This is a genomic window from Microbacterium gorillae, from assembly GCF_000826185.2.
GTDB classification, from domain to species: Bacteria; Actinomycetota; Actinomycetes; order Actinomycetales; family Microbacteriaceae; genus Microbacterium; species Microbacterium gorillae.
Window position 1 is genome coordinate 1,183,321 of record NZ_LN648875.1, and the last position, 55,313, is coordinate 1,238,633.

Genomic DNA, 55,313 nt, shown 5'->3' on the forward strand with positions numbered 1-55,313 from the left:
GGCGGCCTCACCCTCGTCGCCTCCCTCCCCGTCGCCCCCACAACCCCGCGAGACACCCAAGCACGTCCGAAAAACCCCGCAACGCGCGAGGTCTCGGACTCACCCTCGTCGCCTCCCTCCCCGTCGCCCCCACAACCCCGCGAGACACCCAAGCACGTCCGAAAAACCCCGCAACGCGCGAGGTCTCGGACGTGCCTGGGTGTCTCGAGGAGGAGGACGCATGAAACTTCTCGTGGCGGACGATGATCCGCAGCTCGTCCGGGCCCTGCGGATCACGCTCGCGTCCCAGGGGTACACGGTCGTCACGGCCGCGGACGGAGCGGAGGCGGTGCGCGTCGCCGCGTCCGAACATCCGGACCTCGTGCTGCTGGATCTCGGCATGCCTCAGGTGGACGGGCTCGATGTCATCCACGCCCTCCGCGGCTGGATGGACGGACCGATCATCGTCGTCTCGGGACGCACCGGATCCGGGGACAAGGTCGACGCCCTCGATGCGGGTGCCGACGACTACGTCACCAAGCCCTTCCAGATGGACGAGCTCCTGGCTCGGTTGCGGGCGCTGGCTCGCCGGACGAGCGCGGCGCCGTCCGAACCCAGCGTCACGTTCGGCGACGTGGCGGTCGATCTCGCCGCGCACACCGTGGTGCGGGGCGGCGAGGCGGTCCATCTGACGCCGACCGAGTGGCGGATGCTTGAGTTCCTGGTGCGCAATCCGGGGTCCCTGGTCACGCGGCAGACGCTGCTGCGCGAGATCTGGGGCACCGACCAGGCGACCGACACGGGTTACCTGCGGCTGTACATGTCCCAGCTCCGCAAGAAGCTGGAGCCGGACCCCTCCCACCCCGTCCACCTGCTCACCGAGTCCGGCATGGGCTACCGCCTCACCCCCTGACGCTCCCAACGCCGGCAGTTCTGGGCGCGGGGAAGTGTCGGGGTTGGGAGCGACCCCGCGCTCGCTCTCGCTGGCGACACTTTTGTGGCTCGGGAAGTGTCGGACGTGGGAGCGTCGCGGGCTAGAGCTCCACGAATCCGAGGCGCTGCACCAGCGGGGCGAACTCGTCCGCGTTCGCACACGTGAGTTACACGGACGCTGGCGGCTCGCCGTCCAGCGCATCGAGGGCCCAGAGCAGGCACTGGCCGGAGCCGTGGATCACCACCCCATTGTGATCCGCGAGCTTGGGCCAGCCGAGGTCCGCCGCGATGCGCACCCCCGAGGCGGAACGACGCGAGGCGCAGGCCGGGCGGAGGACCGCCGGGCCTGCGCCTCGCGAAAGGGGTGTGTCAGTCGAAGACGGCGACGAGGCGGCCGGTGACCTCGCCGCGGTGGAGCTTGGCGATGCCGTCCGGGATCTCGTCGAACGAGATCGTCGTGGTCTGCGGGTTCAGCTTGCCGGTGGCCATGAACTCGTAGATGCCGGCGACGTCCTCCTTGGTGCCACCGTTGGAGCCCTTGAGGTTGCACTGGTTGAGGATGAGCGCGCGGGTCGAGATGGTGGCCTCGAGCTTGCCCATGCCGACGACCACGACAGTGCCGTCGCGACGGATGATCTCCACCGCGTCCGCGGTGGTTCCGCCGAACCCGGCGAAGTCCACGATGACGTCGAACGTGACGTCCTCGAACTCGCGGAGGCTCTTCGCGACGCCCGCGGCACCGATCTCCTCGGCCAGGCCCCAGACGGACTCGTTGACCTCGGCGATGTACACGGTCGCCCCGGCGAGGACCGCCACACGCGCGCCGATCTGGCCCAGCCCGCCGAGCCCGATGATGCCGACGGTGTCCCCGGCCTTCACGCCGCCCTGCGTGATGACGGCGGCGTGCGAGGTCATGCCGGCATCGGTGGCGGCGGCGCCGTAGACGAAGTCCACGCCCTCCGGAATCGGCACAAGCGCCTGCGCGTCGACGACCATCTTCGGGGCGAAGCCACCGTCGAAGTTGTACCCGGGTGCACCGGCCGGCGTGGTCGGGCAGACGCCGACGCGGTCACCGACGGCGAAGTCCGTCACGCCCTCGCCGACCTCGGCGACGACGCCCGCGTTCTCGTGGCCGATCGTGATCGGCTGCTTCACGAGAAGCGCCAGCCAGCCCTCGTCCTCGAGCAGCCCGACGTCGGAGTGGCACAGGCCCGCCGCCTTCATCTCCAGGACGACCTGACCGGGACCGGCGACCGGGTCCGGAACCTCGTTCAGGACGAGGGGCTCGTGGGTGTTGGTGAACTGCCAGGCCTTCATGGTGCTCCGATCGATCGTGCCGTCCCGGACATCGGGGGGCGATTCCACGCTACGGACCCGGTACGACCGATGCCGCGCCGGGTGCCGGGAAAATCAGCGCGACCGGGTGACCCTGGTCTCATCCCAGACCGGTTCGGCGGACTCGTACACGGACCCGTCCGACCCGAACACGAGGAATCGGTCGAACCCGCGCGCGAACCAGCGGTCGTGCGTGACCGCCAGGACCGTGCCGTCGAAGCGGGAGATCGCATCCTCCAGTTCCTCCGCCGAGACGAGGTCGAGGTTGTCCGTCGGCTCGTCCAGCAGCAGCAGCGTCGCACCGGACAGCTCGAGCAGCAGCACCTGGAACCGGGCCTGCTGCCCACCGGACAGGCTGTCGAAGGTCTGCTCCGCCTGCTGCACGAGGCCATAGCGGTCCAGCGCGGAGCTGGCCGCATCGCGCGGTCGCCCGTCTCGATCGTCGTCGCCGCGGTGCAGGATCTCCAACAGCGTGCGTCCGGTGAACTCCGGGTGCACGTGCGTCTGCGCGAACCAGCCCGGGACCACTCGGGCACCGAGCGTCGCCGTGCCGGTGTGCGCAACGGGCTCGATGCGCCGCCCCGCCGCCGTGACGTGGCCGAGTGTGGCGTCCGGCTCTGTGCCGCCGCGGGCGAGCAGACGCAGGAAGTGCGACTTCCCGGACCCGTTCGAACCCAGTACACCGACACGGTCGCCGAACCAGATCTCGGTGTCGAACGGCTTCATCAGGCCGGTGAGCTCCAGCCCCGACGCGACGACCGCACGGCGTCCGGTGCGTCCGCCGCGCAGGCGCATCTGCAGGTTCTGCTCCCGCGGCCGCTCCTGGGGCGGACCGGCGGCCTCGAACCGTGCCAGTCGTGTCTGCGCGGCGTGGTAGCGGGACGCCATATCGGGGCTGATCTTCGCCTGGATCTGCAGCGTCTTCACGAGTTTGGTGAGCTTCGCGTGCTCCTCATCCCAGCGCTTGTGCAGCTCGTCCAGGCGCTCCATCCGCGCGGTGCGGGCATCGTGGTACGTCCGGAACCCGCCGCCGTGGATCCACGCCGTGGCTCCGGACGCCCCGACTTCCAGCGTCGCGATGCGGTCGGCCGCGCGGGCGAGGAGTTCGCGATCGTGACTGACCAGCAGCACCGTCTTGCGCGTGGACCGCAGGCTCTCCTCCAGCCAGCGCTTGCCGGGCACGTCGAGGTAGTTGTCCGGTTCGTCCAGCAGCAGGACCTCGTCCGTGCCGCGCAGCAGAGCCTCCAATGCGAGCCGCTTCTGCTCGCCGCCGGACAGGGTGGTCAGCTCCCGGAACCGAGCCCGCGCGTAGTCCACGCCGAGCGCCGCCATCGTGACCTGGTCCCACACGGTCTCGTAGTCGTAGCCGCCGGCGTCCGCGTACTCCGCGATCGCCGTGGCGTACCGCATCTGCGCATCGGTGTCGTCGCGCTCGATCAGGGCGTTCTCGGCGGCCTCGAGCTCGCGGGCGGCGTTGCGGATCGCGTCCGGAGCCACCGTGACGAGCAGGTCGTGCACGGTCTCCCCCGCGCGGCCATGGCCGATGAACTGGTCCATCACACCGAGGCCGCCACCGACCGTGACCGCTCCGGTGTCCGGCTTGACCTCGCCGCGGACGATGCGCATCAGTGTCGATTTGCCGGCACCGTTCTCCCCGATCAGCGCGGTCACGCTGCCCTCCCCGACGCGGAAGGTCACCTCGTCGAGCAGCGGACGGCCGTCCGGCAACGTCAGCGAAACGGCGTTGATGTCGATGAATCCCACGAGTGCGTCCTTCTTGATTGCGCCCGAGTACCGAGCCGACCAGGCTATCGCACGCGAGAATCGGCGGGTCCCACTGCTCCCTGCCCGCGCCGCGGACGCGCGTGATTACGCTCGCCGGGAGGTGGTCGACATGACGAGCAATCCGACCGGTCCGCGCTCGACCGACTGGGCGCTGCTGGCCGCGGACGTCCGGACCGAACCGGACACGGACGAGGACGTCGAAACCCCCGCGGACGTCGAGCCGCGGCTGCACGTGGTGCACCAGGACGGGTGTCCGCAGAACCCCGAGATGTTCATCACGCTGTGCGGTCTCGGCGTCGAAACGAGCGGCCGTCACGATGATGACGAGGACGTCGGACTCGACGATCTGTGCCCCGCGTGTGTGGCGGCTCGGTCCTGCCCGGTCTGCGGCGCCCGACGGACGGACCTCTGATGTCGGGGGCGCGCTCCCCCGCCCACTAATGTGAAAGGGTTCTCATCTTTATCGCTGGCGCCCTGCGCCGGGAAGGACGCCATGCGTCACTCAGTCCGTGCCGTCTCCGCCCTCGTGCTCGCGCTTGCGCTTCCGTCCCTGGCCGCGTGCGGCGCTTCGGACACTCCCACAGCCGGGGGAACACACGTGGCCGGCGCTGAGGAGTCCACCCCGACGCCGACGCCGACCCCGGAACCGCTGACGCTCGTCGGCGAGTGGAAGTCGACGAACACCGCCGAGGACTCCTGGCAGGCGGCCTCCATCACCGCGGACACGATCACGATCGACTGGGTGTCCGATGGCGGCGGGACGAAGGCCCTGTACTGGGCCGGGACGTACGTTCCGCCGACGGAGGCGACCGACGCCCACACGTGGGAATCCGCCAACGACGTGTCCCAGACTGAGCACGCGATCCTCGCCTCCAGCGACCCGACCAAGACCTTCACGTACGCGGACGGGGTCCTCAGCTATGAGGTCACCGCCCTGGGCGTGACGAAGACGATCACGATGGAGCGCGTGGACTGAGGATCGCCGTGCCGGCGTGCGGCCCTATGCTGGAGGCGTGACGCCAGCGAGCACGACGCGCATCGTCGGCCAGGCGCCGGACCTCATCCGGCGACGGGTCGAGGGCAGCTGGCGGGCGGAGGTCGGCACCTTTCGCCTGCGCATCCGCGGCGATCGCCTGCAGGCGCGCCACCGCGGCATCGTCGTGGCCGGTCGCGGCGCGTCCGTGGCCGGAGCGATGACCGTCACGACCTTCCACCTCGACGGCGACGGGATGGACACCGTGCTGCACGGCACGACGTGGCCGGGGGCGGTGCCGATCATCCTCGACACCGTCTTCGTGGCGATGATGATCATGATGCTCGTCCTCGCCGTACGCTTCCCCTCCGTGTGGACGATCGTGATCGCCGGTGTCCTCGTCGTGCTCACCGTCCTGATGATCGTGATGGACGTCCGCAACGTCCGCGCGGACCGCGACGCCGCGCCCGCCGCGGTGCGTCGCTTCCTCAGCGACTGACGTCTACGGGGTCCGAACGTCGCCCGGTCGGCTGTTCGGCGATCTGGGTCGGAGTGCGTTCCCATCGCACGTTCGCGGCGTCCCGGAACGTCAGCGAGGTCACGGCACGGTCCTTCGCCTTGGCTGTCGGCCGGATCTCCGCTGCGACATCCGTGACCAGCGTGGCGAAGTCCCAGCCGTACGCGTTCGACGATTCCCGAAGGTAATACGTGCCGGGAGGCAGGACACGCATGTCGAGCGTCGGCAACGTCTTACCTCCAGCACCCGTGGCGGTCACGGTGACGTCATAGATCACATTGCTGCTCGTGTTACTCACGACCAGCCCGTAGGAGAGTGGGTCGCCGCTCGTCCGAGAGATCTCCACGGCCACCCAGGCCGAGACTCCGAGCGCCTGCTCGATCCTCTCCCGGTCGTGCCGCTCGTCGTCACGCTGCGCTTCCGCCCGGAACAGTCGACCGGCGTAGCCCGCCGCTTTCGCTGCCGCGATGAGCGCCAAAACCGCCACCAGCGCCGCGATCCAATCCGCGATCGAGCCCAGCATTCCCCAGATGCTTTCCCCCATGCGACGAAGCTAACCGGGCCCCGGGCTCCCGGCAACCGGTGGTGCGGGACAATGGAGGGACATGTCCTCCTCCGCGCCGCTTGATCCGTCCGCCCTCCGTGCCGCCGTCGATGGCCCGCCCGCCGCCGATGACGTGTACGAGGCGTTCGTGACGTGGGCGGAGTCCACCGGGCTCACGCTGTATCCGGCGCAGGACGAAGCGCTGATCGAGATCGTCTCCGGGAACAACCTCATCCTGTCCACGCCGACCGGAACCGGAAAGTCCCTCGTCGCCGCCGGGGCGCATTTCGCCGCCCTCGCCGCCGGACGACGAACGTACTACACCGCCCCGATCAAGGCCCTCGTCAGCGAGAAGTTCTTCGCCCTCGTGGACCTCTTCGGCGCGGAGAACGTCGGCATGGTGACCGGCGACTCGTCCGTCAACGCCGACGCCCCGATCATCTGCTGCACCGCCGAGATCCTCGCCAACCTCGCCCTGCGCGGAGGCGAGGACGCCGAGGTCGGCCAGGTCGTGATGGACGAGTTCCACTTCTACGCCGACCCGGACCGCGGCTGGGCCTGGCAGGTGCCGATCCTGACGCTGCCGCAGGCCCAGTTCGTGCTGCTGTCCGCCACCCTCGGCGATGTCACCGACCTCGCCGATGACCTCTCTCGCCGCACCGGACGCGAGACCGCCGTCGTCACGGGTGTGGAGCGTCCGGTGCCGCTGCACTTCGAGTACCAGACCGCCCCGATCCACGAGACGATCGAGGAGCTGCTGCACACCGATCGCGCGCCGATCTACATCGTCCATTTCAGTCAGGCCGCGGCGATGGAACGCGCGCAGTCGCTGATGTCGATGAAGATCACCAGCCGCGAGCAGCGCGACGAGATCGCGGAGCTCATCGGCGGATTCCGCTTCACCACGAGCTTCGGCAAGACGCTGAACAACTTCCTGCGGATGGGCATCGGCGTCCACCACGCCGGCATGCTGCCGAAGTACCGCCGCCTGGTCGAACAGCTCGCCCAGCGCGGTCTGCTCAAGGTCATCTGCGGCACGGACACGCTCGGCGTCGGCATCAACGTCCCGATCCGGACCGTCCTCCTCACCGCGCTGACGAAGTTCGACGGTCAGCGCATGCGGCACCTGAACGCCCGCGAGTTCCACCAGATCGCCGGACGTGCGGGACGCGCCGGGTTCGACACCGCCGGAAACGTCGTCGCTCAGGCGCCCGAGCACGAGACCGAAAATCTCGCGATGATCAAGAAGGCCGGCGACGACCCGAAGAAGAAGCGCAAGATCATCCGGAAGAAGGCGCCGGAGGGCTTCGTGTCCTGGGGTGAGCCGTCGTTCACGAAGATGACCACGGCCGAGCCGGAGACCCTGACCAGCAGCATGCAGATCACCTCGGCGATGCTGCTGAACATGATCTCGCGCGGCGGCGACGTGTTCACGAACGTCCGGTCCCTGATCAACGACAACCATGAGCCGCTGGCCCGCCGTTACGACCTCGCCCGCCGGGCCCTCGCGATCTATCGCACGCTGAAGGAGGCGGAGGTCATCGAGGTGGGGCCGGACGGGCAGCCACGACTGACCGTCGACCTGCAGCAGAACTTCGCGCTGAACCAGCCGCTGTCGCCGTTCGCCCTCGCCGCGTTCGATCTGCTCGACCCGGAGTCGCCGACCTACGCGCTGGACATGATCTCCATCGTCGAGGCCACCCTCGATGACCCGCGCGCGGTGCTGTCCCAGCAGGAGTACAAGGCCCGCGGCGAGGCCGTCGCGGAGATGAAGCGCGAGGGCATCGAATACGACGAGCGCATGGAGCTGCTCGAGTCGGTCACCTACCCGAAACCGCTGGAGGAGCTGCTGACGGCGACGTTCGAGGTGTTCGCGTCCAGCCAGCCCTGGGTGAAGGACTACGAGCTGCACCCGAAGAGCGTCGTGCGCGACATGTACGAGCGCGCGATGTCGTTCGGCGAGTTCGTCGGTTTCTATCAGATCGCCCGGTCCGAGGGCGTGGTGCTGCGTTACCTGTCCGACGCCTACCGCGCGGCGACGCACACGATCCCGGATGAGAAGAAGAACGACGACCTGCGCGACCTCATCGAGTGGCTGGGTGAGCTCGTGCGGCAGGTCGACTCGTCGCTCCTGGACGAGTGGGAGGAACTGGTGTCCCCCGGTGCCGCTCACGCCGACGACGACGCGCCGATCGTCCCGCCGGCACCGAAGCGGCTCACCTCCAACGTGCGCGCGTTCCGGATCCTGGTGCGCAACGAGCTGTTCCGCCGCGTGCAGCTCGCCGCCCGTGATGACGCCGACGCCCTGGCCGAGCTCGACCCGACATTCGGGTACGACAACTGGGTCACGGCGCTGGACGCCTACTACGACGAGCACGACGAGCTCCTGGTCACCCCGGACGCGCGGTCCGCCGCGATGATCATGATCACCGAGGGCCCGGAGTCGTGGACGGTCCGGCAGATCTTCGCCGACCCCGCCGGGGACCACGACTGGGGAATCTCCGCCACGGTGGACCTCGCCGCCTCCGACGAGGCCGGCGCCGCGGTCGTCACGGTGACGAGCGTCGGCCAACTCTGACGCTCACACACGCACCGTCGCGATAAGACGTGTGGGATTTTGCGGGCTGAGCCGCCTTTTCGGCCCGCTGGGCCGGATCCGGTCCGGGGAACTGAGGTTCTTGACGCTTCCGTCAAACGTCAGGGGTATTTACCTCGAATTCGTCCGTCCGGTCGCGTGCGCCGGGCGCATCCTGGTTGTGCAGGCGCGGTCCGGGACCACCATCGTGACTGCTTCGGGAAGGCGAAGCCGCCGCCCGCCACACGATTTCACGGAGGACATCATGGACCAGAGCACCACCACTTTCGACGCCGACGCTTACGACTTCGCCGCCACGCCGGTCTGGTACGACCGTCACCCGTCCCAGGCTGAGGGCGACGACTACTGAGTCGCCGACCGACACCCGAAGGCTCCGGACCACGATGGTCCGGAGCCTTCGTCGTTCCTCCCCAGCGTGATTCCGGCCGCGACTGATTCGGGGAGCGCCGGGAACGTGACTCCCGACCCGAGGACCTCGCCAAACTCGGGCCATGCACACGATCGCCCGCACCCTCACCGTTCTGGTCTCCGCGGCCCTCCTCGCCGGTTGCTCTCCCGGGTTGGTCGCCTCGCGCGAGGTGCGCAGCCCCGTAGCCCCAGCACCCACTTACCCGGTCACCGAGGACATCGATCCCGAGTACGCGAATGTCGCGATGGACACCCTCCGGCTGTACTTCGCCTCACGCGATGCGTGGGATCCATCCGACCCCTCCACACTCGCGCGCACGCTGTCGTATACGACGGAGGACCGGGCCCGCGACGAACGTCGGTGGTTCGCGGCGCTGGAGCCGGACGACGACATGTCCGTGATCGGAATCGTCTGGGCGCAGCCGCAGTTCTCGGACTCTTCGTCCACCAGCATCTCGATGTGCGTCACACAGAAGGACCCTGCAGACGACGACATCGCGATGATCGCGTTCTTCGTCTGGAGCATCACCTCACCGACCCACCTGGCGCTGCACACCATGTTCCGCGACGACGATCCACCCCTGCCATGCCCCTGACGCCCACCTCAACCCACCCCGGGTGGATGACGACGCTGCGGACGGCGGTCAGCGGCGGGCGGCGGGCAGCCGCAGGCGCACACTGGTGCCGCGGCCGGGCTGGGAGCGCAGCGTGACCTCGCCGCCGTGGCGCTCGACCACCACGCGGACGAGGGACAGCCCGAGGCCGGAGCCCTCCACGCCGCGGGCATCGGTCGATCGCCACAGCTCGTCCCAGACGAAGGGCAGGTCCTCGGTACGGATGCCCCAGCCGGTGTCCGCCACATCCAGCACGACGTCGGCGCCGTCCTCGCTGCCGCGCACCTCGATCCGCGCGCCCTCCGAGGAGTACTTGACCGCATTCAGCACGATGTTGCGGACGACCACCGCGAGCAGGTCGGCGTCGCCCGACACGGGCGGCAGCGGCCATGGCACGGTGGGGAACGCGGTGCTGATCTGTCGCTGCGCGCCGCGGGCGGCGAGCTCCTCACGGATCGCGCCGACCTCCTCCTCGACGAGGGCGCTGAGGTCGACCGGCACACTCTCGATCGTCCGCGTCTCCAGTTCGCTGAGACCACGCAATTGCCCGACGAGCGTCGCGAGCCGGCTCGCCTGCGTGGCGGCGATGCGCACGTTCTGCACCGGCGCCGGGCCGTCCACCGCGAGCGCGGACCGAATCGCGGTGACGGGGTTCTTCAGCTCATGATCCAGTCGCGCGAGGAACCGGCGGTGGGAGGCTCGCGCCTCCCGCTCGGCGCCATCGCGAGCCTCGACGAGAGCCCGACCGCGGCGGGCGCGCGTCGCCGGCAGGGCGAGCAGCAGTACGCCCAGCAGCAGCGTGACGACGAGGCCGAGTCCGACCAGGACCGTCGCCAGTGGCACGCGAAGCTCGAAGACGCCCCCACCCCCGGCGACACCGACGATCGCCGCGACGACGCCGAGCAGCACGAGCGGGGCGAACACGACCAGCCAGCGCCACCAGGTGCGGGTCATGCCGGGCTCACCCGTCCGACGAAGCGGTACCCCTCACCGGTGACGGTCTCGATGAACAGCGGGTCCTGCGGCTCATCCCGGAGCACCCGGCGCAGTTCGGCGATGCGGTGGTCCACGGCGCGCGTGGTGACGGCGAACTCGAAACCCCACAGCACGCTGAGCAGATGCTCGCGCGTGTGCACCTCGCCGGGGTGCATCATCAGATACTCCAGCAGGCCGAACGCCTTCGGGGTGAGGTCGACGACGCTCCCGCCGAGCACCGCACGTCGTCCGGTGCGGTCCAATCGGAGGTCGCCGCTGATCAGGCCGGACGAGGCGGTGAGAGGCCGCCCGCCACCCGCGGTCCGGCGCAGCACGGCTCGGATGCGGGCGACGAGCTCCGGCGGGTCGAACGGCTTGCCGAGGTAGTCGTCGGCGCCGTCCTCCAGGGCTGCCGTGCGCTCGAAGGACTCGTCGACCTTGGTCAGCATGATCACTGGCGTCCAGGACTCCGCTTCCCGCAGGCGACGCACCAGCTCCCGCCCGTCCATGCGGGGCATCAGGACGTCGGAGACGACGATGTCCGGAGCCACGGTGCCGTAGCGCGCGAGCGCGTCAAGACCGTCTCCGGCGACGTGCACCTCGAATCCGCTGCGCTCCAGGAACGGGGCGAGGGTGGCGGTGATGGCCTCCTCGTCGTCCACGAGAAGCACGCGAGGCCGAGGTGTGTCGGTCATGAGTACGTCGTCGTGCCCCACATCGCAACGCCACCGGCGAAGAGGAACATGAACAGGATGCCGAGCACCACGGACGCCAGAGAGATGTAGCCGATGATCACCCCGGCGAGAGCGAAGCCGCGTCCGTTCTCTCCGGTCGATTTGATCTGCGACAGGGCGACGTGACCGAGGATCACGCCCAGCAGGCTGAGGCCGAGCAGCGACAGGATCATCGAGGCGATCGCGAGCCCACTGGTCGGCCGCGCCGGCGGGTAGGCGTAGGGCTGTCCCGGCGCCTGGTACGCGTACGGCTGGGGTGCGACCGGCTGTCCGTAGAAGGCCTGCGCCGGGGGTGCCGGCGGATACGGCTGCAGCGGAACCGTCGGTTGCGTCGTCTGGTGTGCGTATGGGTCGGTCATGATCTCTCCCGGTTCAGTGGGCGGGTCCGGCGATGTTCGCGGTGCCGTCGTCGATGACCTCCGGTGCTCCGGAGAACCATTCGACGGTGGCGCCGACGGCTCGCTCGGTGAGCCGTACGGTTTCAGCGGTGTCCACGCTCACGATAACGCTCGGAGCGTTCACGACGACGGTCCCGATGTCACCGGCGATGACGGTCGTGGACGTACCGCTCACGGTCAGGTCTTCGCAGGACCCTTCGAGTCGAATCGTCGCGCCTACGGTGTCGATGTCGAGGGTGCCGCCGGGACACGTCACCACGGTGGGATCGGTCACGGCGTCGCGAACGGTGGATGTCTTCGTGGCCGGGCTGTCGCCGGCGGGAGCGTTCGTCGACGGGTTCACCGGCGGCGCGTCCGGTTCGGCGACCGGAGACTTCGGCTCGGACGCGGGAGTCGAGTCGGCCCGCGGCGAAGCCGGTCCGCCGTTCGGGACGAAGACGACGGAGCACCCGGAGAGGGCAAGGGCGACCAGCAGGGCACCGGCGGCGAGAAGGTTTCGACGGATCATCATGAGCGTCAGAACGCCGGGATGAAGATCTCGACGCGACGGTTCAACTGCCGTCCGGCGGGGTTGTCGTGGCCGTCGACCTCGTTCGCCGCGACCGGCGCCGACTCGCCGTAGCCCTCGACGGTCAGGGTGCCGGTGACACCGCGGGACACGAGCGCGTCGACGACGGACTGCGCGCGCCGCTCGGAGAGATCCTGGTTGTACGCGTCGTCACCGATGGCGTCAGTGTGGCCGCCGATCTCCGCGGCCGGGACGTTCAGCTCCTTCAGCGCCGCGGCGAGCTCGTCGAGGGTCGCGGACGCGTCCGGGCGGATGTCGGACTTGTCGAAGTCGAACAGCACACCGTCCTGCAGGGTGATCGTCGTGCCGCAGGACGTGATCGGTGCGATCACACCCATCGGCGGAAAGGTTCCGATCGGCGCTTCCGGGGCGATCGGGTCGGCCGCGATGTCCGTGCCGTTCACTCGGGCCGTGCCGTCGCCGTAGTTGTGGATGTCCAGGTCGGCGGTGACATAGCTGCCGGACCCGTCACCGTAGTTGTGGATCTCGACGGTGCTGTCGATGTACTCGGCCGAACCGTCACCGTAGTTCCACTGCTCGACTCCGGACGCCTTGTACGAGCCGGATCCGTCGCCGTAGACCCAGGTCTCCCCGGTCGGCGTCGTGGCCGACCCGGACCCGTCGCCGTAGTTCTGGATCGTGAGCTGGTCGGACTCGTAGGAGCCGGAACCGTCACCGTAGACCGTGGAGGTCACCCCGTTCGCGGTGAAGGTGCCGGAACCGTCGCCGTAGTTCTGCGTGGAGCCGTCGGGGCCGGTGTAGTTGCCGGACCCGTCGCCGTACAGCAGTGCCGTGCCGCGGCCGGCGGCACGCTCGGTCATGTCGCCACACGCCGCGGGTCGGATGTCCAACCCGGGCCGGGGGGTGAGGTCGGCGGTGAGGTCGATCGCGAAGCCCGCGAGCGACGCGTCCAGCAGAGAGATGTCCGGCAGCGTAAACAGCGGCACCGGCGGGAACTGTCCGGGTGCATAGCCGGCGACGGTCGCCACGTCCGGGTCTGCGTCGGCGTTCTCGGCAGGTGCCGCGGCGGGCTGTGCGGCGGCTGCCGTCGTCGCGGGTGCCGTCGCGGCGGGGCCACCCGCACAGCCGGCGAGGACGCCGACGGAGGCGAGGGTCAGGGCGGTCGCGACGAGTGCGCGGTGCGTGATCTGGCTCATGACATCAACGCTAGGAACGCGGCGGCGCGCGCTGGTCGCACTGCTGTCGCAGTCCTGTCGCAGATCTGCGACAGCCCCGGCGCGAACGTCTCCCCCGTCATTCCGGCTCTCTCCCCACGGTCGAAATGTGGTCTCAGGCTAACCCGCCTCCGATGCTCAGGGGGAATTCACGTTTCGCGCCTAGGGTCGGCCGCGTGAAAAATCGATTGATCGTTCTGCCCTTCGCCACCGTCGCCCTGATCGCCGCCTTGGCCGGTTGCTCCGGCACCGGGTCCGGAGGCGCCGGCACTGCCTCCGCCACCGCCGACTCCGGATCCCAGAAGACCACGGTCGGCGGCGTCGTTCTCGTTCCCTCCGACGCCGCGGCATCCGAGAAGGCGGAGACGTGCGTTCCGACGTCCGACTTCGCGGACGTGAAGGAAGGCACCCCGGTAGAGATCACCAACGACGGCGGTGACAAGCTGGGCGAGGCGAAGCTCACTCCGCTGTCCGCCCAGGGCGACGACTGCGCCCTGTCGTTCTTCATCTCCGACCTCAAGCGTGGCGAGAAGGACTACAAGGTCACCGTCGGCGAGCGCGACGGCGGCTCTTTCGCCGAGAACGACCTCTTCGCCGCCGGTGAGCGTCGCATCACCCTGAAGTAGCGGACCCGATAGTGCGGAATTCGCGCTCCGCCCGATGTTCCGAGCGGAGCGCGAATCCCTGAACCACTTCTCCGTCTATGTGCTGAGCGGACTGTGCGCCGGTCTGGCCGGGATGCTCACCGCGGCCTACTCGTCCTCGGGTGTGCCGAACGTCGGGGTCGGCCTGGAGCTCTCCGCGATCTCCGCCGTGGTGATCGGCGGCACGCTGCTGTCCGGCGGGCGCGGCAACCTCGTCGGAACGACCGCTGGTGTGCTGCTGCTCACCGTCATTCAGAACCTCATCAACCAGGTCGGGTCGCTGACGAGCTCGGTGCAGGCGGTGGTCTCCGGTGCGTTCCTCGCGATCGTCGTGATCATCCAGACGGTCCTGTCCCGCACTCAGAGGTTGTAGCTCAGTCGCGTGTCCGTCCGCGCGTGCGAACGCCGGCGAGCACCCCGCCCCCGAGACCGAGCACCCCGAGGACGACGAGTCCGCGTGCGGTCATCCCCGTCGAACAGAACGCCACGAAGTGGTCCGTGCCGATGCTGCTGAAGAGGGCGTCATCGAGGGACGTTCCGGACAGGAACGACGAGGTCTCCCCGGTGAGGTCGGTGGACGCCGTGGGAATCGCGGGGGTCCGGCCCACCGTCACGGCGGCGATCGACGGACACGTGGTCGCCATGCCGTCGGGATGCCCGATGCGGATCGGCATGAGGAGCAGGGCGAGGGCGACGACGGCTACTGCGGCCGCTGACCAGGACAGCGCGAGATCGCGCCCCGACGGGACCGGGCGCGGCAACGCGAGTGCCGGCGGTGCCGTGGGTCCGGCACCCGACCCGCGGCGCCCGGCTCCGAGCGGATCGCGCCGCCACCGCACCGCGAGCGCCAGGGCGATCAGGGCTGTGGCGATGGCCACCACCACTGCCACGCGGCGCGAGACGACCGCCGTGTTGCATGCCACGATGGTCGCGTCGTAGGCGTCCATCGCGTCGAAATCCGGTCTCTCGGAGGATTCGAGGTACATGTAGATCGGCGTGACCAGCGGGCGGAAGTCCGCGACCGCACCGCAGGTCACCCAGGAAGACCAGCTCACAAGCGCGACCACGGGCGCGAAGAAGAGGATGAGCGCCACCACCCCGACGCCCACCGGAATCGCCCATCGCCGCGTCGACACAGCACTCTCCCCCACGGCGCGATTGTAATCGGGGCTCGGGCGGTGTCCCTGCGCCCGGATTCGTGTCAGATCGCGCCAGGCGGCTGGATCCGCAGGACGGCGGCGAGCGTGGCGAGGTCAGCGCGAACGGCCGCCACATCGTCCTCGAACTCCGTGTCAGTCGCACCCGCCAGGCGGTTGACGGTGAAGATCACCTCGGCGCCGTCCGGATGCGGCACCACGCGCATCGGGTTGTGGAAGACCGTCCCGTCCGCCGTGATGATCTCGTGGTCGAGCACGCCGTCCGTGTTGCGCGGTGCGAACCGGATCTCGATCGGGCCGAGCGGCGATTCCGCCATCCACCGTCCGCCGACCTCCGTCACGCCGGTGGCGAGCCCTGCGGCCCACTCCGGCAGGTGCGCCGGATCCACCGCGTACGCGTACACATCCTCCGGCGCTGCGGCGATGACCACGCTCACATCCTGCGACTCAGCACCCATACCGCCATTGTCTCGCCATGCGGGGTTCGAGAGCCCCCATCACAACCTGGAGCACAGCGGTCAGGCTTGCAGAGTGGGCAGGATCATCACCTGGCGGAGATTCACGTTCGCCGGACGGGTGACGACGTAGTGAACGAGATCGGCGATGTCGACAGCCTTGATCGGCTCGATCGCGGCGAACATGCTCTGCAGCTCGCTCCGGAGTCGGTCATTGTCGAGATGCGTCCCCAACTCGGTATCAGTGAGACCGGGTTCGATGTTCGTGACCCGGACGCCGTCACGAGCGATCTCCGTGCGCTGCATTGCTGACAGCGCGGTCACAGCGGCTTTCGTGGCGGCATAGACGGCGTAATCGGGGAACACGACATGTGCGGCGATCGATGAGATGTTGATGATGTCCGCCGGTACGTCGTGTTTGTGGCCGAGCAAGTCGGGCAGAAATGCGCGGGTTACGCGCAGAAGTCCCGTGAGGTTCGTTTCGATCATCGTTTCCCATTCGTCGGAGCGTCCGTCGGACAGAGGATTGGCCAGCATGACGCCGGCGGCGTTGACGAGCAGATCCACTTCTCCCAGCGCTTCGTGAATCGTCGCGACCGCTGCCTCGACGTCAGTCTCGGAGGTGATGTCCGTTGTGACCGGGACGATGCGTCCTGGCCCATCGGAGAGTCCGGCGGCAAGCTGGTCAAGTTTCTCGGTGCGGCGCCCGAGCACCGCAACTGCGGCACCCTCGGCCACGAGACGCGCGGCGATTGCAGAACCCATCCCACCGCTTGCGCCAGTGATGACGGCCGTTCGATTGGAAAGGGGCATTGAGTTCGTGATTGATTCCATGAACTCACTCTCGAAGTACAGCATCGCGGGCGGAAGGTATCGGGTGTACCTAGGTCTGACGGGACCACCCACACCGTGACGGCGTCACAGATACTGGATGAATGGCATCGGAAATCGGCGACTTCCTCCGCGCCAAACGCGAACGGCTGACCCCCGAGGATTGTGGCCTCCCGAACTTCGGCCAACGCCGCGTCCCAGGCCTGCGACGAGAAGAAGTCGCGCTCCTGTCCGGGGTGAGCCCGGACTACTACGTGCGGCTGGAGCAGGGGCGAGCTCGCCAGGCGTCCGACCAGATACTCGACGCCGTCGCGAGAACCCTGCGTCTGGACGCCGTCGAGACCGAGCACCTGCACCGGCTCGTCCACCCCGACCGCGTGCAGCCCAGCTCCCCGAACCGTTCGACCCGAGCCGGAATTCTCGCGCTCCTTGACGCGATGACCGATGTTCCAGCGTTCGTGCTCGGACCGTGCATGGACATCATTGCCGCAAACCTCCTCGGCGACGCGGTCCTGGCGATGCCCCAAGACCCGCATCGGAGGAATGCAGCGCGACAGGTATTCCTCGACCCCGACGCGCGGGCGTATTACCCCGACTGGGAGAACGTCGCCATCGAAACCGCTGCCCACCTCCGGCGAGTGGTCGGCCTGCGTCCAGACGACCTCCGGCTCCGCAGCCTCATCGGCGAATTGACGATCGACAGCAAAGACTTCGCTCGGCTATGGGCCCGACAAGAGGTCGTCACGAAGTCCCACGGCACCAAGATCGTCCATCATCCGAATGCGGGCCGACTTGAGTTCTCCTACGAAACGCTCACGCTGCCCGGCGAACCCGACCAGATGCTCGTGACCTACACGCCATCCAACGAGACCACCCGCGACGCGCTCACCGCGCTCGGATCCTGGAACGCCGACGCCCCGACAGGACGACCGACGACCGCGACACCGCGAACCCCGGCGGCCCCTCAGGGCTGACCTGAGGAGGCCTCGCATGCCCGCGGCCCGCCGGCGCGCGCAGAAGGGTCGGCCTGCGGTCGTGCGCCCCGGGCCTCGCATTGCCGCGCAGATTCACACCTCGCACCAGCTCAGCGATCCTCGCCAAGGATCAGATTATTTCGACATTCCCGTCAGACTCGGTCGGGCAGCCGCCGACGCGTGCCCGATCACTCAGCGATCTTCAGCGCAGCCGGTCAGCAAACGCCATGGCCGGCAACAGTCAGCTACCTTCAGCGAGACGCTTCTTCGTCTTCGCCGTGGCGAGGGCTGTCTGCGGGTCCTCGGGCCAGGGGTGCTTCGGGTAGCGACCGCGCATCTCCGCGCGGACCTGAGCGTAGGGTCCGGCCCAGAACGAGGCGAGGTCCGCGGTCACGGCGAGCGGACGTCCGGCCGGCGAGAGCAGGTGGAACAGCACCGGCACGCGGCCGTTCACAAGATGCGGCGACGTGGTGAGGCCGAAGCACTCCTGGAGCTTCACCGCGACGACGGGCTGACCATCCGCGTCGTCCGGATAGCTGATGCGGATGCGGGACCCGCTGGGCACCGCCAGGCGTTCCGGGACGAGCTCGTCGAGTCGTGATGCCTCCGGCCACGGCAGCAGACGGCGCAGAGCCGAGGTGAGGTCCGCTTTCGCGGCGGACCCGCCGGCCGCGAGCGCATCGATCTCGGGCGCGAGCCAGTCGTCCAGGCGGCCCAGCAGGGCATCGTCGGACACGTCCGGCCACGGCTCCCCGAGGTGGCGGTGCAGCAGGGCGAGGCGTCCGCGGAGTTCGCGGGCGCCGTCCGTCCAGCGGAAGATGCCGAGGCCGTCGGTGGCGATCGCCCGGCGGACGGCGTCGTGCGCGCCCGGCGCTCCCTTCACCGGCACGGGTGCGGACGAGCGGACGATCGCCCCGACACGCTGTTCTCGGCGTGCGGTGGCGCGTCCGTCCGCGAAAGTCACCTCGACGCGGTCGGTGACGAGGTGACTCGCCGTCTGAAGTGCGGTGCCCTCGGTTATCGCGGCGGCTGCGCGGATGATGGCGCCGGTTCCGGCGGCGGCGCGCCCCTCGGCGCGGGTGACGTCGGTCACGACGATCCACGGTTCGCCGGCGAGGGGTCCGGTCAGTCCCGCGCGGGTGCCGGAGGCGAGGAGGAACACCGCTCCCCCGTCCGCGTTCGCCACCCGCCGCGCGATGCGGTCCGGGAACGCGAGTGCCGCAATGAGTCCGACGGCGTCGGCAGCGTGCGTGCGGGCGCGGGGTGCGGTCCCGGCGGCATCGTCGGGGACGGGGTGCGCGAGGCTGCCGGCGGGGGCCGACCGGCCGTCAGCTTCCGCGCGATGGTGCGCGCGGCCGGCTGAGGGGGAGGCGCGGTGCTGTCCGGTCCCGTCCGTGCCGACACGCCGATGGTCGTCCTGCCGCTCACGTGAGCTCGCATCTCCTCTGCGCGAGGCTGCCGGCGGGGGCCGACCGGCCGTCAGCTTCCGCGCGATGGTGCGCGCGGCCGGCTGAGGTGGAGGCGCGGTGCTGTCCGGTCCCGTCCGTGCCGACACGCCGATGGTCGTCCTGCCGCTCACGTGAGCTCGCATCTCCTCCCCCGCGTTCCGCGAGGCGTCGGAACCGTTTCACTTCGCGCTCCCACGCGCGGCTGGCCGGGTGGCGTCCGTCCCGGAGGGCGCGGACAGTGGCACCGAGATCGCCGTCCGTGGCGCGAATGTCGTCCGAGATGGCTGCGACGACCTCCGCGGCGGTGCGGGCGCCGACGAGTCCCGCACCGTCGAGCAGCGCGCGACCGAGGCGGGGGTCGGTGGGGATGCGGGCGAGGCGGCGTCCGGTGTCGGTGGCGCGGCCGTCGCCGTCGATGGCGCCGAGTCCGGTGAGTGTGGCAGTGGCCTGAGCGAGGGCGTCGGCCGGGAGCGGGTCCGGCATCCGGAGGCCGCGGCCGCCGGGGGCGCCCCAGCACGCCAGGAGGAGCGCGGCGTCGGTGAGGTCCGCGGTCCGGATCTCCGGCGTGGGAAACGCCGGAGCGGCGGCGAAGGTCCGTTCGTCGACGCAGCGGACGACGATTCCCGGGCCGAGGCGGGTGGCGCGGCCGGCGCGCTGGGTTGCGGAGGCGCGGGCGGCGGGGACGGTGACGAGTCCGGTCATGCCGCGTGCGGCGTCGCGACGGGGGACGCGGGCGAGGCAGGTGTCGATGACGAGGCGGACGCCGGGCACGGTGAGCGAGGACTCCGCGATGGCCGTGGTGACGACGATGCGCGGTCGTCCGCCGGGTTCGCGGCCGGCGAGGGCGCGGTCCTGTTCCGCGGCGGGGAGCTGCCCGTGGAGCTCGAGGACGTCGGTGTCAGCGGTGAGGTCGCGCAGATGCCGGGCGATGGTGGCGACGTCGCGGGCGGCGGGCGCGAAGACGAGCGCGTCGGCGTCCGGGGTGGTGCGGCGGAGGTCGCGGTGCGCGGCGGCCGCGGTGTCGGCGACGTGGCGGAGGTAGGTGGGAGTGATGCCGCGGTCATCCATGCGGGGTCCGGGCGGGGGCACCCAGCGGACCTCGAGCGGGTGGGCTTCGGCGGCGTGCGTGATGACCGGTGCCGGCGCGACGTCGGTTCCAAGGAGGGCGGCGTAGCGGTCCGCGTCGACGGTGGCGGACATGGCGATGAGGATGAGGTCGTCGCGCAGCTCCCGGACCTCGCCGAGCACGCCGAGCAAGAGGTCCGTCTCGAGTGCGCGTTCGTGGATTTCGTCGATGATGACCGCGCCGACGCCCTCGAGTCCGGGGTCGTCGAGGAGTCGGCGGAGCAAGACGCCCGGCGTGACCATCTCGATGCGCGCCCCGGGCTCGAGCACGCGGTCGCCGCGCACGGTGTACCCAACGCGTTCCCCGAGCCTGCTGCCGTCGAGCGTCGCGATCCGTCGCGCCGCCGCCGGTGCCGCCACCCGCCGCGGCTGGGTGACGACGACCCGTCCGGCGACGCGGTTCGCGACGAGCGGCGGCACGAGCGTCGTCTTGCCCGTGCCGGGCGGGGCCGAGAGCACGGCGACCGCGGAGGTGTCGAGGACAACGGCGAACTTCGGTACAACGGCCTCGAAAGCGAGCGGCTCCCGCGTGGCGGCTCGATCGGACGAGAATGTTCTTGGCATTGTCGCGTTGCTGGTAAGTCGCGCCGGCTTAAACGGTCAGGACGGGCTGGAAGTAGTCAAACAGGGCCATGTCGATGGGATTACGCCAGCGCGGTGTCATCTCCACGACCGGCAGAACGCTTCCCTCGCCGTCGAGCAGTGACTTTTGAGTTGCACCTTCCGCGAACGCTCTGCCCAGATAGTAGAAGTCTGCCACCTGCGCATCATCCTTCTTCACGGAGATGTCAATCTCGACGCCGCCCAACACGATTGCGGCGACCTCGGCACTCGCGAGGGTCGGCCTGCTCCTGGTAAGCCACTGCGTTGAGAACTGATCGATGAGCCAATCCCCACAGGCGGTGCTCGCTGACACGTCGCCACTCTTGTGCAGCGTGACGAAGACTGGGCAGGTTGCAGTTCGTCGGTCGACCTTGTAGCCGTAGACGGTAGATGAGACGTTCTTGTCCAAGCCTAGTGGCGCGCAGGCGCCTTTACGCGAATATCGGAGACCTGTGACGAATGGTCTCGTGGAACGGGTGTCTCGCATCAGCGACAGCGACAGCGACAGCGACAGCGACAGCGACAGCGACAGCGACAGCGACAGCGACAGCGACAGCGACAGCGACAGCAGTCTCGATCAGATCGTTGACGGCGTCAGCAAACGAAGTGCCCGGGACTGCCCGCGGCCATGCGTCCTCGCTCGGTGCAGCCGCCATGCGGTGCTCGCAACGATGCTAGGCGCCGGTGCCACGAAAAACGATGCTGAGGCCGGTCAGCCCCCGTGGGTGCCACCGCGCGGTCGGAGGTCAGCCCCTGCGTGTTGAAGCAGGCTCCTCACTCGCTGGATGCTGTAACCAGTTGCCTCGGCGATGTCTCGGATGCTCTGTCCGGCATCGTAGAAAGCACGCACAAGCTTCGCGAGTTCGTCCGCGACCGCGCCATCGAGGCGCTGATGCGGTGCGAGACGCGGCGCTTCGTCCGGCTGCCAGGAGCGCTCGATATCACCCCCGCCGTAGCCCCTCTGTTCGCGACCTCGGGGCTCGATCTCGTCCGAAGCCTCGTCGCCAAACGCGTGCCATCCGGGCTGAGCTCGACGGGCAAACATTTCGAGGAACGGTCCGGGCGAGCAGGCCTCGATGAGTGGGTAGAACTCGTCCGGTTTGCGTGAGTGCTCGCGCTTGCGTGTTTCGACCATGTTCACCTGGGAGCGTGCAGGTGCCAGAGTGCGCATCGAGCCGCGCACCCCAAAGAGCAGAATCTCCGTGACATTCCGGAAGTAGAATCCGACACCGCGCCCGTCTGGGCCCCCATCCTTCCGCCGCTTCGCCCAGATGATGTTGCTGACGTAGCGGAAGCCCCAGGCCCCCATCACTGCGAGCCCATCGGGAAGCAAAGCGTTCGGCACCCAGAGGTAGAGGTGTGCGTCCTTTGCTACGCGGTCGGCGACGGGCAACGCCTTGATCGTATCGAGAGTCATTGTGGAGTAGCGATCGAGGCGGCGGTGCTCCGGTGCGACCTTGCCTGTCCGGTTCTGGAACTGCCACGGCGGGTCGGCGTAAACCGTCTTGAACCCGCCTTCGACTTCGGGCAGCGGTGGCGGCGGCTGCTCTTCGCGGAGGGGAGCAGCAGACGTCCTCTGGGGCGGCTCGATAGACAGGGTCATGGGGAGTGTCTCCAATTTAGATCTTGGGATTGAGGTTACTTTAGATCTTGGGTCGGACGTTATGCGCGGTATCCGCCGCGCGTGTCACGATCCGTGCGACACGGTCCGGGCGTCGATAGCATCGATACATGGATGTCGGGCTCCAACACATGTCTCTGACGAGGAATACAACCCTTGCGCGTCTGACGACCACCGCCGCACAGGTCACACCCGGGATGAGTTTGCAGCAGGTCATGGACATTGCTGACAGCAACAGCGCGGAATCCGCAGCGAGCTGGGTAGAGAGCATGTTCGCGTTCCATCGTGGCGCACTCGTGGATGATGCCTGGCTTCGCGCGGCCCGAGCGGGCGACACAGCCACGGCGAACGCACTTGCGTGGGCGGCACGGGTGTTTGCTGAACCGCGCATGGCTCAGGTCGTGGAGGAGACTCTCGCCAACGACGCGGGCAGCTTCGACCCTGCTGGTTTTTCGACCGATGTCGTTGAGCAGGCGTTTGTTCGCCTAGGCGTTGGGGATCAAGCACGCAAAGCCGCATCGTCGCTTCTGAACCAGGCAGTCGCCGTTCCGCTGTTCGTTCCGGAGCGATACGGCTCAACGATTGTCGGTGCTATCCGCTTCCTGCCCACTGCGCAGTTCGTGCCTGCCGTTGTTGAATTTCTCACGGAGCGCATTCGGGTCCAGGTCAGCAAGGTTGTGGCGAAGCGTGGAGACTCGGTCGAGCTCGCACTTCTATGGCGGGCGAATCGCTGGTTCGGACTCACGAAGGACGAGTTCCGCGCCGCGACACTCCCTCGTGCGACTGCGCCGATGCTGACACGTACTGAGCTCCCCTCCGACCTGCGCCTCTTGCATGAGGAGGCTCGGCGGCGGAAGCAGGTGGTCCTCCAAGGTGCTCCTGGCACCGGCAAGACGTTCGTGGCGAAACGTTATGTCGAGTGGGCTTCCGCTGGCCGCGGTGATGATTCGAACTTGTCCACCATCGCGGGTGCATTGCCATCCAATGAGCGAACTCCTCAGGATGTCGCCCGAGCCGCTATACGGCAGGGGCTCACCGCTGTCTGGGATATCGCGCAGTTCCATCCGAGCTATGGGTACGAGGATTTTGTGCGGACGCTCGCACCAGTCCCGACCGCCAATGGCGTCACATTCCAAGCCGAGCACCGTGTGCTCAGCTTTCTCGCTGCGGTCGCCGTCGAACTGCGCGCAGCTGGTAGTAGTTGCGACGTCATATTGATCGTCGACGAGGTTAACCGCGCGGACATCGCGAGAGTGTTCGGTGAACTCCTGTACGCGCTCGAGTATCGCGACGCACCGGTGCGTACGCCATACACCGTAGACGGCAGTGCTTCGATGACTCTCCCGTCGAACCTCATACTGCTTGGAACGATGAACACTGCCGATCGCAGCATCGCGTTGATCGACTACGCGCTTCGTCGCCGGTTCACCTTCATCACGCTGGAGCCGGACGCCTCCATCATCGACGGTGCACCCTGGCACGGAGCCGCTGACAGTGCGGCGGCTCGGCACCTCTTCGAAGCAGTCTCCGGGCTGTTCACGACGGCTGACAACAATGCCGCACTGGCTGTCGGGCATTCCTACTTCCTCCCGTCAGGCGACGCTACGAACGAAACAGAGTCCCTGAAGTTGATCGCACGCCGATTCGCGTACGAGGTTGCGCCGCTGCTCACCGAGTACGCGGCCGAAGGCCTCGTCGATGGTGCGAAGCTGGCTTCAGTGCTGAGTACGATCGGTGTGGACGGCGACACTGGCAATCAAGACAGCGTTGAGCGAGCGCTGCTCGACTGGCTCGTCGCGAGAGAATCGGGCAACGGCGAGACTGAGCCTCCGGGCGATGCCTGACGTGCCGTCCGCGGACTGGGACATCGGGGCGCCGACACTTGAGATCGCGGAGCAATCGACTGCTCGCGCAACCGATGCGCTAATCAAAGCTGTGCCACCGGAGCGTTGGCAGGACCTGAATCTTTCCTTCCAGAAGGCCCCCGGGGACGAAACCTGGACGGTCCGTTCTTCGGACTTCACAGGCATCGCGCGGCTCGACGTCAATGGAGCGCCGGTGCACCTGAGGGTCATGCCGAAGATTGGCGGTCTCGACCTCTTCTTCCTCGCAGACTGGGCGTTTGGCACGAAGAGCGTCGGCAGGAAGCTCAAGGACGCGCGAGCGAGCCTTGCGGCGATGCGCTCCGAACCCGCTGCGTGCTTGCTCGGCTGGTACGTGGCCGAAGTGCTTTCTTTCGCGACGCGCTGGCTCCGTCGCGGATACATGGTGCGTGAAGAGGACTTGATTGGGCGCGTTCGCGGGCGCATCGATGTGGCTCGGTACCTCAGCCGTTCCCTCGCCCAGGCACGACCACATGTCGTTCCTGCGCGGTTCACTGAGCCCACTCACGACACTGCTGCGAATCGCTACCTGAAAGCGGGTCTGCGCCAGGTCGCCGTTCTATCGCAAGCTGTTCCCGTAGAAGGCGCCCGCACAGCGCTCGATGAGTTAACTCGGAGAGCGCTCGCGCTGTTCGCCGGCGTCGCAGATGTGCCGATGCGTCCGCAAGATGCGCGCCGGTTTAGTCTCTCTGGTCCACTCCGTCACTACGGGCCGATCGTCCGTTTCACAACCGCGCTCCTTGAGGGTACCTACGTCTCCACGGAGATCGGTGGACACATGCAAGACGAAATCATGTGGTCGCTGAACGCGCTGTATGAGCAAGCGCTCGGCAACGTTCTAGACGCCTGGCCGGGAGCGACGCGGGTGAGGGGTCGCCAACGTGCGACGTTGGTTGACAATGTCGGGAGCGTAAATGGCTCGACGCCCGTGAAGCCAGATTACGTGATCCGCCGCTCAGATGGTGTGCGACTCATTCTCGACGCGAAATACAAGAACGTGATGCCGACAGGTGCGGCTGCGGCAGACGAGACGATTGATCTTGCTGCCACCCGTGGGCAGCGCATTCGCGTTCGGCGGGCGGATATCTACCAGGCAGTTGCATACGGGCGACACTCAGGCTTGCGTACTGACAAGGTCGCGCTTCTCTACCCCGTCGCCCTCGGGGCAGCCGAGCCGTACCCAGAGCCTCTGCGCGTGCTCGGTTTCTCACCCGTTTGCCACGTGGTCTTCTTCGACGTCGGTCCGAGCGCAGATACGCACCGCGTTAGCCTCTATCGAACGCTTGACGCGCTTTAGCTGGGCTCGGTGAGGGTCATCGTGGGAGACCTGTTGTTCCGCCAAGAACCACGAAAGTGATCCCACGATAACCCAGTGTCAGTCTGCCTCGACGACGCTGATAGGCGAAGTTCTCGCCGATCCCGCGCTCGCACACTCCGACGTGTTCCGTCGGATACTGCAAGGGGGTCTGCAGAATCTGATGGATGCGGAAGCGACGATCAGTATTGGCGCGGCGCCGCATGAGCGAACCCCGGAGCGAACCATCCGCCGCAACGGGGCCCGCCCGAAGGCTCTCGCGACCCCGGCGGGCGAGGCCGGTTCGTTCTTCCCTCGCCTGTTGCCCCCACGCCGCCGGGTCGATAAGGCTCTCTACGCGGTGATCTGCCAGGCATGGATCGAGGGGTCTCCACCCGCAGGGTAGACCAGCTGGTCCGCGCGCTGGGCAATGACATCGGCATCTCTCGGTCGACGGTCTCGCGGATCTGCTCCGAACACCTACGGCGTCCTGCTGACCCGGGGCGTTCGCGGAACCTACGTCTACGCTTGCGACGCCGGAGTCCGCGAACGCCTGCGGGCTCACCGGAAAACAGCTTGGCCCATCGCATGGCTCGCGATCTGGTCGACGCGGAAGAGGTAACTCAGCTCACCAGGGATGGGGGCGGTAGTCCTTCAGGAAGACGCCGTGCAGGTCTTCGCCGGCCTCGCCGCGGACGATGGGGTCGTAGACCCGAGCCGCGCCGTCGACCAGGTCCAGCGGGGCGTGGAAGCCCTCCTCCGCCAGACGAACCTTCGTGAAGTGCGGGCGCTCGTCGGTGATCCAGCCGGTGTCCACGGCGGTCATCAGGATCCGATCGGTCTCGAACATCTCACCTGCGGACGTTCGCGTCAGCATGTTCAGTGCGGCCTTCGCCATGTTCGTGTGCGGATGCCCCGGACCCTTGTAGCGCCGAGCGAACTGACCCTCCATCGCCGACACATTGACCACGTACGTCCGCCGCGCGGGCGAGGCCGCCATCGCCGGACGCAGACGGTTGATCAGGATGAACGGCGCCGTCGTGTTGCACAGCTGCACTTCGAGCATCTCGAGGGGGTCCACCGACCCGACGTTCTGTACCCACGTGTTGGTGTGGTTCACGTCCGGGACCAGGCCACCAGCGTCGATCGCGGTGCCATCGGCGTGCTTCTCCAGCGACGAGGAACCGGGCGCCATCGCCAGCCGCGACAGCTCCGCCGCGGTGATCGCCGGAGCACCGACACCCACCGTGCCGCCGAGCGACGCGACGGACAGCAGCGGATGCTCCGCCACCGAGGCCTCGATCGCGTGCGGATGCAGATCCGAGCTGTGGCCGAACGTCTCCATCTCGGGCAGCGGGCCGTCCGGCAGCGGCTGCGACTCGGCATCTGCAAGCAGCGAGTACGAACCGGGCGAACGCCGGACCGTCTGCGCGGCATTGTTGATCAGGATGTCTAACGGGCCCTGGGCGGCGACCGAGTCGGCCAGCGCGATCACCTGGGCCGGATCGCGCAGGTCGATGCCGACGATCCGCAGGCGATCGATCCAGTCGGACGAATCCTCAAGCGAAGCGAAACGGCGCACCGCATCGCGCGGGAACCGCGTCGTCAGCGTCAGGTGCGCGCCGTCGCGTAGGAGGCGCAGGGCGATGTGCATGCCGATCTTGGCACGTCCACCGGTCAGCAGCGCGCGTCGGCCGGTGAGGTCGGTCCGCGCGTCCCGCTTGGCATGGCTCGAGGCCGCGCATTCCGGGCAGAGCTGGTGGTAGAAGGCGTCCACCGTCGTATACGGCTTCTTGCATATGTAGCAGTTCTGCGGCTTCGACAACTCGCCGGCGGTCGGTGCGGACACCGAGGTCGACAGGTCCAGACCCCGCGTCTCGTCATCGATGCGGTCGCGGGAACCGGTCGCCGTCGCCTCGATCACGGCGGCATCCGCGGCCTTGACCGCATCCCGCAGCTCGCGCCGACGGGTGCGCTTGTGCGACTTGAGCATGCCGACCGTCGCACGCCGCAGCGTCACGATGTCGGGGTGCGAGTCATCGAGCTCACCGGCCTGCTCCAGCACGCGGAGCACGGTGGCGAGGTCGTCGGGATCGATGCCGCCCACGGGGGCGGCACCGGCGGTTTCGGGGGACGCAGGCACCGGACGAGTTTACGTCGTCGCGCGCAGGCCCCTCCGCGGGCGTTCGCACAGTCGGCTGGGACAATGCCCGCATCGATCCAGAATGGGACCACGGGAACACGGCGTCCCATTCTGGATTGGTGCGGCACACGCGGACCCGCGGCAGTCTGCTAGCCACGACCCATAGACCATGTGAACTGGACGGTTCTCCGGCCCGAACGACGCTCGCGCTCGGGATCTGCTCGCCGCACCATGCCAAGCTCGTCCGGTAGGACTTTGAGAGCTTTGTGCGCGGCGACGGCTCTATACAGCCCGCGAAGTTCTGGCGTCGCGCGCCATACGCGAATCTTCGCACGAACGATCATCAGTGCTGCCACAACGCAGATAACGGCGAACCCGCCGAAGTAGGCGAGCAAGACCGGCCGGCTCGAATCTCCCACGAACCCCTGATTGTCAGTCAAGGCAAACATGAACCCCGTCACACCGGCGAGCGCCATGAGTGCGAGCGCAACGATCTCAGCAGCAGTGGCGATCAAGAGGCGCGCACCACCATTGGCGTGGGCCACGCGACGCGCGCGCTCTTGCGCGCGAGTCGCAAGCTCGATGACCAAGACTTGGGCGGCAGCCGCGGCGGACTCTCGAGCGATCACTCCGGCTTCGTGACTGTCGAGCTCCGCCACACGACGAAGAACCTTCTCGGCCTCCTCGAGGCTTGTCCATGTTCGCGTTCGCCACCACGAACTGAGCCAGCTCGCTATTGCGACGGCTGCGGTGATGGCCGGCACCGCCTTCAGAAGGTTCCCCCAGATGTCCATAGCACGAAAGTAGAACGACCTTCAGACATGCCGACGGCACGTGCTCACCCCAGCGCGTCGCGCTTCGCTTCCAGGACCCCGCGCTCGGACTCGTTCGCCGTCCGCGCGATGGCGAGGTCAAGAGCGTCGCGCGCCTCGGGCGAACGGCCGAGGCGGGTCAGCAGCTCGGCACGGACAGCCGGCGGCAGATGGTGGTCGGCGAGCTCGCCGCGGGCGAGCAGCGCGTCCACGGCCGCAAGGCCCCCCTCGGGGCCGGAGGCCTCCGCCACGGCGACGGCGCGGTTGAGCTCCACGATCGGTGAGCGGGTCAGGGACACAAGAGCGTCGTAGAGCGTGACGATGCGGTCCCAGTCGGTCTCCGCGACGGACGGGGCGATGGAGTGACACTCGGCGATGGACGCCTGCAGACCGTACGCGCCGAGTCCGGGTCCGACCTCCCCGGCACGCACCAGCGCCGCACGGCCACGTCGAATCGCGCCGACGTCCCAGCGAGAGCGGTCCTGGTCCGCGAGCAACACGGGCTCACCCGCGGCATCCGTCCGGGCGGGGAAGCGGGCCGCGGTCAGCTCCATCAGCGCGAGCAGGCCGTGCACCTCCGCGACCTTCGGCAGGTGGGCCGCGAGCGCGCGGCCGAGACGCAGGGCTTCAGACGCGAGGCCCGGTCGCATCCAGTCCTCCCCATGGCTCGCGGCGTGCCCCTCGGTGAAGAGGAGATAGATGACCCCGAGGACGGACGCCAGCCGGGCCGGCTGCTCATCCGGTGGCGGCGACTCGAACGCCACGTCCGTATCGGCGAGGGTCTTCTTCGCCCGGACGATGCGTTGCTGCACCGTGGCCGTCGGCACGAGGAACGCCGCGGCGATCTCCTCCGTCGTCAGACCCGCGACGACCCGTAGCGTCAGCGCGACGCGTCCCGCCGCCGGGATGACGGGGTGACACGCGATGAACACCAGCCGCAGGACGTCGTCATCGATCGTCTCCGGATCCCACGGCGGCTCCTCCCCCGTGCTCTCCATGCGGAAGGCCAACTCGGCGAACCTGTCCCGATCGCGCTCGTTGCGCCGCCACAGGTCGATCGCGCGGCGCTTCGCGACCGTGGTCAGCCACGCTGCGGGATTGCGCGGGACCCCGGACGACGGCCACGACGCCATCGCCTCGGCCAGCGCGTCCTGGGCCAGATCCTCGGCGAGCGAGAAGTCGCCCACCGTGCGCGCCAACGAGGCGACGATCTTCGCCGCCTCGATGCGCCACACCGCCGAAACGGCGCGTCGGGCGGCTTCCTCGTCCGCCCGACGCGGCTCGTTCGTGGTCACTGGTCGCGCTGGGCGATCTGCTCGCGCAGCTCGTCTTCCTTCTGGATCCACTCGTTGTCAGCGGGGAAGTCGGACGCGTCCGTCACCCTGCGGATCTCGAGCTTGTTGCCCGGCGTGAGCGGTGCGCGCTTCGCCCACTCGGCGGCCTCCTCGATGGTCGAGCACTCCAGCGTCCAGAAGCCGTTGAACAGTTCCTTGGTCTCGCCGTAGGGACCGTCGGTGACCAGCGGCGTCTCGCCGGAGAAGTCGACGACGAGCCCCGGCTCGGGAGCGAGACCGTCGCCGCCCACCATGACGCCGGCCTTCACCAGCGACTCGTTGTAGCGACCCATCTGCTCGATGACCTGCTCGAACGGCAGCTCTTCGTACTGCGCCACCGCGTCGTCCGTGGCCCGCATGATCAGCATGAACTTCGACATGATGTCCTCCTCGTTGAGCGTCGCATTTCGACCCTCTCACTCACTACGTCGACCGAGCCACACGCGGATCGACACCGGCTCGAACTTTTCTTGAAAACCGTTCGCCGGCGGCGCCTCCTCCTCGTCCGCGACCGTGTGGACAGCCGCCGCGAATCCGCGCCACGCGACCTACCGTGCAGGGCATGCATCGAGTCACCGCGGTCCTCACCACCGGCCTCCTCGCCCTCGGACTCACGTCCTGTGCCGCCGCGGCACCCCCACCACCGACGTCCTCGCCCACCCCGACCGTGGACGTCGCCGGGGCGAAGAACGCCTATCTGCACTACATCACGGTCTACAACCGCGTCGGCGCAACAGATCCGTCGGACCCGAGCGACGTGCTCGGTCTCACCACCAGTCCACAGCTCGAGTACGACCAGTCGACATTCGACATGTTCGCGGATAAGGGGTGGTTGGTGACGAGTGGCTCGAAAGTGACTCTCATTTCGGTCGCGTCCGCGCAGCCGACGGTCGTGACTCTGGACGTATGTCTCGACCTTCGTGGCGTACGAGTCATGGCGGCGGGAGGAGCCGAAGTGGAACTTCCCGCCGGCGAGTTGCAGGCACTCACTGTGACTGTGGCATCGGTCGAAGGCCGGTGGCTGACGCAGTCGGTGAGAGAACGAACTGGGCGGCCTTCATGCTGATGCTTGGGGGCGCCTTGGCTGTTTCTCTCGTGATGGCATTGCAGACCTCTACCTCCGACAACCTCTGCGGTGGCTTTCTTGGTTGCTCCAGCAATGTCAGTGACGGGGGTGGGTCAGTCATCATCGGCGGCGGAATGGAAGTGCCTGGTGAGCGTCGGGACCCGCCTGGCCAAGACCGGTCCGGCAACGACACCGGTGCCGGTGCCGGTGCCGGTGCCGGTGCCGATGGCGGCTGGGACTCCTCCCCGCAGATCCCCACCACGCCCGGGCCGGGGACGCTGCCGGCGTGGTGTCTGGAACAGGACGACATGAGCCCGACGGGGTGCGACTGGTCGCAACTGATCCCGGATGACCCCACGCCCGCGACGCCTGACGAACCCGCGTTCGTGATCCCCACCGTCTATGCGCGGGACCTCGTCAGCTTCACTCCGCGCCCACCCGGCGTCACCGGGGAACCGGACGCCGCAGGGCTCATCGGCAAACCGACGAACATCGTCGCCACCGCCACCACCCACGACCTGACCGGCGCCCTCTTCGGCCACGCCGTGACGGTCCGCTTCGCCCCCGCGACCTACACGTTCGACTACGGCGACGGCGCCACTCGCACGACGACGACCGGCGGCGCCACGTGGGCCGACACCGCCGCCGCACAGTTCACCGACACCCCCACGGCGCACGCCTACCGCGAGCGCGGCCGCTACACCGCCGCCGTCCGCGTCGAATACGCCGCCGCGGTGAACTTCGGTGACGGCACCTGGCGTCCCGTCATCGGCACCGTCCACGCCGACACGTCGTACGGGCTTCGGGTCTACGAACCCCGCACGGCCCTGGTCCGCGACACCTGTGACGACGATCCGAACGCGTCCGGATGCTGACCCCGCCGGACGGATCGGGGGCACAATCGACGCATGGGAATGTTCACGCAGCGCCCCGAGGAAGACCCCGCCGACTGGACCGGACTGCCGTCCGAGCCGCTGCGTCCGCAGTCCGCGGCCGAGGCGCTCGAGGACGCCCCCGACGACGCCGCGCTCTCCGTCGGCTTGGGTGCCGACCTCGGCTCGATCTCCATCCCGATGACCGGCCTCACCGAAGCCACGACGAACACCACCGACTCCGACGGCGAATGATGAGAATGCAGTAGTCAGTCGGCGGAGGGCGACAGCACACCCGGCACCGAGGTCGCCGAGATCACCAGTCGCAGCCACTCCGCCGGGACCGACACCGGCGGCAACGGGTCCCTCCGCAGCCACGCGGCGATCACGCCGAGCGCGGTGCCGCCGAGCGCTTCGCCCACCACATCGGTGGGCAGCTCCACGAACTCCTCGGGCGAGACGACCTCCACGACCTGCGCCGTGATCGCTCCGATGTGCGACCGCAATCGCGACGCGACGAGAGCCGAGCCGTGCGCCCCGAGCACCCGGCGATACAGGTCCGCGTTGTCGCGGATGTGGGACAGATAGGCCAGCAGTTCCAGCGGCATCGTGCGTGCCGGCGCGTCCCGGACCGTGGACAGCAACGGCCGTCCGACACGATCCGCGGCCTGCTCCAGGGCGTCCGCGAGCAGGGTCTCCTTGTCGGCGTAATGCTCGTAGAACGTGGACCGGTTCAACTGCGCGCGATCGGCGATATCCCGGACCGTGATGGTGTCCAGCGCCCGCTCCCGCGCCAGGGAGACGAGCGCCTGCTGCAGCCGGGCACGGCTACGGGCGACACGAGGATCCATCCTTCGATCATGACAGCGCCCGCATGGAACGGAGCCCGAATGTGCACAATACCCACGGTCGTCGGAGAACCGCGGAGAGGGTCCGACTCAGCCTGCTGAAGTGGGCGTGACGGCTCCGGTCAGCACCGACCACAACCACTGCGCCGCCTCCTCCACCGGCGGCACCGGATCCCGCCGAATCCACGCCGTCGCGACCCCCATCGCGGTGCCCGCGAGCGACTCGCCGACGACATCCGCCGGCACCCCGGGGAACGCGTTCGGCGCCATCTGCCCGACGAGCTCCGCGGCGAGCGCACCGATGTGCCCGCGCAGTCGCGACGCCACGACGGCGGATCCGTGATCGCCCAGCACGCGGCGGTACAGCGCGGCGTTGTCACGGATGTGCTCGAGGTAGGCCAGCAGCTCCGTCGGCATCGCACCGGTCGTGGCGGATCCGTGCCGCTCCAGCAGCGACGCGGTCGCCGCGTCCACCGCCTGCTCGAGCGCGTCCGCCAGCAGTGTCGCCTTGTCGTCGTAGTGCTGGTAGAACGTGGACCGGTTCACGGCGGCGCGCGTCGTGATGTCGGCGATGGTGATGTCATCGAGCGCGTGTTCGCGGGCGAGGGCGAGCAGCGCGTCCTGCAACTGGGCACGGCTCCGCACCACGCGAGGGTCCATGCCCTCATGATCCCAGGTTCCGGGCCACCAAGACGCATCCAGGAACTTTCCAACAATTGTTGAATAGGCTGTCGGCGGGTCCGACGTCGTGCCTGCCCATCACCGTTCGCTCGAAAGGCATCGTCGTGGCCGAACTCCTCTACCGTCTCGGACGCTTCAGCGCGCGCCGCGCCTGGGCCGTGATCGTCGGATGGCTCGTGATCCTCGGGATCGCCGCGACCGCGTTCCTCACCCTCGGCGGCTCCCTCGCTTCGAGCTTCTCGATTCCCGGAACCGAGACCGAGCGCGTGAACGACCAGCTCTCGAGCACCTTCCCGGACCTCACCGGCGCGAGCGCGACCGTCGTGTTCCGGACCGACGACGACAAGGCGTTCACCGCCGAGCAGAAGACCGCGATCGCCGACGTGCTGACGAAGGTGAGCAAGGTCGACGGCGTCGCCGCCACCACCGATCCGTTCCAGGTGGAGCAGGAGCGAGCCGACCAGATCGCACAGCTCGCGGACGGGAAGAAGCAGCTCGAGGACGGACGCGCGAAGCTCGAGGCCTCCGAGACGCAACTGGCCGACAGCCAGAAGCAGCTCGATGCCGGCCGGACTCAGCTCGCTGCCGGACAGAAGCAGCTCGATGACGCCATCGCGCAGGCGAAGGCCGGCGGCATGTACGACGCCGCGAAGGCGCAGTTCGACGCGCAGCAGGCGGAGCTGACCGCGCAGCAGGCGCAGCTGGACGCCGGGCAGAAGCAGATCGACGACGGCAACGCGAAGCTCGCCACCGGCCGCACCGATCTCACCACCAACGAGGCGAAGCTGGCCGACGGCACCACTCTGCTCGACCTGTCCGCCGACATCCGGATGGTCTCAGCGTCCGGCACCACGGCGCTCGGCGCCGTCCAGTTCGACGACACCATGTTCGAGCTCTCCGACGACACCAAAGCCGCGGTCCGCGCGGTCCTCGATGACGCCGACATCTCCGGCGTGACCGTGGACTACTCCTCCACCATCACCGCGAGCGTCGACGGCCTGATGGGCCCGGGCGAGGTCATCGGTGTCGTGATCGCGGCCCTCGTGCTGCTGATCATGATGCGCGCGTTCCTGCCGGCCGTCACGCCGCTGCTCAGCTCGCTCATCGGCGTCGGGGTCGGCGTGACGGGTTCGCTCGCCTTCTCCGGTGTCGTGGACATGGCCTCGGTCACCCCCGTCCTCGGCGTCATGCTCGGCCTCGCCGTCGGCATCGACTACTCGCTGTTCATCCTGAACCGGCATCGCAAACAGGTGCTGACGGGCATGGATCTGGATGAGTCCATCGGCCTTGCCAACGGCACCGCCGGAAATGCCGTCGTGTTCGCCGGCTCCACGGTGATCGTGGCCCTCGTGGCGCTGCTGGTCACCGGCATTCCCTTCCTCGGCGTGATGGGCATCGTCGGCGCGGCCTGCGTGCTGATCTCGGTGCTCGTCTCGATCACCTTCACTCCGGCCCTCCTCGGCCTGATGAAGCAGCGCGTGCTGTCCCGAAAGCTGCGGACCCAGATCGGCCACGAGAAGCACGCCGCGAAGCCGCTGCGCGCGATGCGCATCCCGAATGCGCTGGGTGCCGCGGCCCTGGCGATCGTCGCCCTGCTCGTCATCGCGATCCCGGCGACCTCGATGCGCCTGGGCCTGCCGGACGGGTCGGGCGAGGACGTGAGCTCCACGCAGTACCGCGCCTACCAGGCCGTCGCGAAGGACTTCGGCGCCGGACAGAACGGCCCGCTGCTCGCGGTCGCCACGTTCGACAAGCCGGTCGCGGAGGACGATGAGGTCGCGACCCAGGCCGCGATCGGTCAGCAGCTCAAGGACCAGACCGACGTCGTCGCGGTCGCCCCGATCGCGGTGTCCGATGACCGAACGGTGTTCGCCTTCCAGGTCGTCCCCACCGACGGTCCGTCCAGCGAATCCACCGAGACCCTGGTCCACGACCTGCGATCGCTGAAGCTCAGCGAGGATGCCTCGCTCGGCATCGCCGGCCAGGCGTCCGGCAACATCGACGTGTCCGAGATGCTGCAGGATGCCTTGCCGCTGTACCTGCTCGTGGTGGTCGGACTGTCACTGCTGATCATGATCCTGGTGTTCCGCTCGCTGCTGGTACCGGTCATCGCGACGGCGGGCTACGTGCTCTCGCTGTTCGCGGCGCTCGGCGCGGTGACCGCGATCTACCAGTGGGGCTGGCTGTCCGCCGTCTTCGGTGTGCACGATCCGGGACCGGTGCTGAGCTTCGCGCCGATCATCATCATGGGCGTGCTGTTCGGACTCGCGATGGACTACCAGCTGTTCCTCGTCTCCGGCATGCGTGAGGCGTACGTGCACGGGACCCCCGCCCGGGAGGCGGTCGTCGCGGGTGTCCGCGGCGGGCGTGCGGTCGTCACGGCGGCGGCGATCATCATGATCTCGGTGTTCGGCGGCTTCGTGTTCAGCCACCTCTCGATGGTGCGTCCGCTCGGCTTCGGCCTCGCGATCGGTGTGCTGTTCGACGCGTTCATCGTCCGCATGGTCCTCGTGCCGGCGCTGATGACCCTGTTCGGCAAGGCGGCCTGGTGGCTGCCGAAGTGGCTGGATCGGATCCTCCCGGACGTGGACGTCGAGGGTGCCGCGCTCGAGCGCAAGCACCCGGTGCACCACGGCGCGTGATTGAGACCGGACGCCGTCCGCGGCGTCCGGTCACCGGCGTCCCGTTGCGCCGCGTCGCGTCCCTTGTCCCGCGCTCGCCCGGCCCGCGCGAGGTAGGCCTGTGTCAGCTCGCCGACCTCCTCGCCGAGTTTCAGCATGAGCCAGTCGTCCGTTCGCGCGATGTCGTGCCGTTCCGCGTAGAGGACCGACACTGCCTCGACCTCGTCCCCCAGGGCGGCGATATCCATGCCCCGAATCCTGTCGCGCACCGCTGACACCGCTCCCCACGTGGGAACTAACCTCGAGGAGTGGAGGACGAGCAGCCGCTGGCCGGGGGAAACGCCGCAGGACCGGTGGTCCGGGTCGGCGACACGGTGCGCAAAGCGTGGACCGCGTCGACGCCGAGCGTCTCGTCGTACGTGGACTTCCTCCGGAGCGCGGGCGTCGATACGCCGCGACCGCTCGGGCGCGACGCGCAAGGACGCCAGGTGCAGGAGTTCGTTCCCGGACCGCTGGCGATGGATGCGCAAGCGCTGTCCCGCGCTCAGCTGCGCCGGGTGGGCGGCATGGTGCGGGCGATCCATGACGCGAGCGCGGCCTTTGTGCCGGCGGTCGACGCGTGCTGGCATTCACCGATCCCGGCCCCGGACGCGGAGCTGGTGTGTCACAACGACCTCGCGCCGTGGAACCTCATCCGCGGCGACCGCTGGGTCTTCATCGACTGGGACGCCGCCGCCCCGAGCACGCGTCTGTGGGACCTCGCCTACGCGGCGCAGACCTTCACTCTGGGCGACGTCGGACGCGATCCGGCGGATGCGGCACAGGACCTCGCGTGCTTCGTCACCGGCTATCGCGCCGACGCGCGGCTGCGGACCGCGTTGCCCTCCGCCATGGCTCGCCGCGTGGACGCCATGGTCCACCTGCTCCGTTCGTCCGAGGTGTCCGGCGTCGAGCCGTGGGCCTCGATGTCCGCGGACGGACATGGCGAGCACTGGGAGGCGGTCGGTCGGTACGTCACCGCCCACGAGCGCGTGTGGCGCGAGGCGCTGACCGCGGGAGCGTAGGTCCGGGAACGACGAAGCGCCCCGCCGGTGGCGGGGCGCTTCGGGGTGACGTCAGTTCGTCGGGTAGGTCTGAACGATCGCGCTCATCGCCGCGAAGCTCGAGATACCGATGATGATGCCGAGGACCGTCAGGACGGCGCCGATGATGATCGCCCACAGGGCCAGCGGGTTCTTGAAGCCGGCCTTCTTGGACTGCGACATCGCCACGATGCCGAGGATCAGACCGATCACGTTGAAGAAGATGGCGACGATCAGGGCGACGAGGCCCAACGTCTTGCCCGGGTAGTCACCGGTCGGGGCGGCCTGACCGGGCGCCGGGGCCGGAGCGGCCGGGTAGTTCTGCGGTGCGCCGTAGTTCGGCGTATTCGGATCCTGCGGTGCATTGGTCATGGTGTCTCCCCTGGGATCGGTGTCCGTTTGCACGCAAAACCCTAGGGTACGACCACCACTCGACCGCAATACCTGCGGTGAGAATTCTTTCATGGGCACACATGAGAATCCGCGTCGTTATCCTGATTCCAGGGGGAAATCGCACCCCCGTCCACGCGCAGGGGAGATGCCACATGTCCAATCCGTACTCCGGCCCGACTCCGCCGTCTGACGACGACGCCAACGTGGCGTCCCCCACGTCCCCCGGTGAGAGCGACGGCGTCGCGAACGACCCGTCGCTGACGCCGCCCGCCGCACCCGCCCCGGGCACTCCGGCGCCGCCGTACGGGCAGTCGCAGCAGGTCCCCGCGGCACCCTACGGCCAGCAGCCGCAGGTCCCGCAGGCACCGTACGGGCAGTCGCCGCAGGTCCCCGTCGCACCCTACGGCCAGCAGCCGCAGGCACCCTACGGGTCGCCGGCTCAAAGCCCCGCTGCTCCCTACGGCCAGCAGGTGCAGGCACCGTACGGCCAGCAGCCCGCCTCCGCCAACGCGCCGCAGGCGCCCTACGGGTCGCCGCAGACGTACGGCCAGCAGCCGCAGTCGCCCTACGGCCAGCAGGCGCAGGCACCCTACGGCCAGCAGCCGCAGGCGGCGTACGGGGCACCGCAGACCTACGGCCAGCCGGGCGCGTACCCGTACACCCCGCCGCAGCCGTCCAAGCCCATGGGCCTCGCGATCACCTCGCTGATCCTCGGCATCGTCTCGCTCTTCCTGACCTGGATCCCGTTCGTCGGAACATTCCTCGGCATCGCCGGAATCGCCGCGATCATCCTCGGCATCATCGCGCTGCGGAAGAAGCAGAACGGCGCGATGTCGATCATTGGAATCGCCACCGGCGCGATCGGTGTGATCATCGGCCTCATCGGCATCTTCTTCTGGGCCGCCGTCGTCGGCGGTGTGGGCTCGGCGGTCAGCAGCATCACCGGCCCGCACGAGGTGTCCTACCACGCCACCGTCTCCAGCGGCGAGGGCCAAGTCACCTACACGGACGCCAACGGTTCGACGGTGACCGAGACGTTCACCGGCGAGTGGAGCAAGAACGTCACCGTCACCGGCTTCCCGACGCTCATGGTGTCGTCGGTGAGCATGGACGACGACGTGTCGTGCGAGCTCAAGGTCGATGGCGACACCGTGGCCAAGGACGAAGGAACGATGGCCTCCTGCTACAGCTTCAGCGAGTGAGCAGCGGACGAACGGCCGGGAGCAGCGCTCCCGGCCGTTCGTCGTTCGCGCCTCAGTCCGCGCGCGTCGCCCGCAGGCTGTAGCTCAGTGGCATCCGTTCCGGACGATCACGCAGCGCCCATTCCCCGCCGTCGCGCATCGTCATCTGCCCCGGCAGCGCTTCCCACGGCACGCTGTCGTGCTCCACCAGCAGATCGATGCGCAGACCCGCGTCGATCAGCGCCGTGATGATCTCGCCGAGCGAGTGATTCCATTCGTACGTCTTCGTCGCGGTGAGCTCACGCGTGGTCTCGACGTACGTCGAGGCGTCGTCCCACGCCAGCGGATCCACCGTCTCCCAGTACGGGAAGCCGAGATGGACGTCGTCCTCGAGCCGCTCGTCCACGGTCCACAGGATCGGGTGCCCCTCGCGGAGGAACAGGAACCCGCCGGGTCGCAGAAGCGACGCGACCACGGTCGTCCCAGTTGGCCTGATTCGTGGCGAAGTAGTCGTTCATGTCATCCTCCCGCCCGGCGATGCCGAGCCGATCAGGCTAGCGCATCGGACGGTGCCGGACGCGGGATTCGGCGCGCCGCCACGCCAGTAGACTGGCAGGGCTCGCCCACCCTCGATTCCTGGAGTGCAGCCGCGTGACTTCCGCCGCAGAATCCACCGCCCGTCCTGTCGCCGACACCGTCGAGAACGCGATCGCGACCCCCGAACGTGACCAGCCGTACGGCGCGCTGGGGCTGAAGGACGACGAGTACGCCAAGATCCGCGAGATCCTCGGCCGCCGCCCCACCTCGGGCGAGCTGGCGATGTACTCCGTGATGTGGTCCGAGCACTGCTCCTACAAGAGCTCGAAGATCTACCTGAAGAAGTTCGGCCAGAAGGTCACCCCGGAGATGACCGAGCGCCTGATGGTCGGCATGGGTCAGAACGCCGGCGTGGTGGACATCGGTGAGGGCTGGGCCGTCACGTTCAAGGTGGAGAGCCACAACCACCCCTCCTACATCGAGCCCTTCCAGGGTGCGGCGACCGGTGTCGGCGGAATCGTCCGCGACATCATCTCGATGGGCGCGCGCCCCGTCGCGGTCATGGACCAGCTGCGCTTCGGCGCGATCGACGAGCCGGACACCGCACGCGTCGTGCACGGCGTCGTGTCCGGAATCTCCTTCTACGGCAACTGCCTCGGCCTGCCGAACATCGGCGGCGAGACGGTGTTCGACGCCGTCTACCAGGGCAACCCGCTGGTGAACGCCCTCGCGGTCGGTGTCCTGCGCCACGAGGACCTGAAGCTCGCCAACGCCACCGGTGCCGGCAACAAGGTCGTCCTGTTCGGCGCCCGCACCGGTGGCGACGGCATCGGCGGCGCGTCCATCCTCGCTTCGGACACGTTCGCCGATGGAGGACCGACCAAGCGCCCCGCGGTGCAGGTCGGAGACCCGTTCGCGGAGAAGGTGCTCATCGAGTGCTGCCTCGAGCTGTACCAGGGTGAGCTCGTCGAGGCGATCCAGGACCTCGGCGCGGCCGGCATCTCCTGCGCGACGAGCGAGCTCGCCGCCAACGGCGGGTCCGGCATGCGCGTGGACCTGGAGGGCGTGCTGCTGCGCGATCCCACCCTGACGCCGGAAGAGATCCTGATGTCCGAGTCGCAGGAGCGGATGATGTCCATCGTCGCTCCGGAGAAGCTCGACGCTTTCACCGCCGTGCTGGACAAGTGGAACGTCGAGTACTCGGTGCTCGGCGAGGTGACCGGCGACGGCCGTCTGCAGATCTTCTGGCACGGCGAGGAGATCGTCAACGTCGACCCGTCCACGGTCGCCGTCGACGGTCCGGTGTACGAGCGTCCGGTCGCGTACCCGACGTGGATCGACGCCCTGCGCGAGGACGTCGCCGAGGCGCTGCCGCGCGACAACTCGGTGGAGGCGCTGCGCGAGCAGATCCTCGCCGTGACCGCGTCCCCGAACCTCGCCGACCCGTCCTGGATCACCAACCAGTACGACTACTACGTTCTCGGCAACACGGCGCTGTCCTTCCCGGATGACGCCGGCATGATCCGCGTGGACGAAGAGTCCGGTCTCGGCTTCGCGATCGCGACGGACGCCAATGGCCGCTACTGCCAGCTGGACCCGTACGCGGGTGCGCAGCTCGCGATCGCCGAGGCGTTCCGCAACGTCGCCGTCACCGGCGCGGTTCCGGCCGCGGTGACCGACTGCCTGAACTTCGGCTCCCCGGAGAACCCCGAGGTGATGTGGCAGTTCGGCCAGACCACCGACGGTCTCGCCGACGCGTGCGTCGAGCTCGGCATCCCGGTCACCGGCGGCAACGTGTCCTTCTACAACCAGACCGGCGACACCCCGATCTTCCCGACCCCGGTGGTCGGCGTGATGGGCATCATCGACGACGTGGCCCGGCGCATTCCGTCCGGCTGGCAGGACGCGGGCGAGAACCTGTACCTGCTCGGCACCACGCGCGAAGAGCTCAGCGGCTCGGAGTGGGCCGCCACCGTGCACGGCCACCTCGGCGGACGCCCGCCGGTGGTCGACCTCGGTTTCGAGAAGCGCCTCGGCGAGACGCTGCGCGCCGGTGCCCTGGAGGGCCTGATCTCCTCCGCGCACGACCTGTCCGAGGGAGGACTCGCGCAGGCGCTGATCGACGCCGTCACCCGCTTCGGCGTCGGCGCTCGCGTGTGGCTGACCGAGATCACCGAGCGCGACGGCGTGGACTTCGTCACCGCCCTGTTCAGCGAGTCGACCGGTCGCGTCATCGTCTCGGTGCCGCGCGAGGAGGACGTCCGCTTCCGCGGACTGTGCGACGGTCGCGACATCCCGGTGATGCGCATCGGTGTCAGCGACATCGAGCCGACCCTGGAGATCCAGGACATCGCGACGTTCTCGGTGTCCGAGCTGCGCGAGGTCAACGGTTCCACGCTGCCGGACGTCTTCGGCGACGTGGTCGCTCGGGACGCGTGATGACCGGCAACGGGATTCCTCCGGAGCTCGAGTTCGCCGACGACGACCCAGATCCGCGGCGGGAGCGGCGCCAACGCCGTACGCGCTTCGTCGCGTGGGTGGTGATCGGAGCCCTCATCCTCACCGGTGGCGGTGCCACGGTCTTCGCACTGCTTTTCGGTTGACGCCTACGCAGGTCTGAGCCTCCCGAAGCATAGGCTGTCCGCATCACGTCTGAGGGGAAAGTGATGCATCGCACATCGACGCGCGTCGCCGCCATCGCCGCACTGGCGACCGCCGCCGCACTCACACTGTCGGGTTGTTCGCTCTTGGAGGGGACACCGGATTTCACGGCCCTGTCGTACTCTCCCCAGGGAGATCCGGGGATCTGGATGGACCCGGCTTACGCGGACGGCCTCGGCGAGAAGTACGAGACACAGGACTCGCTGTGCGGCTTCTCGGACGGAGTGGTCGTCCGCTGGTCCGTCGCAGACGACGGCAGCACGAAGACCATCGGAACAGATGTCAAGACGAAGAAGGACGTCTGGTCGATGGCGGGCAGCTGCAGCCTCTTCGTCGTGCCCGGTTCGTACACCTACCTGGTCAGCAACTCGATCGACCCGGACGGGACCTTCCACTCCCGGCTCCACAAGCTCGACATCCCGACCGGGAAGGACACGCTCCTCTACGACTCCCCGAGCGAGATCCGCAACTTCCGGGCGCTGGGCGAGGCGAACGGGCTGACTTATGTTCAGGGCACTGCCGACGGGCGGGTCGGCCTGTTCGCCTTCGACGGTTCCGGGAAGATCACCTGGGAGCAGCCGTCCGAGGCGGCGGATGAGTGCACGCTGCTCGGCACGCACATCGGCTGCGAGGAGACGTCGGCCGGTTACACCGTCGTCGACGCCAAGACGGGCGTTGTCACCGTGGCGCGCACCGGGTGGACGACGTCGGCCAAGGAAGTCCTCTGGGCGACGGACGGGTACGCGACCTCGGATGGCTCATTCTCGATGGACGGCGCGTCAGCGCGTCCGTTGTACGACTTCTCCGGCAAGGAGTTGAAGAAGGTCGAGGGGGCGTCCGCGCCGGCGGAGCCGCGGGGCGCGCTGTACCCGCTGAAGGACTTCGAGCAGTGGCGCGTGAACGGCGTCACGCAGAAGGGCAAGCCGGTCTACGCCTATTCGAAGAAGGACACGGTCCTCGTCCAGTCCGGGAAGAGCCTGCCGGACGGGTACATGGTGGACGGCGTCGCCACGGACGGTTCGGCACTGCTGGCCGAGAAGTCCGGTGCCGGCATGGTGCTCCTCGACGGTAAGGGCAGGGAGATCGCCTCGATTCCGGGCGGCAGCTCCGGGTTCTCCATCCTCGACGGCGTGATCGTGCACCAGAGCCCGGGCGAGACCAGCACGGTCTACCTCCCCGCCGGCTCCTGACTCGCTCCCACCTTCCAGCAAGGGTGGGGGCAGGATGGAGGGGTGAGTTCGATGATCGAGATGCCCGCGCCGCAGTACGTGATGTCGGCGGAGGGATTCCGCATCGCCACCTACTCCTGGGGCGACGAGCGCGATCCGACCGTGCTCGCTGTGCACGGCTTCGCGTCCAGCGCGCGCGACAACTGGCTCGACACCGGATGGATCCGCGAGCTCCTGCACGCCGGGTTCCGTGTGCTCGCCGTGGATCAGCGCGGGCACGGCGCCAGTGACAAGCCGCACGAACCGAGCGACTACAGCATGCCCGCCATGGTCACCGACCTCATCGCGGTGCTGGACACGTACCTCGTCGAGGAGGCGGCGTACCTCGGCTATTCGCTGGGCGGCCGCGTCGGCTGGCAGCTGATGGGCACCGCGCCCGAACACATCACGCACGGCGTGCTCGGTGGCATCCCGGACGGTCGACCGCTGCGGCGACTGGACCTCACCGAAGCCCGCGCCCACCTCGATCACGGCACGCCGATCCCGGACGCGATCACCCGCCGCTACGTCACGCTCGCGTCCCGCCTGCCGAGCAACGATCTGCGGGCGCTGCTCGCGCTCGCCGAGGGCCTGCGGCTGCACGATGACATTCCCCCGGTCCACACGCCACCGCTTCAGCCCACGCTCATCGCGACCGGAAGTGAAGACCCCATCCTCGGCGACTCCCGCACGCTCGCCGGCGTGCTGTCAGCGGGTGAGTTCTACGAGATCCCGGGTCGGAACCACGTCACCGCGCCCGGGTCCCGGGACTTCCGCGCCACCGGCGTCGCCTTCCTCGCCGCACACCTCTGACCCCGCCCCCTCACTCCTCGTGCATCCAACGGAATGCGGACCACGAATCCCGGCAGGCATCAGCGAGGGTGAGGACGTGGGCGGCGTCGGGAGCCGGCCAGTCCGTGCCGGGCTCGTGCAGGACGGCGGTCGCCGCGGCACCGAGGAGATACTCGCGAAGGAACTCGGCCTGGACCGCTCCGGATCGCACGCCCGCGGCGTGCGCCCGCCCGCGCCAGGCATCGAAGAACGCCCCGGACTCGATGATCTCCTGACTGCCGAGATACGGCTGATTGAGCGCCACGTCGTCCGCGAGCTCCACATCGAATCCGTCGCGGTAGCCGATGGCGAGTGCACGGATGTCCTCCGGGAGCATCGTCACGACCGGGTCCTCCACGCGCCGGTCGCCGGACGCGTCGCCGCGGTTGCTCAATGACACGACCTCCGGCAGTCGATCCGCCGGAGCGCGGACGCCGACAATCGCCCCATCGGGCCGGGCGGTCGTGTTCATCGTGTCGTGGAAGGCCAGGTGCCAGAGCGCGCGGGCGGAGCCGGTGCGCTCGAACGCCGCCGCGAACATGGCCGCCCGCAGGGTGTCTCGCGTTCGCTCGTACACGTCCAGGCCGTGGGCAGCCACGGCGGCGAAGGTCTCCGTGAGGCGAGTCAGCTCCTCGTCCTGGTCCGGAATCACGAGCACCGGCGCGAAGGAGAAGGCGACCGGGCGGATCGCGTCCACTCCGGTGAGGTCCACGGGTCGGTCCGGCCCCGCGGCCCGGACGCGCTCGATCGCGGTGCGCAGGTCGCCTGCGACGTTCTCGGGCCGAGCCCGGTTCGGGTCTCGGACCAGCCGCGGGTGCGGGTTCTCCACATAGAGGACCGCGGGATCGATCGCCGCCCAGGCGCGGCAGATCGGCGCCGTGGTGCAGTCGGTGTAATCCAACTGCAGCCGCTCGGTGTAGTCCTCGACGACGAACTCCCGCAGTTCCGCGGGCAGCGCCGAACCGCCGTGCGGCGTCGTGACCAGGATGCTCGCCTCGCGGATCGCCTCATCCAGAGTTCGCCCACTGTCCTTGCCGAACCAGAAGGTGATGTCCTCCGGCGCGAAGACTGTGCCGGTCGGAATCAGTCGCAGACCGCTCATGAGATAAACGTTGCCAGGATCGTACCGACGACGCACGCGGTCACGATGAACACGAGGTTCGGCAGCTGGAAGGAGTGGTCCACGACGTACTTGCCGAGCGTCGTCGTGCCGGTCTGGTCGAACCCGGCCGTCGCGACCTGAGAGCCGTTCGCCGGCAGGGCGTAGATGCCCATCACCGCCGGCCACAGCCCCGCGATCGTGGACGCGGTCAGGCCGATCGTGAGCCCGATCGGGACGATCGCGTTGGTCGCGGACGACTGGCTGGTGGTGAGCATCGCGACCAGGAACAGCACGAGGGCGAAGATCAGCGCGCCTAGGAACGCGCTCGTCCCGGCGACGAGGGAGCCGAGGCCGTTGACGATCAGCGGCTCGTTGGCCTTGACGAACGTGTTCGCGAGCCAGGCGATGCCGAACAGGGCGATCGCGCCGACGACACCGGCCGGGAATGTGGACTGCTTCGGCACGTTCGCGGCGGGGACGCGACAGATCAGGAAGATCAGTCCGGCGACCAGACCCATCACGACCTGGATGATGACCGCGACGCTGACTCGGGAGACGGTGCCGTCGTCCGCGGTCTCGATGACCGGGCGCAGGACGTCGAAGAAGCCGAATGCGATGATCGCGAGCACGCCGATGAGGAAGATCACCGCGGAGATCGGTCCGGTCTTCGGCACCTGCACCGCGGTGTCGGCGGGTGGTTCGATGCGGCCGTCCGCCAACCGACGCTGGAATTCCGGATCGTCGTCGAGGTCCTTGCCCTTGCGCAGCATCACCAGTGCAGCCACGGCGAGGCCGACGATCGAGGCCGGCCACATGATCGCCAGGAGGGACCCGATCTGGAATCCGTGGGGCACCAGAAGGACGACCATGGAGGCGACGGCGGCGGACACCGGCGAGCAGATGATGCCGACCTGAGAGGCGACGGCGGCCACGGCCAGCGGACGCTCCGGCCGGATCCGCTGCTGATACGCCACGTCGTAGATCACCGGGATGAGCGGGTAGAAGATGTTTCCGGTGCCGGCGCCGACCGTGAAGATGAACGAGAAGAACGGTGCCGCGAACGTCACCATCTTCGGATTGGACCGGATCGCCTTCGCCGCGATCGACACCAACCAGTCGATTCCGCCGGCTGCCTGCATCACGCTGGCGGCGGTCACCACGGTGAGGACGATGAAGACCGCGTCCACGGGGGCCGCGCCGGGGGCCTGCTGGAACACGAAGACGATGATCGCGGTGCCGACCAGTCCCCACGTACCGAGGCCGATTCCGCTGGTCCGGGTGCCCATGAAGATGGCGCCGACCACCACCAGCAGTTCGAGGATGAGGATGAGGATGTCCATGCTGCTCCTGTCGGGGGGTCAGGGATGCCGGGGCGTCCGGACGCTGTCACGTCAGCGTGCGCACGTCCAGGGGTGTTTCGACGACCTCGCCGTCGACGACGTCGAGCCGCAGCGCCAGGGGGGTCGGCGCCGTGCTCACCGCCTCGACGAACGCGGTGCCGTCGAAGTGCAGGGAGTCGAGGTTGCCGCACGCCCAGCCGGCGGGGAGCTCACCGCTGAGCAGTGCGCCGTGCACGAGTGGACGCCGCTGGTCCTCGGCGTCATAGTGCGGCGAGAAGCTGCCCGGCACGAGACCGAGTCCCTCCGGGAGCAGTCGGAGTGTGGGGCCGTAGCTGTCGGTCGTACCGCCCTCGAACCAGCAGATGCCGCCCGCGCTGCCGCCGGTGAAGACGACGTCGGTGTTCGCCGGGTCCGCGAACATGTCCCGCAGGATGGTGTCCACGCCCTGGCGGTGCCAGACGTCGTACATGTTCGCGGTGTTGCCGCCGCCGACGTGGATGACGTCGAAACCGGTGATCCAGTCGGTGAGATCGTCGCGATCCCGGGCGAACAGCGGCAGGTGGTGGGGAGCGCAGCGGTCGGCGTCGAAGGTCTGGTAGTAGCTCAGGATGTAATCCGGCCGGTCCCCGGTCGCGGTGCCGAGGAAGAGGACACGTGGTCGCTGCTTCCCGGTGAGCTCGAGGACGTACGCGTGGGTCGGATCGGTCCGCCGATCCATCATGACCTTGCCCGCTCCGGTCGCGACGATATGCACCATGCCGTCACGCTAGCCGCGGGCCTCGGGGGCTCGGAAGGTCACGGGCTACGGAGGAAGACCCCCAGACTGCGCGACTTTGCACCCGGTCATCCCGCAGTTTCCAGCCGGCCTTGCGCTCGGCCTGTCCCGTCCGCACCCGAAGGCTGCTGTCGCGCGGTGATGCGCATCCGGATTCTGATCGACCGGGGAGGGGGGTCAGAAGGGGCATGGGCCCTCGGGAAGACGACGGTGCGGGGTGGTTTGTCGATGTAGGTGACGCCGAGGGGGCTGGTCCAGCGGATGAGTCCGCCGGGGAGGTTGTCGGCTTTCCATCTGGTGTGGTGTTTGAGGGTGTGGTGTCTGCGGCAGAAGTGGCCGAGGTTGCTGATCGCGGTCGGCCCACCGTGGGCGGCGTCGATGGTGTGATCCGCATCGGAGCGGATCGCGGGGTACCGGCATCCGGGGAATCGGCAGTGCTCATCCCGAACCCGGAGGATCCGGCGTTGGTCGGCGGAGGGCTGGTACCGGTCGATTTCCAACACATGCCCCGTCGTCGGGTTCACGAACAGGCGGTCCCATCCGGGAGCGTTGCCCGCCAGGGCACGGGCTGTTTCGGTGTCGATCGGGCCGTGCCCGACCAACTCCGCCACACCAGGAAGACCACCGGTGGGAGGGCCCTCGCCCTCCGTGGTGGTGGTGGTGAGGATGCTGACGGGGATGTTCACCTGCACGTGGGCGCGGATCCCGGTGAGCCCGTCGCCGGCGGCGGTCGGGTCGGCGGTCAGCAGGAGGTCGGCGAACACGTCGGCTTGGATCTGCGCCAACGTCCGCTCATCCCGCTCGAGGTTCTTGCCCGTGCCGTCACCGCTGTCCGTGCCGTCAGGGGCGACGGTCACGGTGGCGGTGGCCTCGCGACCACCCGTCTTGCGGCGGTTTTTGATGCGGCGGGCGGTGGCGTGCAGGCGGTCGGCGATGCCGTGGGCCTCCACAGTGGGTAGATGGGCGTACAGGTCGCTCATCCCGTCCTCCCCGTCCCGCACCTCCACACACCGGGCCGCCCGGGCGGCCTGGTGGCGTTCGTTGATGCTGTCGGTGCGGGCGGCGTCCGCGGTCATCGCGATCCGGCGCCGCAACCGTGCGGTCGATTCGGCCTCGGCGATCGGGACGGCTTCGGCCTCGAACCGTCCCCGCCGGGTTTCGTCCTCGATCGGACACCCCGCCTCGATGATGGCCCGAGCATGAGCCAGACTGATCCGCCCGCCCGCGAGAGCCGCGTGGGTGAGGGGGAACCGGTGCACCAGGGTGAACGCGTCCGACAGCTGGCTTTGAATGACCCGGTCGCTGACCCGCAGGGCGGTGCCGAGCTCGGCGGACACGTCCCGGACGGTGAGGTCATGTTCCCGCCCGGACCCGCCGGCCCCCTCGGCCCGCGCCTGCGCGACATCCAGCACCGCGGCGCACAGGGACGCGTCCCGCGCCTGCAACCGGGCGATCTCCGCCCGCACCCGCACGACGTCCGCGACCAGGACCCGCAACCGCGCGTCCGAGCCCCGCCCCGGGGTGTTCGTGTCTGATGTCATGCCCCCATTCTCCCACCGCAGGGGAACATAGTTACCAGACTCAGTGCGTTTTCCGTAGTATCTCGTCGACACTACGCACGCTTCACCCCGACCTCATCCAGCCCCCGCCCACCGCTCTCCCGCAACCATCCCGGGCCACCAGCACACACCTCGCGTCAACCCAAAGACCCGACACAGATCCGCGGAATCGCAACCGTAAACGTGAGCCGCTGTCGGAATCCGAACCACCTGACGGACTCGGCCCTCCCCAGCGTCCTGAACCGGACCACCCCCGAATCGCGAGCCGATCCCCAATGCACCCAAAAGAACGAACATTCGAGACTCCGACAACCAAAACCCTCATCCAACATGAGCGCAAACTCCGCTTGACATCACGCCGGTTCGGTGGTTCATTAGTCGAGTAACTAACCAAAGCACCGGAGGTGTCGTGTGATCGAGGAAGGCAAGCCGCTCTTCGTGCAGATCGCCGAGATGGTCGAGGACTCGATCGTGGACGGCACGCTGCCCGAGGGTGCGCAGGCGCCGTCCACGACCGAACTCGCCACCTTCCACCGCATCAATCCGGCCACCGCCGCGAAGGGAGTGAACATGCTCGTCGACAAGGGTGTCCTCCTCAAGCGCCGCGGCATCGGGATGTTCGTCGCCGAGGGCGCACGCGATGTGCTGCTCGCCGAGCGACGGGACGCGTTCGCGGAACGGTTCGTCGACCCGCTGCTCCTCGAGGCCGGGAAGCTCGAGCTCTCCGCTGACGACCTCGCCGCCCTCATCCGCTCCCGCGCCACGAGCGCGAAGACTCGAAAGGATCCGCAGTGACCTCCGTCATCGACGTCACCGGCCTGACCAAGGCCTATCGGGAGACCGTCGCCCTGGACGATGTGTCCCTCCACCTGGATGAGAACGTCATCTACGGACTGCTCGGCCGCAACGGTGCCGGCAAGTCCACCCTGATGTCCATCCTCACCGCGCAGAACTTCGCCACGTCCGGCGACGTGCAGGTGTTCGGCGAGCAGCCGTACGAGAACGCCCGCGTGCTCAGCCGCATGTGCTTCGTGCGGGAGAGCCAGCGCTACCCGGACGCGTTCACGCCGCGCCACGCGTTCGCCGCCGCCGCGATGTGCTTCGAGGATTGGGACCAGAGCCTCGCCGACGATCTCGTCCGTGAGTTCCGGTTGCCGATGAAGCGGCGCATCAAGAAGCTCTCCCGCGGGCAGCTGTCCGCGGTCGGCGTCATCATCGGGCTGGCCGCCCGCGCCGAGATCACGTTCTTCGATGAGCCGTACCTGGGTCTGGACGCCGTGGCCCGGCAGATCTTCTACGACCGCCTGCTCGCCGACTACGCCGAGCACCCCCGCACGATCGTGCTGTCCAGCCACCTGATCGACGAGGTCGCGAACCTGCTCGAGCACGTCATCGTGCTGGACGAGGGGCGCGTCATCATCGATGCCTCGGCCGATGACCTGCGCGGCCGCGCTGTCACGATCGTCGGTGATTCCACGGCCGTCGAGCGTTTCGCCGCCGGCCGGGAGATCCTCCACACCGAGAGCCTCGGCCGGGTCACCTCGGCCACGGTGCTCGGCACCCTCACCGCGGACGACCGTGCGCGCCTCGCCGACGCCGACCTGGAGGTCGCACCGGTGTCGCTGCAGCAGCTCGTGGTCCGCCTCACGCAGCGCGACGAGGCCGCGCACACCGCGACGGAGGTCGCCTCATGAAGCACGTGATCCAGGCCGCGCGCCTGCAGAACCTCAGCCGGATGACGTTCATCGGCATCCCGGCCATCATCTTCGTGGGAACCTTCCTGCTCAACCTCGCGATCTTCTTCGTGATCCCCGGCGACGGACCGAAGTACAGCGGCGCCGTCCAGGCCGTCATCTGGTATCTGACCGGCGTCGGCGTGCAGGCCATGTCGCTGAACTTCCCGTTCTCCCAGGCGATGAGCATCACGCGCAAGCACTTCTACCTCGGCACCCTGCTGGTCGCCGGGATCACCACCGCGTCCGTCGCCCTGCTGTTCACCGTGATGGCAGGACTGGAAGAGGCCACCGGCGGCTGGTGGCGCAACGGCGTGATGTTCCGGATCCCGGGGATCTGGTCCCAGGGTCCCGTGATCGCCTTCCTGATCTGGTTCGTCCTGAGCTCGCTGCTGTTCCTGCTGGGGTTCCTCGGCGCGACCGTGTACCGGCGCTGGGGTGTGACGGCGCTCGTGAGCGCGAGCCTGGTGTTGGGCCTCGTGCTGGTCGGCGCGGTCTTCCTCATCACCAAGCTCGAAGCCTGGGGCTCGATCTGGACGTGGTTCGCGAACACGAGCGCACTCGGTCTGGCGCTGTACGGGCTCGCCGCCGTCGTCGTCCTGGCCGCACTGATCTATCTCCCGCTGCGGCGCGCGACCCCGTGAGGACGCTTCACGTGGCGCCCCGATCCCGCCATGATCGACGCGGTACCGCCGCGGGGACATAGGCTGACCTCGTGGAATGGTGGAACGCATGGTGGGTGCTCATCCCGATCGCCGGAATGGTGGTCGGTGTGATCAACCGCGGCCAGGCGGGTCGGCTGCGTCAGGCGAAGTACAAGCACGAGTTGGAGATGCAGCGGATGCAGCTGCAGGCGCAGCAGCAACCGGCCGTCGAGTCGACCCAGCGGGATGCACTCACCCCACCGGTCTCGGACGACGACCAGCTCGCCCGCGTCATGGCAGAGCACGACGAGGTCACCGGGCGCTGGCTCGACTACGAACTGGACGTCGCCAAACTCATCGCGTTCCCCGCGATGAGCGATGGACGGCGTGACCTCACCGCCGCCTTCCTCCGCGCGAAGCGGACCGCCGACAGCCTGCGTCCGCGATCCGCGGACGCGAAGCTCACGTCGGAGCAGATGACGGCCTACCGCGACGCCGTGACGGACTACGCCGTGAAGTTCGACATCGCCGAACAGGACGCCCGCCGCATCCGAGACGCCGACTTCACCGCGGACGAACGCTCACGCCTGGACCGCGCCCGGCAGCTGCTGAAGACCGCAGTGGACACGTCGGCGACGAACGCCGAGCGTCAGCTCGCCTACCGACGCGTCCGGGACGAGATCGACGGACTGATCGTGCTGTCCCCGGAGGCGGTGACCATCCTGGAGACGAAGGTCGGCAAGGAGATCACTCCGGGTCCTGCGACCGGCGCGACCCCACCAGCGGGATGACGCTGGCGACCACCAGGCACACGATTCCGCCGCTGAACACCAGCACCTCGACCAGGCCCGTCCGGCCCGCGACGCCGGTCCACCCATGGCTCGACAGCATCACGACCCAGACCACGATCAACACCGCACCGGCCAGCGCCAGCACGCCCGCCACGATCCGTCCGATCATCGCCTCCTCCGTCCCGCACTGCCCTCGTGAGCATCGTACGGTGCGGAGCACGCGGCGGCCGCGCGTCGGCGCGTGAGAAATCTTCCCCGCACGAGGGAGGCCCCGGACCGCGGCCCGGGCGTAGCGTTGCACCCACGCGAGACCTGCTGGGGTGGACGGTCATCGTGTTCGTCTGCGCCGTGGTGCCGATCGTCGTCATCCCGTGCCCGCGACCGGACTCTCGTCAGGCGCTGAAGCGTTTGTGCGTCCGACCGCCCGGCACGATCTCGACGTCGCGGACGTCGGGATCGTCGAGTTCGCGAACCACGAAGTCCAGCAGTTCCTCGTTCGAGTTCACCACGATGCTGACCAGCAGGTTCCAGTCGCCACTGGTGGCGGTCGCCATCCGGCACTGCGGGTGCGCCCCGAGCCGTTCGCCCAGGCGCCGGACGGAACGCGGTGCGACCCGGACCCACAGCAGCGCATCGATGTGTCCGTCGAACAGGTCCGGGTCGGCGTCGACGACGTACGCGATCACCTGCTCGTCGGCGAGGCGATGCCGGCGCCGGAGCACGGTGCTGGCGTCAACGCCCAGCTTTGCGGCCAGCGCGGGCGCCTCCGCCCGGCCGTCGATGCCGAGCAGCTGAATCAGGCGTCGATCCAGTTCGTCCAGCGGCCGCGGCGGCCGCGGAACCGTCAGGCGAGCTTCCTCGTTCCACACCGTGAGCATCTGCGCGGCCCGATAGTCGTTCACCGGGATGTCCGGCGGCAGCGTCGCCAGGATGGACTCGCGACTGCGCGCGGCCGACAGCACCCCGGCCGTGATCTCGCCGCCGTCCCGCGCCGTCCGCACCCAACGGGCACGCGGCCACGCCGCGAGCGCCGCAGCCATCGCATCCGCATGACGGGGCTCCGCCCCCAGACGCACGATCCACGCCGAACGCCCCTCGAAGGACGGATGCACGCGAGCGACGACGCGGACCGCTCCGGAAACGCGCAGGGCCTCGAGCCGTCGCTGCGCGGTACGCGCGCTCGTACCCGTGGTCTCACCCAGCTCGCGCAGACTCATGAGCGGGTTCTGACGCAACGCGGCGACGATCCCATGATCAACGTCGTCCATGTCCCCGTCTCCCCGGCACCGTCCCCCGACGGCGCATGAGGCGATGCTACCGGTTTATTCCTGCACCACAGAAGACCGTGCCGCTTGATCACTGCAGCTCTCTTTCACGGAATGCCGACTGCACTCCATGATGCGCACAGCACCCCTGTGTGCGAGAAGGGACTGCGCGTGCCCGAATTCATCGTCGAGGAACCGCGGGATCGGCCGTCCGGCGAACCCGAGGGTGGCCCCACGCGAGCAACCGCCCACATCTCGACGCAGTCCGACCCGGTCCCGGTCGTCGGCGGTGCGACCGGTCTGATCGTCTTCGCGAGCGTCCTCGGACTCTTCGCGGCTCTGCAGCACACCCTGGCGCTGCCGATCGTCCTCGCGCAGTTCGGGCCCCGACCCTCCGCGGATCCGGTGGGAGCGGCCTGGGCGGCATCGCTCACCTGGTTGTTGACGGCGGCGGCCGCGCCGACAGCAGGGGCCCTGTCCGACCGGTTCGGCCGGCGACCGGTCATCGTCGTCTGCGTCTCCGCGCTGATCCTCGGCTCCGTGGTCGGACCGCTCGGGCAGGGCTACGTCGCGGAGCTGACCACCGTGCTCCTCGGCCGCGCGCTGCAGGGCATCGGTGCGGCCGTCGTGCCGGTGCTGTTCGCGGCCATCCGGGACTTCGTCCCGACCCGGCGGCGCAACATCGCGATCGCGGCCGCCGGGGCGGCGATCGGTGTCGGTGGGGTGCTCGGGATCCCGCTGACCACGGCCGCCTTCCCGGCGCTCGGGTGGCGTCCGATCTTCCTGATCAGCGCGGCGGCGAGCGTGCTGCTGCTGATCGCGATCCCGTTCTGCGTGCCGACCGGCGCTGAGCGGAACCGCGCACGGCCGCAGGTCCTGCGCGTTTCGATGTTCACGCTGACGACCGTGACGGCGGTGGTCGGCACGATCATGGGCGCGCTCACCGGGTGGACCTCGCCCGGCTTCCTGCTCTTGGTGGGGGTCACCGTCCTGGCGTGGGTGGTGACGACGGTGGCGGACGCGCGCGCCCGTCGCGCCGCACCCGGTGCGATCACCCTGTCGCGCGTCCTCGCCCTGCACGCGGTGGCGCTGCTGCTCGGCTTCATCGTGCTGGCGAATGCGCTGGTGACCGCGCTGCAGTTGCAGGAGGAGCAGTTCGGACCGCTGCACCTGAGCGTGCTGGCCCCGGCGCTGACGCTCGTGCTTCTCGCCGCGGTGATGTTCTTCGTCGCGCCGCTCGGCGCGGTGATCGCCGACCGCTTCCGGCCATCGCGCGTGCTGGTCGTCGGCGGTGTCACGTCCCTGGTCGGACTCATCCTGCGCGTCACGGTCTCGCCGACCGAGCTGTACGCCCTCGTCTGGGTCGTCCTGACCGCCATCGGCGTCGCTCTCGCGACCGCAGCGGTCCCGATGATCGTGAATGAGGTCACCTCCGCGGCGGCCGCCGGCGCTGTGCTCGGACGGCACCAGTCGCTGCGCCTGCTCGGTGTCGCGATCGCGGCAGCGGTCACCGTCTCCGTCACCCTGCACTCCGTCACCCAAGCGGAGGACCGACAGGTGCCGGACTGGACGGCGTTCACGGTCATCCTGCTGGTCGCCGCCGGCGCGGCCGCGGTCGTCACCGCACTCAGCCTCTTCCTCGCCTCACCCCGACGTCGCCGAGCGGACTGAATCAGTCCACGACGATCCCCCGCGCCCGCAGCAGATCGCGGACCGGCTCGGCGATCATCCCGTCCGGGTCCGTCACCCGACGCAGGGCGGGCAGCGCTTCCAGATCCGCGGCCGGGAGTGCGGTGAGGTCGTACCGCCCGTCGGTGGCGTCGGCGGTCGGATCGAGCTGGCGGTACACCTCGGCGGCGCGGGAGAAGCGCAGGTCCGTCACGACCGCAGCGTGCTCCTCGGGGATCGGGAAGCCGCGGAACCAGTCGGTGACCGCGGCACCCGGGTGCAGGGCGGGCGGCATCGTGAAGGCGGGAAGCACGGCACCCTCGTCGTACATCAGCCGTTGCAGCACCGCGAGCTTGAGGGGAAAGGAGCGGAACCGCACCCCGCCCGTCGGCTGTGACGGGGGCGGACCCGGCGACGGGGTGGGCACCCGCGACGGGTCCCGACGGAAGAGGTCACGCAGTCCCATCGGGCCATTCTCCCCCGCGGTGCGCCGGCGGCGCGCGCGGAGGCGTTTCAGACGTGCGTCGGCGAACGGACGGGTCTACAGTTCGAGACAACCCGAAATGGCCCTCTTCCCGGAGGGCCCCTCTCCGCGAC

57 protein-coding genes and 2 pseudogenes (1 of these 59 running past the window's edge) are annotated in these 55,313 nt (G+C 68.6%); 29 read left to right on the forward strand and 30 right to left on the reverse strand.

The window, feature by feature from the left end:
- Nucleotides 1-246: the final stretch of an ATP-binding protein gene (locus BN1193_RS15100; protein ID WP_094770566.1), read on the forward strand. It extends 2,451 nt beyond the left edge of the window; the window shows 246 of its 2,697 coding nt (coding positions 2,452-2,697); its start codon lies off the left edge, out of view; it ends in the stop codon at nt 244-246.
- Nucleotides 221-892, forward strand: coding sequence for a response regulator (locus BN1193_RS15105; RefSeq protein WP_040167693.1), 672 nt, complete (start codon nt 221-223; stop codon nt 890-892). The genes BN1193_RS15100 and BN1193_RS15105 overlap by 26 nt, the downstream gene beginning before the upstream one ends.
- A gap of 389 nt (nt 893-1,281) precedes the next feature.
- On the opposite strand, the gene BN1193_RS15110 is transcribed toward BN1193_RS15105, so the two are convergent.
- Together BN1193_RS15110 and BN1193_RS15115 are read right to left on the reverse strand one after the other, a co-directional pair.
- Nucleotides 1,282-2,277: a zinc-binding dehydrogenase gene (locus BN1193_RS15110; protein ID WP_230206522.1), complete on the reverse strand. Its 996-nt coding sequence runs from the start codon at nt 2,275-2,277 to the stop codon at nt 1,282-1,284.
- A gap of 45 nt (nt 2,278-2,322) precedes the next feature.
- Nucleotides 2,323-4,011: an ABC-F family ATP-binding cassette domain-containing protein gene (locus BN1193_RS15115; RefSeq protein ID WP_040167698.1), complete on the reverse strand. Its 1,689-nt coding sequence runs from the start codon at nt 4,009-4,011 to the stop codon at nt 2,323-2,325.
- 130 nt (nt 4,012-4,141) lie between these two features.
- On the opposite strand from BN1193_RS15115, the gene BN1193_RS15120 reads away from it, so the two are divergent.
- From BN1193_RS15120 to BN1193_RS15130, 3 genes are all read left to right on the forward strand, one after another.
- Nucleotides 4,142-4,444 carry a hypothetical protein gene (locus BN1193_RS15120; RefSeq protein WP_141396702.1) on the forward strand — a complete coding sequence of 101 codons (303 nt, stop codon included), beginning with the start codon at nt 4,142-4,144 and terminating at the stop codon, nt 4,442-4,444.
- A gap of 81 nt (nt 4,445-4,525) precedes the next feature.
- Entirely contained in the window at nt 4,526-5,008 is a 483-nt protein-coding gene (locus tag BN1193_RS15125) for a hypothetical protein (protein ID WP_040167701.1), read from the forward strand.
- 37 nt (nt 5,009-5,045) lie between these two features.
- The gene (locus BN1193_RS15130; protein WP_040167702.1) at nt 5,046-5,504 is read left to right on the forward strand and encodes a hypothetical protein; all 459 of its coding nucleotides are present in this window, start codon (nt 5,046-5,048) and stop codon (nt 5,502-5,504) included.
- Here the strand turns inward: BN1193_RS15130 and BN1193_RS15135 are convergent.
- The gene (locus BN1193_RS15135; RefSeq protein WP_141396703.1) at nt 5,494-6,066 is read right to left on the reverse strand and encodes a hypothetical protein; all 573 of its coding nucleotides are present in this window, start codon (nt 6,064-6,066) and stop codon (nt 5,494-5,496) included. The genes BN1193_RS15130 and BN1193_RS15135 overlap by 11 nt on opposite strands.
- A gap of 61 nt (nt 6,067-6,127) precedes the next feature.
- Between BN1193_RS15135 and BN1193_RS15140 the strand changes: the two genes are divergently transcribed.
- Both BN1193_RS15140 and BN1193_RS15150 read left to right on the forward strand, forming a co-directional pair.
- Entirely contained in the window at nt 6,128-8,644 is a 2,517-nt protein-coding gene (locus BN1193_RS15140) for a DEAD/DEAH box helicase (protein WP_040167705.1), read from the forward strand.
- Between the two features lie 509 nt (nt 8,645-9,153).
- Complete coding sequence (locus BN1193_RS15150) at nt 9,154-9,666, forward strand: hypothetical protein (RefSeq protein ID WP_040167710.1); 513 nt, start codon at nt 9,154-9,156, stop codon at nt 9,664-9,666.
- Between the two features lie 48 nt (nt 9,667-9,714).
- Here the strand turns inward: BN1193_RS15150 and BN1193_RS15155 are convergent, their stop codons facing one another.
- The 5 genes from BN1193_RS15155 to BN1193_RS15175 are packed head-to-tail and all read right to left on the reverse strand — an operon-like array spanning nt 9,715 to nt 13,516.
- The gene (locus BN1193_RS15155; RefSeq protein ID WP_052460848.1) at nt 9,715-10,638 is read right to left on the reverse strand and encodes a sensor histidine kinase; all 924 of its coding nucleotides are present in this window, start codon (nt 10,636-10,638) and stop codon (nt 9,715-9,717) included.
- On the reverse strand, nt 10,635-11,354 hold the full coding sequence (locus tag BN1193_RS15160) for a response regulator transcription factor (protein ID WP_040167712.1): 720 nt from the start codon (nt 11,352-11,354) through the stop codon (nt 10,635-10,637). Before BN1193_RS15160 ends, BN1193_RS15155 begins: the two co-directional genes overlap by 4 nt.
- Complete coding sequence (locus BN1193_RS15165) at nt 11,351-11,752, reverse strand: DUF4190 domain-containing protein (protein WP_052460849.1); 402 nt, start codon at nt 11,750-11,752, stop codon at nt 11,351-11,353. Before BN1193_RS15165 ends, BN1193_RS15160 begins: the two co-directional genes overlap by 4 nt.
- Before the next feature lie 13 nt (nt 11,753-11,765).
- Complete coding sequence (locus tag BN1193_RS15170) at nt 11,766-12,302, reverse strand: hypothetical protein (protein ID WP_040167713.1); 537 nt, start codon at nt 12,300-12,302, stop codon at nt 11,766-11,768.
- Between the two features lie 5 nt (nt 12,303-12,307).
- A complete protein-coding gene (locus BN1193_RS15175) occupies nt 12,308-13,516 on the reverse strand; it encodes an OmpA family protein (RefSeq protein ID WP_052460850.1) in 1,209 nt (402 codons plus the stop codon).
- 194 nt (nt 13,517-13,710) lie between these two features.
- On the opposite strand from BN1193_RS15175, the gene BN1193_RS15180 reads away from it, so the two are divergent.
- Complete coding sequence (locus BN1193_RS15180) at nt 13,711-14,160, forward strand: hypothetical protein (RefSeq protein WP_141396704.1); 450 nt, start codon at nt 13,711-13,713, stop codon at nt 14,158-14,160.
- A 34-nt stretch (nt 14,161-14,194) separates the two neighbouring features.
- Entirely contained in the window at nt 14,195-14,551 is a 357-nt protein-coding gene (locus tag BN1193_RS15185) for an ABC transporter permease (protein ID WP_230206523.1), read from the forward strand.
- A gap of 1 nt (nt 14,552) precedes the next feature.
- On the opposite strand, the gene BN1193_RS15190 is transcribed toward BN1193_RS15185, so the two are convergent.
- Genes BN1193_RS15190 through BN1193_RS15200 form a run of 3 tightly spaced genes read right to left on the reverse strand, consistent with a single transcriptional unit; the run spans nt 14,553 to nt 16,648 of the window.
- On the reverse strand, nt 14,553-15,329 hold the full coding sequence (locus BN1193_RS15190) for a hypothetical protein (protein ID WP_141396705.1): 777 nt from the start codon (nt 15,327-15,329) through the stop codon (nt 14,553-14,555).
- A gap of 50 nt (nt 15,330-15,379) precedes the next feature.
- On the reverse strand, nt 15,380-15,793 hold the full coding sequence (locus BN1193_RS15195; protein WP_040167718.1) for an SRPBCC family protein: 414 nt from the start codon (nt 15,791-15,793) through the stop codon (nt 15,380-15,382).
- Between the two features lie 60 nt (nt 15,794-15,853).
- On the reverse strand, nt 15,854-16,648 hold the full coding sequence (locus BN1193_RS15200; RefSeq protein WP_230206524.1) for an SDR family oxidoreductase: 795 nt from the start codon (nt 16,646-16,648) through the stop codon (nt 15,854-15,856).
- A gap of 77 nt (nt 16,649-16,725) precedes the next feature.
- Here BN1193_RS15200 and BN1193_RS15205 point away from each other — a divergent pair, with 77 nt between their 5' ends.
- Complete coding sequence (locus BN1193_RS15205; protein WP_040167720.1) at nt 16,726-17,595, forward strand: helix-turn-helix transcriptional regulator; 870 nt, start codon at nt 16,726-16,728, stop codon at nt 17,593-17,595.
- Between the two features lie 241 nt (nt 17,596-17,836).
- Here BN1193_RS15205 and BN1193_RS15210 read toward each other — a convergent pair.
- The 4 genes and pseudogenes from BN1193_RS15210 to BN1193_RS15230 all read right to left on the reverse strand — a co-directional run.
- A pseudogene (locus BN1193_RS15210) lies at nt 17,837-18,847 on the reverse strand (ATP-dependent helicase C-terminal domain-containing protein); the annotation flags it as partial.
- A gap of 172 nt (nt 18,848-19,019) precedes the next feature.
- Complete coding sequence (locus BN1193_RS15215) at nt 19,020-20,732, reverse strand: helicase-related protein (RefSeq protein WP_052460851.1); 1,713 nt, start codon at nt 20,730-20,732, stop codon at nt 19,020-19,022.
- 28 nt (nt 20,733-20,760) lie between these two features.
- Nucleotides 20,761-21,258, reverse strand: coding sequence for a DUF3427 domain-containing protein (locus tag BN1193_RS15220; RefSeq protein ID WP_094770568.1), 498 nt, complete (start codon nt 21,256-21,258; stop codon nt 20,761-20,763).
- Nucleotides 21,259-21,483: 225 nt separating this feature from the next.
- Complete coding sequence (locus BN1193_RS15230) at nt 21,484-22,374, reverse strand: MT-A70 family methyltransferase (RefSeq protein WP_040167725.1); 891 nt, start codon at nt 22,372-22,374, stop codon at nt 21,484-21,486.
- A 128-nt stretch (nt 22,375-22,502) separates the two neighbouring features.
- On the opposite strand from BN1193_RS15230, the gene BN1193_RS15235 reads away from it, so the two are divergent.
- From BN1193_RS15235 to BN1193_RS17945, 4 genes and pseudogenes are all read left to right on the forward strand, one after another.
- Complete coding sequence (locus BN1193_RS15235) at nt 22,503-24,236, forward strand: McrB family protein (protein WP_040167727.1); 1,734 nt, start codon at nt 22,503-22,505, stop codon at nt 24,234-24,236.
- Nucleotides 24,229-25,572 carry a 5-methylcytosine restriction system specificity protein McrC gene (locus BN1193_RS15240; RefSeq protein WP_040167729.1) on the forward strand — a complete coding sequence of 448 codons (1,344 nt, stop codon included), beginning with the start codon at nt 24,229-24,231 and terminating at the stop codon, nt 25,570-25,572. The genes BN1193_RS15235 and BN1193_RS15240 overlap by 8 nt, the downstream gene beginning before the upstream one ends.
- Before the next feature lie 67 nt (nt 25,573-25,639).
- Nucleotides 25,640-26,046: pseudogene (locus tag BN1193_RS15245) on the forward strand (transposase); the annotation flags it as partial.
- A complete protein-coding gene (locus tag BN1193_RS17945; RefSeq protein WP_141396706.1) occupies nt 26,000-26,191 on the forward strand; it encodes a DNA/RNA helicase domain-containing protein in 192 nt (63 codons plus the stop codon). The pseudogene BN1193_RS15245 and the gene BN1193_RS17945, both read left to right, overlap by 47 nt.
- 6 nt (nt 26,192-26,197) lie before the next feature.
- On the opposite strand, the gene BN1193_RS15250 is transcribed toward BN1193_RS17945, so the two are convergent.
- The 4 genes from BN1193_RS15250 to BN1193_RS15265 all read right to left on the reverse strand — a co-directional run bounded on the left by BN1193_RS15250 (nt 26,198) and on the right by BN1193_RS15265 (nt 30,238).
- Entirely contained in the window at nt 26,198-27,712 is a 1,515-nt protein-coding gene (locus BN1193_RS15250) for an SDR family NAD(P)-dependent oxidoreductase (RefSeq protein WP_040167730.1), read from the reverse strand.
- 149 nt (nt 27,713-27,861) lie between these two features.
- Nucleotides 27,862-28,506, reverse strand: a complete 645-nt coding sequence (locus BN1193_RS15255; RefSeq protein WP_040167732.1) for a hypothetical protein — start codon at nt 28,504-28,506, stop codon at nt 27,862-27,864.
- Between the two features lie 44 nt (nt 28,507-28,550).
- Nucleotides 28,551-29,819: an RNA polymerase sigma factor gene (locus BN1193_RS15260; RefSeq protein WP_040167733.1), complete on the reverse strand. Its 1,269-nt coding sequence runs from the start codon at nt 29,817-29,819 to the stop codon at nt 28,551-28,553.
- Nucleotides 29,816-30,238: a YciI family protein gene (locus tag BN1193_RS15265; RefSeq protein ID WP_040167734.1), complete on the reverse strand. Its 423-nt coding sequence runs from the start codon at nt 30,236-30,238 to the stop codon at nt 29,816-29,818. The genes BN1193_RS15260 and BN1193_RS15265 overlap by 4 nt, the downstream gene beginning before the upstream one ends.
- Nucleotides 30,239-30,420: 182 nt before the next feature.
- Between BN1193_RS15265 and BN1193_RS15270 the strand changes: the two genes are divergently transcribed.
- The 3 genes from BN1193_RS15270 to BN1193_RS15280 all read left to right on the forward strand — a co-directional run bounded on the left by BN1193_RS15270 (nt 30,421) and on the right by BN1193_RS15280 (nt 32,051).
- Nucleotides 30,421-30,924, forward strand: coding sequence for a hypothetical protein (locus BN1193_RS15270; RefSeq protein WP_141396707.1), 504 nt, complete (start codon nt 30,421-30,423; stop codon nt 30,922-30,924).
- 134 nt (nt 30,925-31,058) lie between these two features.
- Complete coding sequence (locus BN1193_RS15275) at nt 31,059-31,799, forward strand: hypothetical protein (protein WP_052460852.1); 741 nt, start codon at nt 31,059-31,061, stop codon at nt 31,797-31,799.
- Nucleotides 31,800-31,832: 33 nt separating this feature from the next.
- Nucleotides 31,833-32,051 carry a hypothetical protein gene (locus tag BN1193_RS15280; RefSeq protein WP_040167738.1) on the forward strand — a complete coding sequence of 73 codons (219 nt, stop codon included), beginning with the start codon at nt 31,833-31,835 and terminating at the stop codon, nt 32,049-32,051.
- Between the two features lie 14 nt (nt 32,052-32,065).
- On the opposite strand, the gene BN1193_RS15285 is transcribed toward BN1193_RS15280, so the two are convergent.
- A complete protein-coding gene (locus BN1193_RS15285) occupies nt 32,066-32,647 on the reverse strand; it encodes a TetR/AcrR family transcriptional regulator (RefSeq protein WP_052460853.1) in 582 nt (193 codons plus the stop codon).
- 87 nt (nt 32,648-32,734) lie between these two features.
- Nucleotides 32,735-33,304, reverse strand: coding sequence for a TetR/AcrR family transcriptional regulator (locus BN1193_RS15290; protein WP_040167739.1), 570 nt, complete (start codon nt 33,302-33,304; stop codon nt 32,735-32,737).
- Nucleotides 33,305-33,429: 125 nt separating this feature from the next.
- On the opposite strand from BN1193_RS15290, the gene BN1193_RS15295 reads away from it, so the two are divergent.
- Entirely contained in the window at nt 33,430-35,967 is a 2,538-nt protein-coding gene (locus BN1193_RS15295; RefSeq protein WP_040167740.1) for an MMPL family transporter, read from the forward strand.
- 287 nt (nt 35,968-36,254) lie between these two features.
- Complete coding sequence (locus tag BN1193_RS15300; protein WP_040167742.1) at nt 36,255-37,010, forward strand: phosphotransferase; 756 nt, start codon at nt 36,255-36,257, stop codon at nt 37,008-37,010.
- A gap of 51 nt (nt 37,011-37,061) precedes the next feature.
- Here the strand turns inward: BN1193_RS15300 and BN1193_RS15305 are convergent, their stop codons facing one another.
- Nucleotides 37,062-37,400 carry a DUF4190 domain-containing protein gene (locus BN1193_RS15305; protein ID WP_040168447.1) on the reverse strand — a complete coding sequence of 113 codons (339 nt, stop codon included), beginning with the start codon at nt 37,398-37,400 and terminating at the stop codon, nt 37,062-37,064.
- 173 nt (nt 37,401-37,573) lie between these two features.
- Here BN1193_RS15305 and BN1193_RS18190 point away from each other — a divergent pair, with 173 nt between their 5' ends.
- Complete coding sequence (locus BN1193_RS18190) at nt 37,574-38,623, forward strand: hypothetical protein (RefSeq protein WP_052460855.1); 1,050 nt, start codon at nt 37,574-37,576, stop codon at nt 38,621-38,623.
- Nucleotides 38,624-38,675: 52 nt separating this feature from the next.
- Here the strand turns inward: BN1193_RS18190 and BN1193_RS15315 are convergent, their stop codons facing one another.
- Nucleotides 38,676-39,077 (reverse strand): hypothetical protein, encoded by a 402-nt coding sequence (locus BN1193_RS15315; RefSeq protein ID WP_052460856.1) that lies wholly within the window; start codon nt 39,075-39,077, stop codon nt 38,676-38,678.
- Between the two features lie 176 nt (nt 39,078-39,253).
- Between BN1193_RS15315 and purL the strand changes: the two genes are divergently transcribed.
- The 4 genes from purL to BN1193_RS15330 all read left to right on the forward strand — a co-directional run bounded on the left by purL (nt 39,254) and on the right by BN1193_RS15330 (nt 43,821).
- A complete protein-coding gene (gene purL, locus BN1193_RS15320) occupies nt 39,254-41,578 on the forward strand; it encodes a phosphoribosylformylglycinamidine synthase subunit PurL (protein ID WP_040167745.1) in 2,325 nt (774 codons plus the stop codon).
- Entirely contained in the window at nt 41,578-41,742 is a 165-nt protein-coding gene (locus BN1193_RS18070; RefSeq protein WP_154670791.1) for a hypothetical protein, read from the forward strand. Before purL ends, BN1193_RS18070 begins: the two co-directional genes overlap by 1 nt.
- Before the next feature lie 63 nt (nt 41,743-41,805).
- Nucleotides 41,806-42,990, forward strand: coding sequence for a hypothetical protein (locus tag BN1193_RS15325; protein WP_040167746.1), 1,185 nt, complete (start codon nt 41,806-41,808; stop codon nt 42,988-42,990).
- 51 nt (nt 42,991-43,041) lie between these two features.
- Nucleotides 43,042-43,821 carry an alpha/beta fold hydrolase gene (locus BN1193_RS15330; RefSeq protein WP_040167748.1) on the forward strand — a complete coding sequence of 260 codons (780 nt, stop codon included), beginning with the start codon at nt 43,042-43,044 and terminating at the stop codon, nt 43,819-43,821.
- Nucleotides 43,822-43,831: 10 nt separating this feature from the next.
- On the opposite strand, the gene BN1193_RS15335 is transcribed toward BN1193_RS15330, so the two are convergent.
- The 4 genes from BN1193_RS15335 to BN1193_RS15350 all read right to left on the reverse strand — a co-directional run bounded on the left by BN1193_RS15335 (nt 43,832) and on the right by BN1193_RS15350 (nt 48,597).
- Nucleotides 43,832-44,941, reverse strand: coding sequence for an N-formylglutamate amidohydrolase (locus BN1193_RS15335; RefSeq protein WP_040167749.1), 1,110 nt, complete (start codon nt 44,939-44,941; stop codon nt 43,832-43,834).
- Entirely contained in the window at nt 44,938-46,281 is a 1,344-nt protein-coding gene (locus BN1193_RS15340) for an anaerobic C4-dicarboxylate transporter (RefSeq protein ID WP_040167751.1), read from the reverse strand. Before BN1193_RS15340 ends, BN1193_RS15335 begins: the two co-directional genes overlap by 4 nt.
- A 46-nt stretch (nt 46,282-46,327) precedes the next feature.
- Complete coding sequence (locus BN1193_RS15345) at nt 46,328-47,038, reverse strand: Type 1 glutamine amidotransferase-like domain-containing protein (protein WP_040167753.1); 711 nt, start codon at nt 47,036-47,038, stop codon at nt 46,328-46,330.
- A gap of 86 nt (nt 47,039-47,124) precedes the next feature.
- On the reverse strand, nt 47,125-48,597 hold the full coding sequence (locus BN1193_RS15350) for an HNH endonuclease signature motif containing protein (RefSeq protein WP_052460857.1): 1,473 nt from the start codon (nt 48,595-48,597) through the stop codon (nt 47,125-47,127).
- A gap of 429 nt (nt 48,598-49,026) precedes the next feature.
- Between BN1193_RS15350 and BN1193_RS15355 the strand changes: the two genes are divergently transcribed.
- The 4 genes from BN1193_RS15355 to BN1193_RS15370 all read left to right on the forward strand — a co-directional run bounded on the left by BN1193_RS15355 (nt 49,027) and on the right by BN1193_RS15370 (nt 51,783).
- A complete protein-coding gene (locus BN1193_RS15355) occupies nt 49,027-49,410 on the forward strand; it encodes a GntR family transcriptional regulator (RefSeq protein WP_040167754.1) in 384 nt (127 codons plus the stop codon).
- A complete protein-coding gene (locus BN1193_RS15360) occupies nt 49,407-50,309 on the forward strand; it encodes an ABC transporter ATP-binding protein (RefSeq protein WP_040167755.1) in 903 nt (300 codons plus the stop codon). Before BN1193_RS15355 ends, BN1193_RS15360 begins: the two co-directional genes overlap by 4 nt.
- Nucleotides 50,306-50,992, forward strand: a complete 687-nt coding sequence (locus BN1193_RS15365) for a hypothetical protein (protein ID WP_040167756.1) — start codon at nt 50,306-50,308, stop codon at nt 50,990-50,992. Before BN1193_RS15360 ends, BN1193_RS15365 begins: the two co-directional genes overlap by 4 nt.
- A 71-nt stretch (nt 50,993-51,063) precedes the next feature.
- Nucleotides 51,064-51,783: a hypothetical protein gene (locus BN1193_RS15370; RefSeq protein WP_040167759.1), complete on the forward strand. Its 720-nt coding sequence runs from the start codon at nt 51,064-51,066 to the stop codon at nt 51,781-51,783.
- Here BN1193_RS15370 and BN1193_RS15375 read toward each other — a convergent pair.
- Nucleotides 51,740-51,952 (reverse strand): hypothetical protein, encoded by a 213-nt coding sequence (locus BN1193_RS15375; RefSeq protein WP_040167762.1) that lies wholly within the window; start codon nt 51,950-51,952, stop codon nt 51,740-51,742. The genes BN1193_RS15370 and BN1193_RS15375 overlap by 44 nt on opposite strands.
- Nucleotides 51,953-52,175: 223 nt before the next feature.
- Nucleotides 52,176-53,051 carry an AsnC family transcriptional regulator gene (locus tag BN1193_RS15380; RefSeq protein WP_040167764.1) on the reverse strand — a complete coding sequence of 292 codons (876 nt, stop codon included), beginning with the start codon at nt 53,049-53,051 and terminating at the stop codon, nt 52,176-52,178.
- A 168-nt stretch (nt 53,052-53,219) separates the two neighbouring features.
- Here BN1193_RS15380 and BN1193_RS15385 point away from each other — a divergent pair, with 168 nt between their 5' ends.
- The gene (locus BN1193_RS15385; protein ID WP_195907881.1) at nt 53,220-54,719 is read left to right on the forward strand and encodes an MFS transporter; all 1,500 of its coding nucleotides are present in this window, start codon (nt 53,220-53,222) and stop codon (nt 54,717-54,719) included.
- 1 nt (nt 54,720) lies between these two features.
- Here BN1193_RS15385 and BN1193_RS15390 read toward each other — a convergent pair whose 3' ends face one another.
- The gene (locus BN1193_RS15390) at nt 54,721-55,182 is read right to left on the reverse strand and encodes a DUF6892 domain-containing protein (RefSeq protein WP_040167769.1); all 462 of its coding nucleotides are present in this window, start codon (nt 55,180-55,182) and stop codon (nt 54,721-54,723) included.
- Nucleotides 55,183-55,313: the final 131 nt, after the last annotated feature.

What these genes read in the sequence shown, in the direction of transcription:
- BN1193_RS15105 (WP_040167693.1), top strand. Translation starts at nt 221, where the DNA reads ATGAAACTTCTCGTGGCGGACGATGATCCGCAGCTCGTCCGGGCCCTG.
- BN1193_RS15120 (WP_141396702.1), top strand. Translation starts at nt 4,142, where the DNA reads ATGACGAGCAATCCGACCGGTCCGCGCTCGACCGACTGGGCGCTGCTG.
- BN1193_RS15125 (WP_040167701.1), top strand. Translation starts at nt 4,526, where the DNA reads ATGCGTCACTCAGTCCGTGCCGTCTCCGCCCTCGTGCTCGCGCTTGCG.
- BN1193_RS15135 (WP_141396703.1), bottom strand. Translation starts at nt 6,066, where the DNA reads ATGGGGGAAAGCATCTGGGGAATGCTGGGCTCGATCGCGGATTGGATC.
- BN1193_RS15140 (WP_040167705.1), top strand. Translation starts at nt 6,128, where the DNA reads ATGTCCTCCTCCGCGCCGCTTGATCCGTCCGCCCTCCGTGCCGCCGTC.
- BN1193_RS15150 (WP_040167710.1), top strand. Translation starts at nt 9,154, where the DNA reads ATGCACACGATCGCCCGCACCCTCACCGTTCTGGTCTCCGCGGCCCTC.
- BN1193_RS15155 (WP_052460848.1), bottom strand. Translation starts at nt 10,638, where the DNA reads ATGACCCGCACCTGGTGGCGCTGGCTGGTCGTGTTCGCCCCGCTCGTG.
- BN1193_RS15160 (WP_040167712.1), bottom strand. Translation starts at nt 11,354, where the DNA reads ATGACCGACACACCTCGGCCTCGCGTGCTTCTCGTGGACGACGAGGAG.
- BN1193_RS15165 (WP_052460849.1), bottom strand. Translation starts at nt 11,752, where the DNA reads ATGACCGACCCATACGCACACCAGACGACGCAACCGACGGTTCCGCTG.
- BN1193_RS15170 (WP_040167713.1), bottom strand. Translation starts at nt 12,302, where the DNA reads ATGATGATCCGTCGAAACCTTCTCGCCGCCGGTGCCCTGCTGGTCGCC.
- BN1193_RS15175 (WP_052460850.1), bottom strand. Translation starts at nt 13,516, where the DNA reads ATGAGCCAGATCACGCACCGCGCACTCGTCGCGACCGCCCTGACCCTC.
- BN1193_RS15185 (WP_230206523.1), top strand. Translation starts at nt 14,195, where the DNA reads ATGTTCCGAGCGGAGCGCGAATCCCTGAACCACTTCTCCGTCTATGTG.
- BN1193_RS15195 (WP_040167718.1), bottom strand. Translation starts at nt 15,793, where the DNA reads ATGGGTGCTGAGTCGCAGGATGTGAGCGTGGTCATCGCCGCAGCGCCG.
- BN1193_RS15200 (WP_230206524.1), bottom strand. Translation starts at nt 16,648, where the DNA reads ATGCTGTACTTCGAGAGTGAGTTCATGGAATCAATCACGAACTCAATG.
- BN1193_RS15205 (WP_040167720.1), top strand. Translation starts at nt 16,726, where the DNA reads ATGGCATCGGAAATCGGCGACTTCCTCCGCGCCAAACGCGAACGGCTG.
- BN1193_RS15215 (WP_052460851.1), bottom strand. Translation starts at nt 20,732, where the DNA reads ATGCCAAGAACATTCTCGTCCGATCGAGCCGCCACGCGGGAGCCGCTC.
- BN1193_RS15220 (WP_094770568.1), bottom strand. Translation starts at nt 21,258, where the DNA reads ATGCGAGACACCCGTTCCACGAGACCATTCGTCACAGGTCTCCGATAT.
- BN1193_RS15230 (WP_040167725.1), bottom strand. Translation starts at nt 22,374, where the DNA reads ATGACCCTGTCTATCGAGCCGCCCCAGAGGACGTCTGCTGCTCCCCTC.
- BN1193_RS15235 (WP_040167727.1), top strand. Translation starts at nt 22,503, where the DNA reads ATGGATGTCGGGCTCCAACACATGTCTCTGACGAGGAATACAACCCTT.
- BN1193_RS15240 (WP_040167729.1), top strand. Translation starts at nt 24,229, where the DNA reads ATGCCTGACGTGCCGTCCGCGGACTGGGACATCGGGGCGCCGACACTT.
- BN1193_RS17945 (WP_141396706.1), top strand. Translation starts at nt 26,000, where the DNA reads ATGACATCGGCATCTCTCGGTCGACGGTCTCGCGGATCTGCTCCGAAC.
- BN1193_RS15255 (WP_040167732.1), bottom strand. Translation starts at nt 28,506, where the DNA reads ATGGACATCTGGGGGAACCTTCTGAAGGCGGTGCCGGCCATCACCGCA.
- BN1193_RS15265 (WP_040167734.1), bottom strand. Translation starts at nt 30,238, where the DNA reads ATGTCGAAGTTCATGCTGATCATGCGGGCCACGGACGACGCGGTGGCG.
- BN1193_RS15270 (WP_141396707.1), top strand. Translation starts at nt 30,421, where the DNA reads ATGCATCGAGTCACCGCGGTCCTCACCACCGGCCTCCTCGCCCTCGGA.
- BN1193_RS15275 (WP_052460852.1), top strand. Translation starts at nt 31,059, where the DNA reads ATGGAAGTGCCTGGTGAGCGTCGGGACCCGCCTGGCCAAGACCGGTCC.
- BN1193_RS15280 (WP_040167738.1), top strand. Translation starts at nt 31,833, where the DNA reads ATGGGAATGTTCACGCAGCGCCCCGAGGAAGACCCCGCCGACTGGACC.
- BN1193_RS15285 (WP_052460853.1), bottom strand. Translation starts at nt 32,647, where the DNA reads ATGGATCCTCGTGTCGCCCGTAGCCGTGCCCGGCTGCAGCAGGCGCTC.
- BN1193_RS15290 (WP_040167739.1), bottom strand. Translation starts at nt 33,304, where the DNA reads ATGGACCCTCGCGTGGTGCGGAGCCGTGCCCAGTTGCAGGACGCGCTG.
- BN1193_RS15305 (WP_040168447.1), bottom strand. Translation starts at nt 37,400, where the DNA reads ATGACCAATGCACCGCAGGATCCGAATACGCCGAACTACGGCGCACCG.
- BN1193_RS18190 (WP_052460855.1), top strand. Translation starts at nt 37,574, where the DNA reads ATGTCCAATCCGTACTCCGGCCCGACTCCGCCGTCTGACGACGACGCC.
- BN1193_RS18070 (WP_154670791.1), top strand. Translation starts at nt 41,578, where the DNA reads ATGACCGGCAACGGGATTCCTCCGGAGCTCGAGTTCGCCGACGACGAC.
- BN1193_RS15325 (WP_040167746.1), top strand. Translation starts at nt 41,806, where the DNA reads ATGCATCGCACATCGACGCGCGTCGCCGCCATCGCCGCACTGGCGACC.
- BN1193_RS15330 (WP_040167748.1), top strand. Translation starts at nt 43,042, where the DNA reads ATGATCGAGATGCCCGCGCCGCAGTACGTGATGTCGGCGGAGGGATTC.
- BN1193_RS15335 (WP_040167749.1), bottom strand. Translation starts at nt 44,941, where the DNA reads ATGAGCGGTCTGCGACTGATTCCGACCGGCACAGTCTTCGCGCCGGAG.
- BN1193_RS15340 (WP_040167751.1), bottom strand. Translation starts at nt 46,281, where the DNA reads ATGGACATCCTCATCCTCATCCTCGAACTGCTGGTGGTGGTCGGCGCC.
- BN1193_RS15345 (WP_040167753.1), bottom strand. Translation starts at nt 47,038, where the DNA reads ATGGTGCATATCGTCGCGACCGGAGCGGGCAAGGTCATGATGGATCGG.
- BN1193_RS15350 (WP_052460857.1), bottom strand. Translation starts at nt 48,597, where the DNA reads ATGACATCAGACACGAACACCCCGGGGCGGGGCTCGGACGCGCGGTTG.
- BN1193_RS15365 (WP_040167756.1), top strand. Translation starts at nt 50,306, where the DNA reads ATGAAGCACGTGATCCAGGCCGCGCGCCTGCAGAACCTCAGCCGGATG.
- BN1193_RS15375 (WP_040167762.1), bottom strand. Translation starts at nt 51,952, where the DNA reads ATGATCGGACGGATCGTGGCGGGCGTGCTGGCGCTGGCCGGTGCGGTG.
- BN1193_RS15380 (WP_040167764.1), bottom strand. Translation starts at nt 53,051, where the DNA reads ATGGACGACGTTGATCATGGGATCGTCGCCGCGTTGCGTCAGAACCCG.
- BN1193_RS15390 (WP_040167769.1), bottom strand. Translation starts at nt 55,182, where the DNA reads ATGGGACTGCGTGACCTCTTCCGTCGGGACCCGTCGCGGGTGCCCACC.